Raw genomic sequence first — 57,352 nt, 5'->3', positions numbered from 1 at the left:
CTGTCGAAGCGAAGGCTGCGCCCATCGTTCAACCGCAACTCGATCATTGCAGGCACGCGCGCAACGTCCTCGCGCACGAGCGGGGCGCCAAGCATGGCTAACGTGTCTACGGGAAGGAAGACCGTATCGGCAGTGGACGGCAACAAACCCTTCTTCTTCAGCTCATGCCGCCAGGCGTAAATCTGCTGCCGGCTCACATCGTGCCGATGTGCAACCTCAGTGACCGTCGCACCGTCGAGCCCAACCGACATGACAATGTCGCGCTTCTTCTCGTCACCCCAACGCCGCCGCCGTTCCTGACCAAGAATTTCGACACGCATCCCATACCTCGCCTAGACACGTCGCTAACGACGTCGTTAAAGACGTGTCTTAGGCCATCAAGGCGCTGTCTGGCAGGCGGTGCCAATCGGGCGGTTACGGCTCTTTTCACCCGCCAGCCGACGATCCGGCGGGCATAGGATGACGCCTTGGTGCAGGCATAGTCGAAGTCGTGAAAGGCGAACTCGCTCCCTGATCCAACCGGATGATCTTCGGATAGCCGATCGTGCTGCATAGAGCTCAGACATGCTCCCGGGGTACGCCTCCGGCGAAGACTTCACCGGAGGCGTACCTCCCGGGAGACTGATGTCGGCGAGGAGTGTGGCCGCAGCATCGCATCAACACGGCAAAGCCATCCTGCTCCTTGGTGCGTCTAAACACTTCCATTTCAGGCGTTAGTCCAGGTCGCGTTGACCAAGGGTACCCTTCTTTGTTCGGTGGGAGCGGGGAGGCCCCCCTTTCGACAACGGCTTCTTCAAGTGTAGTCTCGCAATTGGCTGCTGCCCGTCGAGATGCAGGGCCGACGGCAAAAGGGCGCACGAGGCGCCCCTCCTTTCAGATCGGCTGCCGCAACCGACCTTCGCCGCGGGTATCAGAAACGGTAGGTGACACCTGCGCCTATCAACCAGGGATCGAGCGCGGCCTTGCCTGTCAGCTTCGCGCCGCCTACCGTGACGTCGAAGTCTGGCTTCAGGAAAAGCTTCTTCACGTCGAAGTTGACACCCCAGTGCTGATCCACCATGTAGTCGAATCCGACCTGTAGCGCGGTGCCGAACGTGTTCTTAACCTTGAGAGCATCGGCGCTGCCGGCATCCTGGTTATAGAAGATCGTGTAGTTCATGCCGGCACCGACATAGGGCTTGAAGGCGCCGAAATCGGTAAAATGGTACTGCAGTGTGAGCGTTGGCGGCAGCAGCCAAACCTTGCCGACCTTGCCCAGCCCACCGATCGTTCCTTGGCCGTCGATGTTGGCGTAGGTCGTGCCGAGTATGAGTTCGGCGGCGATGTTGTCGGTGAAGAAATAGGAGATATCGAGTTCCGGTGTCAGGGAGTCCGAATAGGAAAGACCGGAGCCGGGCACCGCGTTGACGTAGCCTGAATCCTCAGTGATGACCCCCAACGTGCGCAGGCGGACCTGCCAAGGGCTTGGCCATTCCGTGACCGAGGCTCCTGCCTGCGGGACGCTCGCGGCTTGCACCAGGTCCGCCGCGACGGCCTGCTGTCCCACCACAATGAGGACGAGGGCCGCTGCTACCTCCCGCGCCACGCCCATTCGCTTTTTCGCCATGATGTTCTTTCCTTGCTCTTCAGAGATGACGCACTGCACTATGAAAGATCTTGCTCGAACTTGCTGAGACCGGATGAGCCTCCTGCTCATGTTGGTGAGACCGAGCACCCGTTCTGCGTGTGCTCACTAAAAATCGACCTGTGCTACTTGTTGAAATGTTGCTCTTGTTGATCCCGGCCACCTATCGAACGCTATCGGCGCGCCAGCCGATCGCACTGCGAAGGAAATTGTGGCCCAGGGCGACGAATGCGGCCCGCTCCCGATTGTTCTTGCCGTAGCCGTGCCCGCCCGCGCTGGCCTCGTAGAAGTAAGCCGGATAGCCAAGAGCCTGCAACTTTGCGGCCGTCTTGCGCGCGTGGCCCGGGTGGACGCGGTCGTCCCGCTTCGTGGTGGCAAGCAGGATCGGCGGATAGGGCTGTCCCGGCGTTGCGGCGTGATAGGCGGAGATTTCCCGGAGGAAAGTCCAATCCTCCGGCTTGTCGGGATCGCCATATTCGCCAATCCCGCCTGCGCCAAAAAGCTTGGTGTAGCGGCGCATGTCGATAAGCGGAACTGCGCAGAACAGCGCACCGAAAAGCTCGGGATAGCGGGTCAGCATATTGGCAATCAGCAGACCGCCATTTGAGCAGCCCTCGGCGGCAATCCGCCTCGACCGCGTGATGCCCCTTCGCACGAGATCGGTGGCAACGGCGGCGAAATCGTCATGCGCAAGACGCTTGCCCTCCCTACGACCCGCCTCGTGCCAACGGGTGCCGAACTCGCCGCCCCCTCGGATATTCGCCACCACACAAGTGCCGCCGCGTTCGAGCCATAGCTTGCCGAGCGAGGAGTTGTAGGAGGGCAGGCACGATATGCCGAACCCGCCATAGGCGGTGAGGTGAAGCGGAGCATCCCCGTCGCTGTTCGCCGGGCCGACCTGCGTATAGGGGATCATTTCACCATCGGTCGCGACTGCCTCGTGTCGCGTGACCACTAGACCGGATGCGTCGAAATTGTCCGGGTGGCGCTTCAGGATCACTGGAGCGCCGAGAGCCGTGGCATTGAGGTCGAAGAGGAAAAGCTGCGGCGGCGTGATCGGGTCCTGAGCCGAAACGAGAACCTCTCCATTGGAAACGTGCCGTTCCGCATCGAGCGGCCAGAGATGAACAGTTCCTTCGGTAGGCACTGTCTCCAGCGCTAGGCGCGTCCATTCCTGACGGCCGGGGGTGAACATCTCGAAACGCGGAACGAGATTGACGAGATAGGAGATGATGAGCTTGCAGTCATTCCAGAAGAAGGACTGCAGGGAGCGCCTGTCGCCTGGTTCAAAGAGGGTGCTAAAATTACGCTTTCCGGCGATGAAGGAAGAGAGCGAGATGCCTATCAGCGTGTCGGCGGCATGGGTCGTCCCTCCCACGGTCCAGGGCTTGCGCGGCTTTACCGCCAGCCAGTCGCCGAAGCCATTCCACCAGGCGTCCCGAGGAAGGTCGATCTGCATCTTCGGCCCGCTTCTGTCGCCGATTCGGATTATCTTCTCGAAGAAGGCCGGCCTCTCGATGAACCAAAGGCGCTCGCTCTCGGCGGTGCGATCCAGATGGCCAGACACGCCGAGGGATTCGGAACCGGTTTCGAAGATTACCGGCGCGGTGAGCGGATCCGCGCCACGCTTCCACAGCCGCACGGTGCGCGCGTAGCCGCAGCGGGTGGCCATGCCATCACCAAAGGCACTGGACAGCAGAAGCGTGTCAGGGTCGAGCCAATTGATGCCGCCCTTCGCCTCCGGGAGATTGAAACCGTCGGCGACTAAGCTCAGAGTACCCAGATCGAATTCGCGATGCGCGACCGCGGCGCTGCCGCCACGCGACAGGCGCAGAACGGCTCTTTCCCGTTTGTCAGGCTCGACCGACGCGCCGCCCCAGATCCAGTCCTCTCCGTCGCGGGCGGCGAGCGCGTCGAGATCGAGCAGGGGCTCCCACTGGGGATCGGCCGTCATATAGGCGGCAAGGGTGGTTCGCCGCCACAGTCCGCGCGGGTTTCGGGCATCTCGCCAGACATTGTAGAGGTGCTGTCCGCGGCGAGTGATAAGGGGAATGTTGTCGAGACGGTCGAAAATCGCTGTCAGGGCATCGTGATCGCGCTCGAACTGTGTTCCATCGAAGTGCTCCAAGGTCCTGGCCGACTGGCTGGCCGCCCAGTCAAGTGCCCGTTCGCCTTCTACATCTTCAAGCCAAAGGTAGGGATCATCGTCGGGAGCATTCAGCGTTGGGCGCAAATCGAATGCCGTCATGTCCGGATAACCTGAAGAATGATGTGGACTGGAAAACAAGCGCAAGAGTCTCCGTCGGCTCGGGAAAGCTCGGCTTTCGCGGGGGCGACCACATGTTCGGCCAGCGTGATCATGGAATAATTTCTCCTCTATCCGCGCCGAAGTGCGTATGTGGATAGTGCAGCACGTGTCGTGCCAAATGAGAAAATCGTTTCACAACAATGAGATGGCTCTGATGGCGCTGTGTCTCATGTCCGACTTTGTCGAAGACCCGACAACGCGTGCAGCCGTAGACGCATGATCGGTCTCCTGTGCGGGTTCCGTGGGCACCGCGGAAAACTCGAGCAGTGAAGCTCTACGCGAACTGACCGAGCTTCGGATCGACTTCGGCCACGGGGCAATCGGTTGCTTCTGAGGTAGATCGCCAAACCGTAGATCGAGCTTTTTCAGGGGTGTTTTCGCATTGATGGCGCCGACCGTGGCAACATGGAGCTCTTGGCGAGCAGCACTGTCGGATTTGAGGGCACTGGATCGTTCGCGGCGACATCAAGGGCATTGCTGCAATTTTCTCATTTCGCGGCGACGGAGAAGGCAATTCACTTCGATAATGCCGAGCGCATCGCGGCGCCCGTGATCCTGGCCTACCTGTGGGCGCGCAAAAGGTTGCTTTGCGGCCTCATCCCTCCGCGCCTAGATTGGGTCGCAGGGACCAAATGGCGCTTGTTCTCTTGGATGCGTGGTTGGCAATGTGATTATAGCGCAAAGCTCTTCCGGCTATCTCTATACGGTCGACAATCCAGTTGGTGAGGTTCCCAGCTAGTGCGATAGTTGATGCGCTTAGCCCGCTTGATGCACGGCGATCGGCTTAGGGCGGCCTGCATCGGCGATCTGGCCGCCCTCGGAGTGCATTTTGACAAGCCTCGTCGGGCGCCGGCGATGATCCGTCGTGATGGAAGGCGGGGGTTTGCGGGTTGAGGTCGGCGGGTTTGTTTCGGGACGTCTGCGTCCCATCGTTTATGTCGCGAGTTGCGGGATGCGACTGGGGACGATGCGCAGGATGCGCTGGTCGGGGCAGGACGTCGGCAGGTGCAGGCGGATCTGGGTTTTCATCTCGACCACGCGGGCGGCGATCTTGATGAGGCGCAATCGCAGCGTGTCGAATTGGGCGACGGCAAAGCTCGAGCGTTTCGGCATCGCGGCGCGCAAGCCCCACATCAACCAGTAGGCGCCGGCATGCAGGAATAGCCGGAACTGGTTGGCCGTCGCTCTTGTGCAGGAGGTGCGGTCGGCGGCGAGATGCGTCTTCCACGACTTGATGTGGTTCTCGGCAGCGCCGCGCCGGCAGTAGACATCCTCGTAGAGCGCCTTGGCCTTGCCACTTGCAAGGTTGGTGACGATGAAGCGGGTATCGGCACCCTGGGCGCCGACCTCGACGCGGGCGATGATGCGCTCTACGCGGCTCCAACTGGCGGCGCCGTCAAAAAACTCCTTGAAGCGGCGGACCTTGTTCGTCTTCGATGCTTCAAAGCGCGCCATCGTGCTGGTTTCCAGGTCCGCGACATGCTTGCGCAGGGTCGTGGTGGGCGCCAAGCCGAGGATGAAGTCGACATCGTTGGCGCGGCACCAGTCGATGACCTGCGGGCTGCAGTAATGCCCGTCGGCCCGGATAAGGATGCCGGTGTTCGGCCAGTTGCTCCGGATCGCCCGCACCAGGCGGCGCAGGTGGGGGCGGATTTCAGCCCCGCTCGGCCGCTTCGCTGGTCGCAGGACCGCACCGACGAACCGGCCGTCGCCATCGAACACAACAATCGGCTGGAAGCCGTATTCGTCGTAATGGGCATTGAACAGCCGCAATTGCTGGCCGCCATGCACGGCGTCAAAAGTGTCGTCAATGTCGAGCACGATCCGCTTCGGAACCTGGCGGAAGGAAGAGCAATAGAGGTCGACCATCGCACGGCCCATAACGACCAGTTCCCGCACGCCAGGCAGGTTCTCCAGCCGGCACATCGTCGATTGCGAGGCCAGATCCCGACCCGAAGGCAGCGCATCCTGGGCCATCTTGAAGATCGGATCGCAGCGCAGCCGGTTGGCGTCGTTGCCATCCTCATAACCGGCGGCAATCATCTTCATGCGAAAGCCGATCATATCGGCCACGCTATGGATGACCTGGTCCGGGCAGCGCGGATCATCGATGCAGCGCGCCAGACGCTCGGCGACACGCAGCCGCTTTTCCACCTCGGCCAGAGCCAGAACCCCACTGTTGGACGACAGCATGCCGCCGTCGAAACGGGCGACGACGGACTTGCCGCCAACAGATGACAAACCGCTCAGCGGCAGCGTAAGATCATTCATGGCGGGTGTGGTCTCCGGGAAATGGTTCGGATCGGCTTAAGCAACCAAATCCTACGTCATTTCAACGGCTTGCACCACATCCGACAACCTCCATGAATTTTCCGGGTTAGGTCTGGGCATGCGCCCATCCGCAACCATCTGATCAAGAGCATCGTCCGAGCGAATTGCTTCCCCATGCGAGAGGCCTCGCGGCGGGAATGAGATTGCGTCACCCGCCATCATCGCTGCCTTCGAGGATGTCGTGATCGACCCAGTGCAACGGCATGATTGGTGAAGAATCTGGCTGCTCTTGCGACTGCCGACTTTGATGACAAGGCATGTCGCGGTCTGTCCAGCTGGAGATACAAGGGCCTGCACCGTCCGATGATAAAGACACCGTCCTTATTCCGAATCTTCTGGTTCAAAAGGTGACGGATTGGCTCTTCGGAAAAGGGCGACATCGACGTGCGAATCGGGCGCCGCCGTGAGGCGCACCCCTCAATGTCGGATTTCCGACAGGTTTGAAAATCCGCCAACCAATTGCTTTGATCTGATTTCCTTCTTTGGCACGGCCTATGCACGGGATTCTGCGAACGTATCAGCGAGAAACGTCATCCATGATTTTATGCGCACCGAAAATGCCCGACGCCGCGGTGAAAACCGCGCGCTTGCCTGCCACCAAGCCGCCGAAAGGCCGGCGCATCATGCGCCGGCTTCAAATACGTGATGGGCCTGGCAACCGTGTCGAGTGATGGCGACGTGGTCGTGGAGGCCGGCGGAAAGGACATGCGTTGATGCCCCCCAACCCATGTCGCCACCATGACCCGTCGATTGCCACCGGTTGGAATGCTCGGCGTCTATGTTCGATAGCCCGAACGCGCAGGACAATTGTCGCAAATCCGGTCAGGACCGGAGCTCGATAACGCCCGCGAGGGGCGCAAGCCGATATTTGCCGCGAACATGCCGCCTGGCCGGGAAACACCTGTAGGAGCAAGGCAAGTGGAGCTCTCTTGCATTGGGGTCGGAGCTGGGCCGTTGAATTTGAGTCTTGCGTGTCAGATACACGACGAGCAAACAGGACTAGAGGCGCTGTTCTTGGATCGGCAGGTCGACTTGCGCTGGCATCCAGCCATCACATTCGAGTCCTCGCAACTCCAAGTCAGCCACTTCGAGGATCTGGTTACGCTGGTGAATCCGCGATCAGCCTACACTTTCGTAAACTACTTGCACGAGCACGGCCGTCTGTACCATTTTCTGAACGCACAGTTCGAGGCCGTGCTCAGATCTGAGTTCGAGCAATATCTCAACTGGGCCTTCCACCGGAACCCCCTTGTCCACGGCGGCGAGACGGCACGCGAAATCTGCTTTGAAGGCGAATTTCGGGTGCGGACGGATAACGCGGTTCTCGGCGCCAGAGACGTCGTGGTTGGCATTGGCAAGCAGGCGCAGATTCCGCCTCAGTTTCAGGGTTGGACTGGACGCAACCTGTTCCACTCATCCGCTTTGCTAGACATCCATCCTGAGGTGAGGAAAAAGCATGTCTGCGTCGTTGGCGGAGGCCAGTCGGGGGCCGAGGTGCTGTTGCACCTCGTCGGCCTGCCGAAAGAACGACGGCCTCGATTGATCACTTGGGTCTCGCAGTGCCAAATCTACGTGCCTCTCGACAACAGCCCATTCACAAATGAGCTGTTCATGCCCTGCTTTTCGGATCGTTTGGCGGGGATGAGCGAGTCGCAGCGCAAGCTGTTCCTGCGTCGTTTCGTGCTTGCCTCGGACGGCATTTCAGAAAGCACGCTACGCGCGACCTATCAGGCGCTGTACCGCCACACATTTCTCGAGCCAAATGAATGTGACATCACACTGCAGCCGGGTTGCAAAGTTTCACGCTGCATCAACGCCGGTGCGGGCCACAGGCTGACCCTGCAGCGCGGCATGGAAGATGTCGGAGAGGTTACGGCCGACATCGTTATCCTGGCAACTGGTTACCAGAACGCGTTGCCAGACTTCTTGGAACCGATCGCGGACCGGTTGGAGCAGATCGACAATGAGTTGGCTATTTGCGAGGATTTTTCGGTGCGCTGGGACGGACCGCGCGACAGACGCATCTTCGTCCAGAACGCGAGCCTCGGGCAGCGCGGGCTGGCCGATCCGAGCCTAAGCCTGCTTGCTTGGCGTGCGCGTCGCATCCTCGACAGCCTTCTGGGGCGCGCGCCATGTGCGAAACCCGAGCCCCCTGACTTCATCAGTTGCACCTCGATCGAGCGGTGGCCTGGTCCCCTGGCTCCAGAGCGGGGCCAAAAAATATGAAGCTTCGCCTTTGATCATCGGCGGTGGCATACAAGGATGGTGTCCGCCTCCGCTGCGGCCAAAGCCGGAGCCTTATCATCGTGACCGAACAAGCCTTCGGATCCATCGGCGCATCGCATTATTCTGGGGGCGTGCATTTCTCCTACGGTCGTCGAGACCGGACGCGGTCGCTCACTCGAAAGATCGCAGTGGCGTTGGCGGCCAAGCTGGGTCGGACATCAAGCATGGTACCGCCCTTTAGCGATGCGTGTCGCTTCCGGATCAGATAAGGCGATTGATCCGGCACCTGTTTACAGAATCCTTGGACGCGGCTGGGCCTGGCCACTGGAAGACCACGACCTTCACCGGAGCGCTACGGCTGACGGGCATGACTGCCCCGTTCGTCTATGAGATGATGCCGACTGCCCCATCCCTGTCCTGGATGTCGGCCGTATGCACCGTCAGCCCGACCAGGTGCCCTCGGTGTCGGCGATGATATGGCGCTTGCGGCCTTTGATCTTCTTGCCGGCGTCGTAGCCACGCAAACCGGCAACGTCCGTGGCCTTTGCCGATTGGCTGTCGATGATGCCGGCGCTCGGGCTCGCCTCGCGACCGATGGCCAGGCGTGCCGCAGCCACCAGTGGAAGTTGATGGTCCTCCACAGCCCATTGTCTCGCCAGGCATAGAAATAGCGTTGAACCGTCGAAACCGGCGGAAAGCGGTCCGGCAACGCCCGCCACTGGCAGCCCGTCCAGGCGATATAGAGGAGCGCGTCCACGACCGCCCGCAGCTCGGTCGTGCGCGGTCGTCCTGTCGCCTTCGCTCCGGGCAGGAACGGCTCGATCAGCGCCCATTCCCGGTCCGTCATTGCATTTGCATCTCGATGACCCGCGCGGCAATACTGCCGCCGGGTGGTCTCCGTCCAACCCATGTTGTGATTTCGCTCAAGTCTAGACAGCTCAAGCAAATCACAACGGACGGGGCCACTCAACCGCGTTCCACGCCCAATCTCGAGTTTCGGGTCAGGCTCTCAGACACGTTCAGTGTCGTCCGATACCTGACAATGTCGGATACGCGACGCAGCAGACTCTGATCTATCGGATGTATTTGAACGCCTTTTTGCTTTGGCACAGTACATGCAAGGCTACAGGCAAACCGCGTTCGGGCTGAGGAAGTCGTCCCACGGCCACGAAAACCGCTCACTTACGCCACCTCCCAAGGCGTACCCGGCCCGGCAGTGAGCTCAGTCTCCTGCCGGGCATCCGATGGTGCTGTCTGGGAAGTGGTTGGAATTGGGAGTTGCCGTAGTCTCCGGGGTGTCAAACCTCGAATCATCCGGCGTTAGAGTGCCGGAAAGGAGACCACGCCATGACAAAGACTACCATGAATGCGGAAGCCGTTCATCCTGGGGGTGAGGCGACGACCTATCTTTTCGACAACTGGTTTGATCCGATCGAAGCTGGCCTGCGCGAAGGGGTGCGCGGCTTCATCGAGACGATGCGCGAGACCGAGCTGGAAGCGGTGCTTGCCCGCCCCCAGTATGGCCGGCAGCCGGCGGCGCGCAGTGACGAGACCGCCGGTGTCGCCGGCCACCGCCACGGCAGCCGGACGCGCACGCTGACGGGACCTTCGGCACTACCGAGATCACGTCCCGCGGGTGACCTCGATGCCGGCGAGGACAAGACGGTGGAATGGAAGAGCAAGGCCTTGCGCGCCTATCAGCGGCGCACGATGGCCGCCGACGCGCTGATGGTGAAGCCGAACGTAAGGCCGATGAGGCCGATCACAATAGGCTAGCCGCCGCAATCGTGGGATGGAGGGAGCTTGAGCTTCGCCCTGACCGGAATGCCCAGAACTTTTCTGCATGATGCTTCGTCAAGCATCGCCCGGCCCAGATCCTGCAAGGGCACTGCTTCGACGCCATGCTGGAGCGGAAAATGCTCCGATCCCGGAAAGACAACGAAGCGCTGCTCCGGAGCAAGGTCCTCGCAGGCCTGATGGAACCCTTTTTCCACCCTTGGCGTCAGGCTACGCTTGATTTCGATGGCCCAGAGGCGCTGGCCCGGCAGCGTTAGTAGCAAAGTCGATCTCCGCATCCGCAGCTGTTCGGTAGAAGTTGCTTAGGGTTCCGGCGGGGGCGGCGGCAGTGAGGGTTTCGATTACAAACTCTTCCCAGGAGGCGCCGGCCACTGGATGTCCGCGCATGTCTTCCTGAGTTGCGAGACCGAGCAGCGTATGGGTGATGCCGCTGTCGCGGACATAAACGCGGGGGACTTGACCAGGCGCTTGCCTACATTGGGGTGCCAGGCTCCAACCGGCGCACCAGCAGGAGATCGAAGAGCAGATCAAGATAGGACGCGACGGTCTTACCGTCGACGCCGAGCGCGGGGGCGAACTCGGCTGCGTTGAGTAGGCCGGCCTGGTGGTGGCCAGCATTGTCCAGAAGCGGCGCAGCGTCTCGGCCGGAATGCGCGGACCGAGGAGGCGGATGTCGCGCTCCAGATAGGTGCGGAGGAAATCCTGCCGCCATCGTTGACTGGTGCGGTCGTTAGTGGCCAGAAAGCTGTCTGGAAAGCCGCCGCGCACCCATAGCGGCCCAAGAGCGGCGGCGCCGACTTCCAGACCGTCGATCGGGCGCATCTCGAGATAGGCGATGCGGCCGGCGAGGCTTTCGCCCGACTGCTTCAGGAGATCGATCCATGCCGATCCCAAGAGCAAGAAGCGGGTGGCTTTTCGTCCAACGCGGCGGCCGCGGTCGAAGAAGCCCCATCAACCGTCGATACGGGAATGGCCGTGAGTTACGATGTTTCGCGAACTCTTATCACTGTTGCAACATTGAATTGGGTAAGCTCCCCTCATCATAATTTACGGTGCGCCACAAGCGCCGCGCTCAACACTTGGAAAAGATTGTGTGGAGGTTCTCGTGACCGAATCACCACTCGAAGGAGTGAAAATACTCAGCCTGGCGGAACAGTATCCTGGTCCGTATGCTACCTTGCTACTTGCAGATCTAGGCGCAGATGTCATTCTGATCGAAAGGCCCAACGGAGGTGATCCGGCCCGAAAGCACAAAAGCCTTTTTTCCTCGTTGAACCGCAACAAGCGAAGTGTCGTCCTTGATCTCAAGTCAGCAGCCGGTCGGGAATCCTTACTCGAGTTGAGTAAAACTGCAGACGTTATTATCGAAGGCTATAGGCCGGACGTAATGAAAAAACTCGGATTGAGTTACGAGGAACTCAGTTCCGTAAATCGCCGTTTGATATATCTCTCATTGACTGGCTTCGGTCAGAATGGCCCTTACCGCAGGCGCCCAGCCCACGACCTCACCTGCCAAGGGTTGGCCGGGGTTCTAATTCAGCAGGGTCGAACCGGTCACCCGCAGGCACAGTTTCAATTGCCCCTTGCCGATCTCGCCTCGGGCACCCTGGCAGCACTGGGTGTGGTTTCGGCTCTACTGGCGCGGGAGCGAACCGGACTCGGCTGCTACATCGATCTGGCTATGACCGATAGTCTGGTGTCATGGATGACGCCGTATCTCTACGCGAGCCTAAACGGAAGACCAATGGCAGAGGTGTACACGGACGAACCCGCCAATGGGACGTTCGCTTGCGCAGATAACAAGCTCATTACGCTCAGCATCGTGCATGAAGATCACTACTGGCAGGCTTTGTGCCGGGCGACTGGTCTGGCGCAACTGGCCTCGGCAAGCCGTCAGGACCGCCTACAATACGCTTCTGACTATCGCGCACAACTTGCTGCCGCGATCGCCAAGGAAACGCGAAAGGCGTGGGCAGATATTTTTAGTACGATCGAGATTCCTTGGGGGGAAGTGCTTCACCTGAATGAAGTCGCGAGAGATCCGCAATTGTGCACACGAGACCTATTTGTCCGGCTTAGCTCGGAGGACGGCGACGAATGGCACCTGAACCAACCGCTACAATTCGACTGCTACGAAACCGGAATTCGGCTTCCCGCGCCAAAGCTCGGCGAGCACACTCAGGAAATTTTGTCCCGCTGCGAATCCAGCAGAACCGGACGCGACCACCCGAATTGATCAGTCGCGGGACACTTCTCTCACTATCCCTCGGAGTGCCCGCAACTTGAGCAATTCCTGATAGTTCGGCCATAGGCATTTGATTCACGGTCGTCCATATCGCGGCGATCATGGGGGCGCCGCGCCGGCGCTTGACGCGTGCGCCGCGTTTGCCGTGTGAGCAGGGGACGAGCGCGAGTGGGTGGGTTCTGGGAGCACATCTCGACGAACAACCGCAGCTATGAATCGGCAAAGAAACCGGGACCAACGGAGGCACTCAAATGCAAAATACTTCTATAGGAACGAAAGCCCGCCCGCAGGAGGAGGATCACGTGCCCCCACTGAAGGGTATTCGCGTCTTGGCATTCACGCACTACGCGGCAGGACCAATCGCAGCGCAGTATCTTGGTTCGCTTGGGGCGGAAGTCGTCAAGATCGAGGCGCCGGCCGGCGATTATCAGCGTAAATGGATCAAGGAGCCGAAGGCGGACCCAGACGCACCCAGCCCCTATTTCTTGGGCATGAATCGCAACCAGCGTTCACTGTCCATTGATCTGAAAACGCCTGAGGCACAAGCGGTCATTCGCGAGATGATCTCCCAGGCGGATGTCATTCTGGAAAATTTCCGACCCGGAGTCTTGGAGCGGATGGGTATAGGCAGTTCCGCCGTTCTCGCGGAGCACCCTGGAATAATCTATTGCTCGATAGCTGCTTATGGTCCTGCAGGCCCAAGCCGAAACAAGCCGGCGCTGGATCTGATTATCCAAGCCCTGTCGGGCATCGCCAGCCTGGGTGGGGCAGCCGATGGTCCGCCCGTTCCTGCCGGTGCCTACGTTGTTGATACCTACACAGCATCACAAGCAGTCATCGGCGTTCAGGCGGCATTGCGCCAGCGCGATCAGACAGGGCTTGGTCAGTGGGTGCGTGTGGATATGATGTCGTGCGCGCTTCACTTGCTGGCGTCGGAGTCTTGCTATGCGCTGAACGCACAGGAGCCGGCAAGTCGAGGGCGAAATGGCATTAGCCACAGTCACCAGCCAGCGCCTTACGGCATCTATTCCACCTTGGACGGGGCGATTGCTCTGGTGGCTTACCCCGCATCCCTCCCCGATCTTGCCGCCGCGTTGGGCCTCAGCAAGCAGATCATACCGCTGCTGGCGGGGAAGGGCCCTTGGACAAACCGGGACCAGATCGCCGGTATCCTGTCAGGTCGTCTGCGTCAGCTGACCAGCGATGATGCGCTTACGCGCCTTGCACCCACGGGTATCCTGCTGGCCCCTGTACGCAGTATCGATCAGGCGCTGGCCGATCCTGATGTGGCCAGCGAACTGGTCCGCGACGTCGAACACAGCTACGGCGGCCGCTATCGCGTCGCGCTGGAGCCGCTGAAGCTTTCAGGCTCTGCACTCGTTTTCAATCGTCCTGCCCCCGATCTCGGCGAGCATTCAGTGGAGGTTCTGCGCCAGACGGGGATCAATCAAGACCGCATCGATGCGCTGATTGCTAGCGGCGCAGTTCGTGTGCCCGGCAGCCCGGAGAATCGGACATAGCGATTCGAACCGAGACGCAAAATAGGACATTTGCGTCGCTGCTGATCTTGAATGCCAGCGAAGACGCCATCACGAAAGCCACAGGATTGCCCGTCGGCATACCACTGCCGAAGCCTGCTACGCCGATACAAATGTGTTCGCGCTAATCCCGTTAGCCACGGGGCCGGACTGCGCTTCTGCCGAAAGCCTCTCAGCGGGAGAAGGACGGCGAAATTGGAATCCAGGCTTTATCCTTTGATGTCCAGCCGCGGGCCAACGCCCATGATGGCGGGCTCGGCCGAAAGCAGCTTTTTCGCCGTCGCCTTGACCTGGTCGAGATTCACTTGCTCGATGAGCGCGGGACGGCGCTGGATGTAGTCGATGCCGTGCTTGTCGAGCTGCAAACCGATGAGCGTGGCTGCAATCGAGCTGGAGGAATCCAGATTATTGATAGCATAGGCGCCGATGGAATATTTCTTGCTCGCCTCGAGCTCGGTCTCTGTCGGCCCTGTTTCCGCCAACTCCTTGATAACTTGACGTATTGCGCCTAGCGTCTCGGCGGCCCTGTCGGCGCGCGTCGACGTGGTCACGACAAGCGCGTCGGAATGCTGGTAGCCTTCCAGGTTGGACTCGATATCGTAGGCAAGGCCGCGCTTTTCGCGCACCTCCTGGAACAGACGTGAGGTAAATGGCAAGCCTCCGAGTATATCGTTTATCAGCTGCGCAGCATAGAATTCCGGGTCGTTGGGTCCGATGCCGGGAAAAGCCAGCTGAAGCGAAGTCTGCGGCAGGTCGTATGCGACCAACGTCCACTGGCCGAGCTTCGGGGCGATGTCGGGGACCGGAGCGAGCGCCTGCTTCTGAGGCAAATTGGCGAACAATTGGTCGAGCTTTTCACTCAGGGCCTTGGCATCAATGTCGCCGACGACCGCAACGTGTAGCCCGTCACGGGCGAACATGGCCGTGTGGAAGGCGCTTAGATCGGCCGGCACTATACCGGCGAGGCTTTCCTTGGTGCCCTTATCCGGCCTCGAATAAGGATGCGTGCCGTAGATTCTGCTGCGCCATACAAGCTCAGCGATCGCGTGAGGTTCGCGCTCCTTGGCGATGATGCTGGAAAGAATCTGGGCGCGGACGCGGTCGACCGGCTCCTGATCGAAGCGGGGCCTGTTGATCGCGATCCTGAGCAGGTCGAAGGCCGCATCCTTCCGTTCGGAAAGCATGCGCATCGAGCCATAGATGCCGTCGCGCCATGCGTTGAAGCCCATCTCGGCGCCGGCGCCATCGAGCTTCAGTTGGAAGGCATCGCTGTCGAGTTCGCCCGAGCCTTCGTCGAAGAGGCCGGCCATTAGATTGGCAAGCCCTACCTTGCCCACCGGGTCCTGCGCGGTGCCGCCATCGAAGACAAAGCCGATGGTGATGATGGGTGCCGTATGGTCCTCTACCAGCCAGGCGTTGATACCTTTTTGAGATTTCACCACCTGGAGGTTCATCGCAGCCGTTTGGGCGGTGAGCCCTGGCAGGATGAGGAAGACGACGGCGAGGAGAAGGATGGCCAGCAGGGTGGCGTGGCGTGCGGTCCTCCCATCTCCCACAACGAGAGCAGGGGAGGCAGATGCAAAGGTGCCGCGGTGTTGGTGGTTCGTCATCACATCAATTCTCCGTCTTGGGAACGAGATAGCCGGTGGTCGAATGGCCAGGCACGAGATAGCGGGCTGCAACGGCTTTGACCTGATCGGCGGTGACCTTGCGGATGCGGTCCGGCCATTCCTCGACATCTTTCAGAGTGCCGCCGGTGGCAAGCGTGGATCCATATATGTTGGCGATGTAAGACTGCTGATCCTGGGCGAAGATCTCCGAGCGGTTTAAGCGGTCTTTAGCCATGTCCAGCTCGTCATTGCCAACGCCATCCTTGGCGATCCGGGCGACTTCGGCACCCGCCGCGGCTTCCAGATCGGCGAGCTTTGCATCGCCGCGCGGCGAGACGGAGATGGCGAAGTTCGTGGCATCAAGCGAGGCCCCCTGGAATCGGGCGCTGGCCCCGGTGGCGACGCCCTCTTTCACCACAAGCGCTTGATAGAGCCGGCTGCGGCTGCCGCCGCCGAGGATCTCGGCCAGCAGATCGAGCGCCTCAGCCTCGCCGGGCTCGGCCGTGCGATAGGACGGAACCACCCAATGTGTTGAGAAGCGAGGCACCGAAACGCGCGCGTCGGTCAGCGTCACTGTGCGCTTCGTGTTCTGCTGAGGCTCGACCGGCCGGACTCGCGGCAGCAGCTCCGGTCCACGCGGGACCTTGCCATAGGTCTTCTCGGCCAGCACCTTCACCGTTTCCGGCTCGACGTCGCCGGCTACCACCAGCACGGCGTTGTTGGGGCTATAATATTTGTTGTAGAAGGCGACGGCGTCGGTTCGGTTAAGCTGCGCAATCTCATGCATCCAGCCGATGACCGGGATGCGGTAGGGCTGGTTCTGCCAAAGTGTGGCATCGACCGCCTCGTCAAGTATAGCCCCCGGATTGGTCTCGATGCGCCAACGGCGTTCCTCTAGGACCACGTCGCGCTCGATCTTGACGACGTCGTCGGTGAGGATGAGGTTGCGCATACGGTCGGCCTCGAAGCCCATCATCTGCTCCAATGCCGACGGTGTTACTGTCTCGAAGAAGGCGGTAAAATCGCGATTGGTGAAGGCGTTAATTGATCCGCCGATCTCGGCTACGGCGCGGGTCAACTCGCCAGTGGCGTGATTGGCCGTAGCCTTGAACATCAGATGCTCGAAGAAATGCGCGATGCCGGACTTGCCGGGCGACTCGTCGGCGCTGCCGATCTTGTACCACACCATATGAGTGACGATCGGCGCATGATGATCGGGGATGACGACCACCTCCATTCCGTTGTAGAGCAGGAAATCCGTCACCCTGCCGTCGTCGTTGGCAGCCAAAACCGGAGGGGTCGTCGCGAGAATCAACGCGGTCGCAATAAATGCCCTGCGCAGCCGGTGAAACGGAACTTTGGTCCACGGCTCCGATTGTGGCGGTGAGATGATCGGCAAGGTTCCAGGCAAGGTGATTTGTTCCTCATGTTGAAGGTGCTCGGTGTCCGTCTTTCCTTGTGGGAGAAGGTGGAGCAGCGGGCAGCGCCCACTCGGGTGAGCAACCGGATTCATGTTGCAAGGGCTTGCTCGTGCGTCCTTCTCCCGAGCCGGGAGACCGGCGGCGGATTTTTTCGGTGATGTGACCATGCGACAGCTTCTCCTTGGCGGGCACGCGGTTTGGTTGCACGCACGTCCCGTGCCAAATGAGAACCGTTTCTGAGCAATGGATAGGCGAATGTCGCGTGTCCCACATTGTCGGATATCGGACGGCGCTGGATGCGAGCGCTTGCGGTTTGGGACGATACTTTGCTGGCGCGGAAGGGCATTGAGCGTGCGGCCACTCGTGGCTCTGCACAGGGATTATGACTCTTTGCCGGTGGGCATTGGATAGGCTTTGGCCATTTTGAGGCGGGCCTGTTCGCTTTAGAATATCCAATTGACGCCGGCGCCGCTGCTATTTCGCTGGTTTTCCCTAGCGGCGACCATTGGCAATGGGCTGTCACAACTTTCGATACGGCGGTCGGGGCATTGACTGCGCAGGACGCCGATCTCGATCTCGACCTGTTAAGCCAGCTGGCATGCGTGGGCGTGTAATTGTATTCCAGCCGTCGCAGTATGCTTCCCGCCTCCAATGGCGGCAGAGCCTGATAAGGCGCGGGCTTTTGGGTCGACAGGTCCGGGTTGGTCGAGATCGACGCGATAGAGTGCATTCATCGGAATGGCCTCCTTCTCAATTGCGGAGGTTCTGGAAGAATCAGAAAATGAATCAATTCCTTGGCAGACAGCCGCTACCCTGCTTAACCGAAAGCAAGGCCAGTATCTCGCGTTCATCTGGACCTACAGCGCTCAACGGTCGCTCGCCGGCCGAACGCGACACGCAGCTCTTCTTCCGCGTCACCGCGCCTTCTGTCCATCAGATGGTGGCTCACCCTCGAGCGCGCTCGATTGATCCACCCTGGCCTCGCGCGGTATTGAACTGGCAGCAGGTTAAACCGCTCGTCGAACCCGACAGCCTACCCAGGTTACAACCCGCCGAAACCGTCAAATCCTCTGTGCAAAGGTACTGGCTGCGGGACTGGCGAGCATTGGCATTGTGGAAGGCATCATCATAGCTCACGGATTCCGAGGTTCCAGAATCTTCGGGGTGAGGCGGGACGTGCGGGAATTGGGTGCGTGGATTGGTTCGAATTGAGGCTGTGCATCGCGGCTATCTTCCTCCTCCATTGCGAAACGTTCATATTGCTGAACCGGATAATATAGCTCGCAAGCGAAAGCAAAATCCAGGAGCAATTGTTGGAAAAAGGACTTCTTCGTCGGCGTAGGACCCTCCCGCTGGTTGAGGGACAATTGTAGAGTAGGCATGAATGCGCCGTCGATGGTGGCCAACTGCAGATGTGAGCGGCCAACTCGCTTTTCTGATTTCTTCTGGTAGCCCATATCAACGTACTCCTAGTGTGCAATCATCGCACTCCTAGTGTACGAGCCTGACCCGAATCTGACGGATCGTTCGATTGTGATCCAGATCAAAGTTGATTTGGTCGCAATCTAAGCCCTCAGCGCTCTCGTGCTGCCTCTCCGATCAGGAGACGGCGGCCCGAGGTAAGAATGCTGTTCGAGCTTCCTACTGTGATCAGAGCCTAAATGCCGAAAAGGCGCCGAGCCTTTCGGTGGCCGGAAGCAAGGGGTCGATCAAGCCAAGATCGTAGATCATCGTCGTTTCGAGATCCCCCTTGTGGTCGACGTAGTGCGATATGGCCTCATGCGAGCCTCCCTGGCCCGTCAACATCAGAGAGATCGCGATCCGCTTGAGGTCGTAGAGCTGGTGGTCGGGGACGCGGGAACAGGATTTTGCTTTTAGGCCAGCGCAGACGTTGGCCTGCACCATCCCAGCAACCCTGAGATGGATCGGCACCGCACGGTAGGTGTACTCGTAGAGCGAACGGGGCAGCTTGATGCCTTTGGCGTTGTGCTTGGGCCAGACAAGCTTCTCCAGATCGAAATGGCCGAATTCCGCCTTGGCCAGGTCGCTGGGGCGGGGCATGGTCAGAAACCGGATGCCCATGAAATTGCAGAGCTCCTGCATCTGGTCGTTGGCGGTTAACACCTGCCTCTTGACTAGAGCCATGTTCAGCTTGCAAGCGCCTCTAGGTGATCTATTTCAGTCGGCACCTCAAACACGGGATAGAAGATGTGGGCCGCAATTTGCCGGATCTGCTCCGTGGAGTAATCCCGGCGGCGGCGCACCATCTTCCGCGCGCGGATTCGACTGCAGGGTTGCGCATGTCGACCAGCTGCATTCGGATGGTCCAGAGCGCCAAAACGTGCCGCAACGCGCTGTTGAAGACATATGGCGAGGCAAATTGCTTTTGGAATTCCTCAGCACTCGTCAGCTTCTCGAAAGCTGAGCCGAATAGCATGCGAACGCGAAAGGCTAGCCAACCTACCGCTAGCTAACCAACCTACCGCTATTTGAAGGGGGTATCACGAGTTCGCAAGCTCGATCCATTCGATCCAAATCTCGCGCAAGCCGTGCTAGGGCGATATGTGGACGGGCGACATTCCGGTCATGGCGAGGCTGGCGTAGCGGCAACGCCGCAGATTGCGTTCGCAGCCGGGATCGCGCTCTCGAGTTCGGTGCGCGGCTGTCAGCAAGGTATTACCGTACGCATTAGCGGAATCGACCCCTGCGTCGGCAAAGTACCGGAACGCTGCGATACTTAAGGGCACTACAAGTTCCAATTGTTTCTAGAGATATGCAATTGGGCGAATGAGGTATTTCAGATTGGAAAAGGGTCCTTTGGCCGAGCTGTTGGTCGAACAGTTCGAGAATATGCCGCCGCAGCTGCGGGTCGCCGCGCGTTTCGTGCTCGACCATCCTAAGGATGTCGCGCTGATGTCGATGCGCGAGCAGGCGAACCAGGCCGGCGTTTCGCATAGCACCATGATGCGGCTGGCGCGATGGCTTGGCCTTGACGGCTACGAGGATATGCGCAGCCTTTATGCGCGGGCGCTGCGTGAGACAATCGCCGGTCAGCCGGCGCGACAGGGCGTCGAAAACGATGGCGCTCTGGGTTGTTCGACTGCCGGCGTCGTTGCCGACACGCTCGCGGCCCAGATTTCAAGCCTCGGTGAATACGGCAATGCCATGCAGTTCATCGCCGCCGCCGACCTGCTTGCAAGATCACGCAATCTGTTCGGCCTCGGCTCGCGCTCCGCTCATCCGGTCGCGAGCCACTTCGTTCACATGATGTCGTTTGTGGTTGGCGGTGACCGCAAGGTGACGCTTGTCAGCGAGATGGGCCGACAGGGTCTGGATGTCCTCCAGCACGCGGGACGTGGCGACGTGCTTCTGGCTGTAGGCATGTCGCCTTATGAACGTACGACGGTCGACGTGGCGCGCCAGTCGGCTCGGCAGGGGGTCGGCGTGGTGGCAATCACCGACAGCAGCGTGTCACCGCTGGCCCGGATCGCGCGGGAAACAATCATCGTTACATCGAATTCGCAGTCGTTCTTCCGAAGCATGGCGCCGGCGTTCGCCGCCATCGAGCTTCTGGCGACACTGACGGCCGGGCGGTCCGAAACGGATGCCGCAGAGCGGGTAAAACAATCGGAAGAGCGGCTTGCCGCTTTCGGCTTTTATTGGAAGCCTCGCCGATAGCATCTGGATCGAACGGGCATGGCGCCAGCCAGGCTGCCGGCAACAGTGATTTTCCGGAGATCGTCCAGATGGTTCGTCCGACAACGCCTACCAAGCTCCCAATCCAGCCGCAAAAGGGTAAACGCCTCGGCAAACGCCGCGCAAATAGCGCGGCTAATCCCGCCTTTCATATTCTGCGCAGATCATGCCGGTGGCAGCTGCGCGCTTCGGGAAAAGTCCAGACAATGAAATTAAGCCGCGAGGGTCCGCTTCGCCGGCGCCGGCTCAGGCATTTCCGGCTCTTTCGGTTTGCGGCCGACCCCCACCGTCTTGGCCAATGCCGAGCATGCCGCGGCGTAATTTGGCGCACGGCAGTCTCCTCAAAAGAACACTGCGCCTGGCAATGCTCATGTGAAACCTTAAGAGTGCTCGTCAGCTTCTCGAAAGCTAAGCCGGATAACACCAGAGCGCCAAGGCTAGTCAACCCAACCCCGTTCGGAGGGCAACATGGACCCATTTCGCAATCTCGATCTTCCCTTGGATCCAAATTTCGCAGCGTCCTACGCCATGACGCACCAGGAGCAAGCGTTCCAAGCTGGGCAAGGGGACTTTGAACTGCACCTAAACAAGGCTCCGCAAGCCGGTGCCGTAAATCCCCCCACTACGGAGCGCCATAATCCCTCTGGGGGGCTTAAGCCCTTTGGTCAAACGATTTCTATGCTCGATAGCGATCAGCGGGTCAAATATGCTAAGGAGCTACGTGACCGTGACGGCTATCCCAAAGTCCCACCGTCTTTGGTGAATCCCACGTCGCCAGCAACGGATACCAAGCAAAATCTCGCGCCGTGGAGGACGCTGCCACCTGAGGCGTTGCCCAACAAAATGGGGCTCTGCGCCAGCAAGCCACACACATCGGATGCAACTTTTCACAGTTCAAACTCCTCCACCACGAGCGCCAGTACATCTTCTCCGGCGAGGCCGAGCACCTCCGTGTTCGAATACAGGACGGCCGAATTGAGCCAGGCGAATGAAAACGGCATCTGCGTTGGGCTGACTGCGGAGTGGCTACTCAATCGCAACAACAGCGCGTCAGCCCGAATGAATGCGCTAATACCTGGATCGGAAAGGCATGCCTCAGCGGCTGTGCGGCAGCAGCAGTATCAGGACCTCAAGGATCTATTGCGAAGCGAGGGTGCAGGATCTTCTCAGGCCGACCTTCAGGCACAAAACACCGTGTTGCAGGAGGCGGGATTGGCACCATCCGGAAAAGAGAAGAAACACAAATTCGGCGAGCCTTCGAGCTTCTCGCGCATGCTTGACAAAATCACCGAAGACGGATCGACCCATTTGCTGAGCCTGTATTTCGCCCAAGGTGGCGCACACACAATTGCGACCACGGCGTCGAATGGAATGTCCACGCTCTTCGATCCTAACTATGGAGAATTTACTGTTGGATCACGCGAGATGGCTTCATTGTTCCAAAGCCTCACCAATCGTTACAGGAACCCAAACGGGCAGCATTTGTCGACAGTCACCACACAAAGGTTGTACTAAGTCGGGCCGAACTTTCCGACGGCTGGATATCACCTTTGTCACTGTGCGGAACACGGCCCGATCGCCGCGATGTTCATCCGGCGTCAGCCTGTAATGGGTCGACAGATGGCGCTTTAGCGATTTGAATTTCTTCCCGTCCTCAAGGGAGAAAATGTAGTCCGGTGTCACCGACTTCCTGATCGGCACAGCAGGCTTGAGGGTAACCGGCTCTTCTGCCGAGATGCTTGCGGCCGTGCCCCTCAGGGCTGCGTGCACTTAGCCGATCAGGGCAGGGAGATCCCCCACCGGGACCGGATTGGTTGGAGACGTACGCTGAGACGACATCGGCGGTGAGCTCGATGAGGTTGTCGATGTTTTTGTCGGCTTGTTCTGTCATGAAACTCTCCGGGCGGCTTAAAGAGCTACGACGGAAGATGGTGTCAGGGGATCGTGCGCCTCGGAGGGATGTGGAACTGAAGAAGCTGCTATCTGTCGTCATGGCATCGATAGCCGCGTTGGGAGAGAAGCTTAGCCTGCTAAACACTTGAGGAGTAGTCACTTGCGTTTGGGCATTTCATTCACGGCGGGCGAGCCTGCTCAAGGACGAAGCAGGCAGCTCCTCTTTGAAATGTCCACCTAAAGCAAGCTCGCCTGCTCGGCCTGCCGGCGCAAATTCTGCCGCGGTCGCGGACCGATCTGCTGGATCACCAACTCGGCCGCCAGCGAGCCGAGATCGCCGCAATCCTTGAGGCTGCGCCCGGTGGTGTAGCCGTAAAGGAAGCCGGCGGCATAGAGGTCGCCGGCGCCGGTCGTATCGACCAGTTCCCTGATCGTCGTCGCCCTGATGACCACGGTCTCGTCGCCGCGCACGATGACGGAGCCTTTTTCCGAACGGGTAACGGCGGCGATCCTGCAATCCTTGCGGATCTGCGCCAGCGCTTCGTCGAACGACGATGTCTGGTAGAGCGATTTGATCTCGTGGCTGTTGGCAAAGACGATATCGACGGTGCCCGATCGCATCAGGTCGAGGAATTCGTCACGGTAGCGGTCGACGCAGAACGAATCCGAAAGCGTCATCGACACTTCGCGGCCTGCCGTGTGCGCCAGCTTCGCCGTCTGCCGGATCGCTTCCTTGGCGCGCGGCGGGTCCCACAGATAGCCCTCGAAATAAGTGACCTTGGCGCCCGATGCCTTGTCGGCCTCGACATCCTCCGGGCCGAGCTCGACGCAGGCGCCGAGATAGGTGTTCATCGAGCGCTCGCCGTCCGGCGTGACGAAGATCATCGAACGTGCCGTCGGCGGCTCGCCCTCGAGCGGTTTGGTATCGAAGGCGACGCCCTGGGCCTGGATGTCATGGGTGTAGATCTCGCCGAGCGGGTCGTTCGACACCTTGCCGAAGAAGGCGGCGCGGCCGCCGAAGCTGGCGATGCCCGCCGCCGTGTTGCCGGCGCTGCCACCGGAGGCCTCGATCGCCGGGCCCATGCGGCTGTAGAGCAGTTCGGCGCGCTGCGTATCGATCAGGTTCATCGCGCCCTTGATGATGCCGTTGGTCTCGAGGAATTCCTCGTCGCACTGGGCGATGATGTCGACAATGGCATTGCCGATGCAAAGCACGTCATAGTCCGGCATCAATGTCTCCGCCAACAACCAGCCGGCTTTCTGCCACGCCGGCCGGGCGCGGGTCTAGCGAGTTGGAATGGGTGCCGCATGCGCTTGATCCAGCGTCGCCCTCAAGCTGCTGCGGGTCCTGCCTCACGCAGCAAGTCGTCGGCTCTGTCCGTCCTCTCCCAGGTGAACTCGGGCTCTTCACGGCCGAAGTGCCCGTACGTCGCGGTCTTGCGGTATATCGGACGTAGGAGATTAAGCATCTTGATAATGCCTTTCGGTTGGAGATCGAATAACTCGGGAATAAGGCGCTCGATCCGCTTTTCATCGATCCTTGCGGTCCCGAAGGTGTTGACGTGAATAGACACCGGCGAGGCCACGCCGATGGCGTAGGCAAGCTGCACCTCGCACACCTGCGCAAGTCCGCTAGCTACGATATTCTTCGCAACGTACCGCGCCGCATAGGCAGCCGACCGGTCAACCTTGGATGGGTCCTTGCCCGAAAAGGCGCCGCCGCCGTGGCGCCCCATCCCGCCGTAGGAATCGACGATGATCTTGCGTCCGGTGAGCCCGCAGTCGCCGCGCGGCCCACCAATCACGAACCGGCCCGTTGGATTGACCAGGAACCTGAGCCCCGTCGTATCCAGGTGGGGCGGCAAAACCGGCTTTATGATCTCCTCAATGACGCCTTCTCTTACTGTTTCTTGTGAGACCACCTCGTCATGCTGCGTCGACAGGACTATGGTATCCAGCGCCACCGGGTGCAAACCTTCATAGCGCACGGACACTTGAGATTTTACGTCCGGACGCAACCAGCTAAGCTGTCCCGTTTTCCGGACCTCTGCCTGCCTTTTCGTCAAATGGTGAGCGAGTTGGATCGGCAAAGGCATCAATGTATCGGTCTCGTTGCATGCGTACCCGAACATGAGGCCCTGATCCCCCGCCCCCTGCTCGAGATCCTGTCCTCGACCCTTGTCAACGCCCTGGCTAATGTCGGGCGACTGCTCGGTGAGAGCCAGAACGACGGCGCAACGCCGACCATCAAAGCCGATGGCATCGTCGTCGTATCCAATATCGAGTATCGTATCGCGGGCAACTTGGCTGTAATCGATCTGCGCACTGCTGGTGATCTCGCCAGCCAGAACGACCATTCCTGTCTTGACCAATGCTTCACAGGCCACGCGCGCCTTGGGGTCGTTACGCAGGATTGCATCGAGGATGGAATCCGAGATGTTGTCGGCCATCTTATCTGGATGTCCCGCGCCGACGGATTCGGAAGTGAACACGAATTGCCTGGTCATGGAATGCCCTCGCTTCTGGGTGCTGGAGTTGTATGGGAATGCGCTGGATTCGGCCGTCTTACCGGTCGGTGATACCAGGGACATCGAAGGCAGCGCAGAAGTCGGCAACGTCTTTTCGCACCGAGGCATGAACATCTGGGTCGGCGGGCTCGCGGCAGATCAGGTCGATGAAAGCGGCGATCTGCACCATTTCTCCCTGGCGCATGCCCTTGGACGTCACTGCTGGTGTGCCTAAGCGGATACCGCTTGTGACCGCCGGGTCTCGCGGGTCGCCCGGCACCATATTGAAGTTCGTAATGATGCCCGCCTTTGCCAGTCGCTCGGCATAGGCTTTGCCTGACAATGGTCGATCCCGAAGATCAAGGATCAGCATGTGATTATCGGTCCCGCCGGTGACCAGCTCATAACCTCGCTCCAGAAGCGCCTGGGCCAGAGCCTTGGCATTCTTGACGATCTGCTGACCGTAGACACGTAAGGCCGGGTGCGAGGCTTCCTCCAAAGCGACAGCTAGCCCGGCGATGATATTGATATGGGGCCCGCCTTGCAGGAGAGGGAACACCGCGCGATCTATGCGTTTGGCGAGATTGTGTTGGTTCTTCGGATGATGGAGCGCCTGATGGCGGTCTTCATTCCTTGACAAAATGAACCCGCCGCGCGGACCGCGTATCGACTTGTGGGACGTGCTGCCGACGACGTCGCAATGGCCGACAGGATTCGGGTGGCCTCCGGCGACAATCAGGCCACTGATGTGTGCGATGTCGGCCGCCAGATAGGAGTTCACCTCCAAAGCGATCTCGGCCATTGCCGCGTAGTCAAAGACACGCGGATAAGCAGTTGCGCCGACCCAAATGAGTTTCGGCCGTTCCCGGTTGGCCGTGTCGCGCAAGCGGTCATAATCAATTTGCTGCGTGTTTTCGTGCAGGCCATAGGGGACGCGTTGATAATCACTGCCGGAGAAGTTGACCGACCAACCATGCGTGAGATGGCCTCCCTCGGGGAGGGGCAAGCCCATGACCTTATCCCCGGGGCTCAAAAGTGCTCGATAGATGGCCTGGTTGGCCGGCGAGCCGGAATAAGGCTGGACGTTAGCGTGCTCACAGCCGAATAGCGCCTTCAAGCGCTCGATAGCGAGGTTCTCCAGCTCATCGACGATCTCGTTTCCCGTGTAATAGCGCGCACCAGGGTACCCTTCAGCGTATTTGTTGGTGAAAATCGAGCCGGTCGCTTCCAGCACCGCCGAGGAGGCAAAGTTCTCCGATGCGATGAGTTTGAGCGTCGTCCGCTCCTGCCGCACCTGTTTTAGAAGCACTTCGTGAACGCGGGAATCAACCGCGGCCAGGGGAGACCGTCCGTAGGTGTCGAGCGGCGCGCTTGCACTGGCGGCGGAATTTTCCATGGCAGTTTCCCGTTCCAATTGGATTGTTCCATCTCACGGCTAGCAGGCGGTCCCCTTGGACCGCGCATCTCGTATCTCTTCGAGGCGTTGCAGGTCTCGTTTATGATAGCCATCGTCGTGGGGCAGGAGATCAATCAACAATTGAACCAGCCCGCCGTCCCTGCCTCCCGCTTTGAGATGGTACGAAGACCACCGACGTTGTTCGTTGCAGCAAAGAAAGTCAGCCTTGGCGAGCAGCCGGACGTGTCGTCCAACAAGCTCGCGCCGCAACCCCAGAACTTTCGCTAGCTCGCAAACCGTTAGGCTCGCGTGTGCGCAAAGGCCAAGGATTCGAAGTCGATCAAGATGCGCTGCCGTCCTCAGGCGATTGACTAGTGTCATCATTGGTAAGCATCAAGCCACATCAAAAATTGCGGCTCTGGTCCTGCCGACTTCGTCATTTGGCGTTCTCCGAAGATGCTACAGCTTCCGAAACCAATAGCTTCTTGGACCAAGGTTTACACGTTGGGCCGCAACCAAGGTGGGGGCTTTTATTGACCTGCCTTCAAAACCGAGATGCATGCTGTTCGGCCCTCGGAGAGCATGCAGCACCATGATTTGATCCCCACTTCCCTCATGCGAAATGCGTACCATTCGCGGGGGGTTGGTGTTGCAAAGAGTCTACGAATTTCTTTGAAGGATTTGTTGCAACGACTGCTGCCATACGTTCGTAGGCCTGAGGATCTGGTCGAGTTCGCGCTGGCCGAAGCGCACGGCTATAGTCGCGGCGCGCGCGTGGCCGGCTCATGCAGACGGATCAATATTGCGGATGGTTTGCGTCCTGCGTCCCGCCGCCGTGATCGGGCATGCTCGATCCTTCGCTCGGCACCAAGGCCGGCTACGAGAGCCGGCACCGCTATTTCGGAAACATCCAGTCACGTTTGCGAAGTGGCTGTTGGAATTGATGATGCTTTGACGCATTGTCGTCGGAATTTAGCCGCGCCGCCGCCTCAATCTCCAACGAGACAGTCGGCGTTGCCTGAGACGGTTCGGTCCGGCACCGGCTCGTAAACCCCCAGCCCTCCAACTACGGGTCAGCGTCGGATCGAACCAACTCGGTTTCCCTGGAAATCGGGTGCGACGATCCCAAGACCTGAATGGCCGGCATCAGAAGCACGCTGAGGCCGGTTTTTTATTGGCTAATGCATATCCGCCGAAGACCGCAGTGGTTTTGGGACGACGACCATAAAGCAATAGTTTGGGTCGCACCGGCCTGAACCGCAGGGGCGTTTTAGGCGGTGCCGGGCAAGAGAAGGTACCAGCAAGAGAAGGCGAACTCGCAACCGGGCGAGAGCTGCTCCCCTTGTCGCCTTTCGCGTTCAGACCCGTGAATCCTGCACAGTACTCGCAAGCTCTGCTGATCCTGCCGGGCAGGATGCTCGGACGCAGGATGCACCGCCCATAGGGCCAATCAATGTCGCCATCATTGGCTCTTGGATTCGTCAGCTTCTCGAAAGTTAGACCTCCTAATAGGAGCCTTGGGCAACAATTGGAGGAAGGAAAGCAGGTCAGATTTTGGCTTTCGTGGTTTGGTCTGACGGGCTCGATCCTGGCATGTTTCCAGAAGATCTGCGACGCCAGATCGCGTCGACGTGCGGCATGAGGCGATCGCTGCGAGTCCTGGCCGCTACTGCTAAGGTGAGCTTGGCCAGGATGTAGGCCGCGCCGTCCGGCCCCGGGCTGACCGCGACGGTCGACGGCCATGCTGCTGGTCTTCACACCTCATGCCACGTTTCATCTGGGCGATCGCACTTATACGCCGAAGTTCTGAAACACCACGGCTGACCGAGATCAGCCCAACACCATCGGAGATGGAATATGACGGGCATTGGCCGACCCGGAAGATCGCGCATTGGCAATGCTGGAACCGACAGCACACGGGCATCGAGCAGTTCACGCTCGCAATCAAGTCTCGCCCCTGGGGAAGACAGCCAATCGTTCGATTCCGTCGTAGAGCAGATGCGCTCTGGACCTCAAGATAGCGGCACATCCTTCGCTCGCGTTCCGCCCGGTGCCGATGATGTCCTTGGCGACGGGCCTTCCGGTCCCTCCGTTGGCGCACATCGAAGCCCACGTACAGCCACTACGAGGCGGGCTGTCACTGCGCGCCGCCGCGGTTATCCTTCAATGTCCGAGGCTGGAGCCAGCCAGCCGCCAACCTGGGATGTGGCAGTCCCCATTTCCTTGACAGGTGAAGAAATCAACGCGGCAAAGCAACGAGTGGACGGCCTGCAGGAGGAACTGGAGGCTTGCCGCAATGCGGCCATGAAGGCCCGGAACCTGGAGGAGGCGCAAGAGCTGATCGATCGGGTGGTCAATGCAGGCTCAGCAGTTCTGGACTACTACGCGAGCCTGCCACAGGCTGTGGCGCGGAGCATTCTGTCCGACGATGAAGCGCGTCAAGTCCGCTCCACTGTGCTCGATGCGGCGGACCAATGCGACCAACTGGGCAGACCGACTATCTACGCCTTGGAACAGCGCAAGGAGCGTACGACCGCCCTGCTCAGGGGGCTCCAATCCAGCGCTACCGGCGACCAACTGAGCCGATCGGTTTCCAGTCTAGCGCAGCCCCATGTGCTCAGCATGGAGTGGTGGGAAAAGAAGACATGGCGCTGCGAACGGATGCGGTCCGTCTGCGCGGCCACTGTCAACTTACCAAGTGCAACTACCGAGATCCGACAGGTCGAAGAGGACGCCCTGCGGCTGCACACCGGCTGGCTAGTGAATAACAAGGTCACGCTGGTGCAATCGCGGATCTCTCTCGCGCAGGTCAAGATTGAGCCGCTGGCGAGCACGTTCGAACCAGCCGTGAGGGACATCCTCATGGATGAGAAGGGACGGGTGCGTCTGCTGGGAACCTTCGTCGGTGACGTTTTTCCGGCATTCCTCTCTACGTCCGACGCTGTTCTGAAGAGCAATGGGCGCCCACTCGACGCAGAGCACTGTGCCGTTCTGGAAGGCGTCATGGAGCGGCTTTCGGAATTTGCATTGGCGTTGCAAGACGACATCGTTGTCAAGCTAAGCGATGGCCGAACAGGTGCCGACCTCCCATTGCAACTGTTGGGCCAGATCGTGGACGACGCGTGGATCACTGCGCACGAGGTTATGCACTTGCTGGCACTGCAGCCGAATACCTCAGCCGTCATTACACCGTGGGCTGACGCTGGCGCTGCGATACCGGCCGACGGCAAGGCTGCAGTGGCCGAAGGCTCTGCATCGCGCAGGAAGGGGAAAGGCAAGAGCAAGCAGGCCGCTGGCGCCGGCAGCTCGGCTACCGGGCGGCCGCAAGTCGCTGCCGGCGGCAGCCTCACGGCGCCAGCAACCAAGGTTCTCGTGCGCTCGGATCTAGGTACGAAGAAGCTCGTGAGCGCAACGGAGGCGCATGCAAGTGCGTCGTCGGCGGCTGCACATTTGGCGATCTGGCAGACCCCGGCGTCGAGGGGGGCCCTGACGGGACGACTCACGCGGTTGGACGAACTTTTGCAGTTCGATCTGGCTAGTCAGCAACGGGCCGTCTCGCGAGCGCGCCAGATGAAACCCGAGGACTCCGACCACGCCGTGGACACCGTGGTCGAGCGCCTGCAGACGCAGGCCACCGAGATGCAGGCCTGTCTGGCCGCGTTGGAGGAACCTCGTCGACGCGGCCTATTCACGCCTGCGCAAGTGGTCGAAGTGCACGACAAAACAGTCCAGCTCAAGGGGATGTTGTCCGAAGCGCGGGGACTGGCCAAGGCTTTGACCGAGGAAAAGGCCTCTACTTCGATCGAATGCATGAAGACCTACGCCTTTCCGTCACAAAAGTACCTTGAACACTTGCGGGAGGCCAACGAGTTGACGCCTGCCGATCGACCACGCGCGTTGAGGGACGAGCCAGGGACACTGTTCGAGATCAGGCTGCAGCCCAAGGCGCTGCGCAATGGTGCAATGCCGAGGCCGATGTGGGTGCACATCCATACAAAGCAACCGGTATTTGCAGGGCAGTTGGCGACGCTGGATGACGCCGACTTCGCCGCTTGCCACGTCAAGTCCAATGAACAGCGCGGCCACAATCGGCAGTGGCAGGACGCCCGGGCTGCGATCGGTCACGAGAACGTCGTGATCCACCGCGGCAAGCTCACCCCTGCGTTCTGTAAGTCCTTGTTGACCACAGTGCCTAGCGGCCAGCCACGCCACCCGCTTGCCGAGGCGGAGCACCGGTCGGTGCGGGCTGCTCGACGCTGGATATAGGTGGGGACCTCTCGCGGTGCCACCGGGATCGAGCTCGATCCGGTGATCGCACGCGTCGTCCGGCTGCGGCAGCCGCGCGCATCCTCACCGGCGACTTCGCCCGCACCAAGCTGCCGGCGAGTTTCGATCCCCATTGGTCCGCCCTTATACGATCGCGCGGTACGATGCGAGCGCGCCTATCGCTCGATGGGTTTGCGTCTTCATGACTACTGCATCGCGCTCGATCGATCTCTTGAAGCCGGGCGGGTTCGCAGTGTTCATGACGTATTCGACATCATGGACAAGATCGATAGCCGAGCGCGAGAGCGTATTGCGAGGTCGACCAATCTCGTCGTTGCCGTTCGACTGCCTGAAGACAGTTTCCGAGGCTGATGCCGCCATCGAGCCGTCAGCATTCCCGATAAGCGCGCCAGCATCAACCCGCAAGCTGTTCCGGTCCGCGATGCGCTGCGCGAGATGCTGAAGGCCCAGGAACTGGATGAGAACGTGCAGATCAAACAGCGCGTCGCCGCGCGGCACGAATCTTACGTGCGGATCAGCTCACTGTCAGCTCGTTCGAGTATCTTTTCGAGCGCAACCCAATGCCCCAAGCTCACTTCCAAAGATTCATGCCAAAAAGGGAGACGAATTGCCATGTACAGTCGAATCAGTGGCTCATCCACAAGCGCGGAACCCAACGAAACAACGCCGTCAAACGACAGTGATCGCTTTGGGGAAACACTTGCAAGCATGGCGCCTGATCTCCATGCTAGTTCGTCTTCAGCGCCCGCACGGCCATACGCGCTCGTTTCCCAGCCTCCTATCGTCGAGATCGACAGGTCTTCATTCGGTAGGAAAGTGAGGGAATTTTACGGCGATGAAATCAAACAAATCGCGGACAATCCGCAAGAGTACACGGATTTCGTGTCCTCAAAAGCCGCGCGCACGGTAATGGTTGCAAGGCTCTGCGGTGGCACCCACGATGATACGGAAGAGGCGCGATACTTTAGTTATCAGCTAGGCAAAAAAAGCGTTGGGCTCTTAAGAACAGAAGGCGGATTTAGCATCGAAGGAGAATCGTGGCGGGAACAGTTCCCTGGGAAAGATCGGATCACATCCGTCGTAGATCTTCGGGTTACTCATCCGCTAGCCGACAACGCAGGCGATATTTTGCTTGAACATCAACTTCGGCTCGACGGCAATCAGGCGCTGGTCATGTCACGACCTGCTGCGACGGAAAATGAAGCCCGCCTAGACCAAATGGGTTTTGTTCACGTGGGTGACAATCGGTGGATACTTGATCCTACACAGCATCCCGAAAAATGGGCGAAGAATAGTGACGGTGAATGGCAGCGGGCTGACAAACCTCCTCTATATCTGTCCAATGCCGAGGGGTATGATGCCGATAGCGAAGTAAGCATTGGGGCGAATTCCAGCGAAGCAAGTTTTGAGACAAACTCGTCCGATGATGACCCGTCTTGGTATTTCAAAAATCTCAATTTGAACCAGGATCGGTAATGAAAGAGAGCGAATCACCGGTGGTTGCTTTGTCCTTTTCGTGCGCTCGAGAGCACCCCAGGACATCGGAGCAGAACGGCCCTTGTCCAATACATCCGTCAAACATTGGCTCCGGCCGATCCCGATCGGCTTCAGCCGGCGCCGGGAGCGATCCTGCAAGCGATTGTGGTGTCGCAGGAAACGATCGCCTCCCGATTGGTTGGCTACCGTCGATGTCGACGCGGTCCGGTCGGCCATGACGCTCCAGCGCCTTTCTGAAGAAGCGTTTGGTCGACGGCAGGTCGCGCTGCTCGCCGAAATAGAATTCGCCGGTATCGCCGACACTGTCGATGGCGCGATAGAGATACATCCGCTGGCCACGGACCTTGATGGAGATCTCGTCGACATGCCATTTGCCGGTCACGCTGCGCTTGCGGCGGTGGAAGCGTTCCAGCAATAGGGGCGCGAAACGAGCGGTCAAGCGGTGGATGGTCTTGTGATGTGATCGGCCTTGCCGCTCGCGAGTAACAAAACGTTGCAACGTATCCCTGTCGACGACCAAATCGACCTGCTTGCGCCTCTCTTCGGACTTCACAAGGTTTACAAAGTCTGAAGGCGGCATGGCGATCTGCGAATTGTCGGCTACCCGGATCTTCGCGACAAGCCCCCGTAGGAGGTGGTCAGCTCGTCGAAAGCTAGCGCTGCTAAGACATGGATGTTTGACCAACGCAAGGTCTTCAACGCAAGGTCTTCGAAGCGGCAGTTCTATCTCATCTGAAGCGGCAGTTCTATCTCATCTAGGGAGAGTGGCATGGAATCCAATCACGATCCATTCAATACCAACGCTTGGATGCACCAGTACGCTGCCTTGCAAGAGCAGCAGCGGGCGAGGCAAAAGTCGGACAATAAGCCTGCCGGTCAAGCGAACTTTGAGCGGCAATTAAGCGACTTGCAGCTCAGTTCCCCTGACGAGAGCTCCGGGGATGCTGGTTCGCCCGACACTCGATCCGCAGTGGCGCATGGAAGTATCCAGCGCACTAACGTCGGCGGTTCGATGCGGATGCCGCCGCATTCCAGCCTGCTGGACAATTCGGTCAGCAGTACACGGTACAGCGTCGATATTCCTCGCGTTCACCTTGGCTCGGCTGCGAAGGCCTCGCAGTCTGACTTGCGTGACAGGCCATTCAGTAGCACGCGCTACACAGCACCATCGGAAGCGCGGCTTGCGGCGCGGACGAAGGATAGCAAGAGCCGTGGACTGTTTTCTCGTATTAAATCAGGGCTCGGCAAAGCCTTCGGGGGCAGTCGTCACGAAAAGTCGTCCGGCGGCTCAGTGTCGTACGTGATCCATTCAGAGCCTCGCATGGATTTTGCCAAGCGGAGCCGCCAGTCCGATGCGGACCTGAGCCTCATTGAAGAACTCAAGGTGGCGTTGGGCCGCGAGAACCGCAAGCCTAAAACCATTGATAACTACGTGACCGCTCTCAGAATGTTTAGCGAATTCCTTCAACCCGAAGGCGTGACACTGGAAAAGCTACTTGGCGACGCTGATCTGCTGAAAGCCAAAAAGGATGACTTTGCGAAAGTGGCGAGCGCCAATAGCAGGAATTATTTGGGTGGAGCATTGGACGTGCTCCAGCGTTTCCGGGCCGGAAATCCCATATCCGCCCCCGCGTGGGTGGACACGCAAGACCAACCGATGCATCCCCAGGACAAGCGGATGATCCGACAGTTCGAGGAAGCAGTCAAAGCCTACAATGGCGGCAGCGGTCGAAGGGCCGGAAGGGTTCCCGCGCCTACCATCAAGAGCAATGTGCAGGCTCTTAGGGCGTTTGCTCGTTGGCTCCTAAAAGAGAACAAGGGTCCACTGACTACTCGGGCTTTTAACGAGCCAAAGTCACTAGCCCTCGACATCGAGGAGTACACCGCAATTGGGGGGGACCATCGTGACCGGCTCGACGCGGCACTGTCTCACCTCCGGAGGCTCGGAGCTGAGGGGCTCCAAGCAGTCGGTGCCGGACCCCGCCTGATGGGGCGCGAAATATTGCACCCTTATCCGGAGGACGCCCCCACCATCGATGGCCTACAAGACGAAGCCTGGGCCAATCTGGGACCCGACGCGACTCGCGCAAAGAAAGCCCCCGCCTCAACCATGGCTTCCAAGCTACGTTCGTTTAGCGATTGGCTCCAAAGGGAGAGCAGGGGTAGTATAATGAGCCGAATCAGCGGCAATTCTCGGCAGAAAGCGTCGCTGGACGCAGATTACAAGAACTACGTTCAAACAACAAATCGGACAGCATCGTTCGATAAGCTTAGAAAATACTTAGGAAACGCCTATACTGACGACGTCAGCATCATTGATGGCCTGGTCAGCGACGAGCTGAGCAAGCTCGGATCCGACCCGGCGTCCCAAAATAGAAAAAAAACTATCCAGAATACTGCTTCGGACCAACGTAGCTTTAGTGATTGGCTCCAAAATACGGGTAGGGAGAGCATAGTAAGCCGAATCAACGGCACTGAACGGCAGCAACGGTCGTTGAACGCAGATTACCGGGACTTCACCAAAGCCACAGGAAGAACTGGCTTGAACCTCAAGAAGCTTGGGCAGTACCTACGAGTCGTCGAGGCAAACAGAGCGCTGGGTGTGGCCTTCCCTGAGCAGCCGAGTCGGGAACCCCGGCTTGCCGGGTCGAGCTCATCGTGGTCGCCGCACGTCCCGTCCGGCTTTGACCCAAGTGAGTGGCCGACGCCGGAAGGCCCGCAGGCCGGACGGCACGAAACGGCTGTGTCGAGCTCGACCTGGTCGCCGCGGGTGCCGTCAGACTTTGACCTAAATGAGTGGCCGACGCCGGAAGGCCCGCAGGCCGGACGGCACGAAACGGCTGTGTCGAGCTCGACCTGGTCGCCGCGGGTGCCGTCAGACTTTGACCCCAGTGAGTGGTCGACGCCGGAAGGCCCGCAGGCCGGACGGCACGAAACGGCTGTGTCGAGCTCGACCTGGTCGCCGCGGGTGCCGTCAAACTTTGATCTAAATGAGTGGCCGACGCCGGAAGGCCCGCAGGCCGGACGACACGAAACGGGTGTGTCGAGCTCGACCTGGTCGCCGCGGATGCCGTCAGACTTTGACCTAAATGAGTGGCCGACGCCGGAAGGCCCGCAGGCCGGACGACACGAAACGGCTGTGTCGAGCTCGACCTGGTCGCCGCGGGTGCCGTCAGACTTTGACCTAAATGAGTGGCCGACGCCGGAAGGCCCGCAGGCCGGACGACACGAAACGGCTGTGTCGAGCTCGACCCGGTCGCCGCGAGTGCCGTCCGACTCTGAGGCGACAGCTCGGTCGTCAGAGATCTACCGCGGCCTCCATTCTTTCGTTGATCTGCCGTCCACACCGCAGGAGACGCGTGACGACGCTCAGTCAGCGCAGGTGCCTGGTCCGGCCGCCACTCCGCCGTTCTCCATCGGGCCATCAGGCGAGCCTCTGGAGCTCGAGGATATCGGATATCTCGTCGGCGAGGATTGGCAGCATGGCTCACAGCCGGTGCCGGGCTTCCTGCTCGATGTACTGGACAACAAAATGCTGTTGCCGAGTCCGCGCATGGTTCCGCAGCCTGTCTCTATCAACGGTGAGACCTACTCTATCACGTTGGGGCCACGAGGGCGCCGCGATGCTCAATTTATCCATCATCCTCGCCCATCCTCGGGTCCAGATGCTCAGATCGGTGCTTCGGCTACGAGTGCCTCTTCCCACGACCGCGGACGGGTGCTCGGAGCCAGAGAATGGCTCGGCGACGATCATATTCAGCGGGATTACGAGCTCGTGGCGCAGGAGTTGCGTGGGACTAATCCGGATCTCGCCTCCCGGACGCGGTTCGTGGATCCTCTGATAGCCTTTCAGCTTAACCACGGCGCCGATAGCGACGCGCTACGCGCATTCCATCGCATTGTCCATGATCGGAATGGTAACGATACAGCCGACTTCCTGTTCCTGCCAGTGAACAATGCCAGTGCTATTCGCGAAGGCGACCATTGGTCGCTGCTGCTGGTTGATCGCCGCAATCAGGAAAGCCCGGTCGCCTATCACTACGACTCCCTTCGGGGACACAATGATGAACCTGCAGCACGGCTCGCAGCACGGCTGGGCGCCAACCTGCAAGACGCCAGCATGGCTCAGCAGAAAAACGGTTATGATTGCGGCGTCTTTGCAGTGGATGGCACACGGGCGCTGGTTAGGCGATTGGCGGGAAGACGGCAAGCAGACCTGCGGAACCTCGCCAACCTCGTCGCAGATCGGCGGGCACTGCAAAACCGTCTCAGGGGCTGATTGCGGTACGGCTGAGGGGCGCGCCCAACAACCCGGCGCGTCCCCTCTCGGCCTTCTCTCATAGAGCCTGGCAGAGCGCTTCTCGCCGACGAGGAGCGTAATCAGCGCCCTCGCAGGTTTTTGTTGCAACGGCTGAAGAGGGGCGCAGAGAGGCACTGATGCGAGGTCTATCAGTCGGCAGGATTCGAACTGCTCGGCGATCGAAGCGTTTGGATTGTAGCTGTGCCTCGCCTGTCGTTTGCGCATCATGTGGATCATCTCGATGCCGGATAAAATGGTTGTGGCGGTGGCCGCCGATTTGAAGCCGAGCATCGGCCGGGCGCGGCGCTTGGGGTGCCGACTGGATCCTTCAAATACTGGCTCCGGCGGATCCGGATCGGCTCCAGCCGGCGCCGGGAGCGATCCTGCAAGCGATTTGGGGTCTTGCAGGAAACGATCCCGTCTCGATTGCTCTGGCTACCGTCGATGACGACGCAATCCGGTCGGCCATGACGCTCCAGCGCCTTCTGAAGAAGCGTTTGGCCGACGGCAGGTCGCGCTGTTGCGCTGAAATGCATTCGACGCTGTCATGCCATTGGCGGTCACGCTCCGCTATCCCAGATCATTCCAACTCGACGCATCATCTTGTACCGACTTCCGACAACACCACCGGGATCGAGCGCCTGGAGATCGGCGTGGTTGGCATGAAATACGGTCTACGGAGGCGGGAGAGCGAGCGGCCGATGTCGACCAGCATGAAAAAGGCGACTGCTCTCAGTGCTATTGCAGAAAATGTGTCAACAGCGTCCGTCACAAAAGCGTGCGGCAGCCGGGATTCGGGAATTCGGGTCGGACTGTCGAGCCACGCGCGAGACAACGTGCAGTCTTTGGCCTAATGGCGCGAGGTGATGGACTGCCGTTGTTTCTCAGGCTCCCCGGTCGGTCCGAAAAACGCATCAGAGACCAGCTACTTCGTTCGCAGAGGCTTGAGCTTGAACCACCGCAGAAGCGAATGGCATTTTTCCTTTCCGGGCACCGCAACACACAAACAACAAAGATCATGTCGGCCGCAAGCGGCTTTCGTTTGACAATGTGTCGATCCCGATCCGCGACCCGTGCGATACATCGCAAGACCCGGCTCCTTATACAGGCAGAGTGAATGATACAGGCAGAGTGAATGGTCACCGCACCGATATTCGTCAGCAAGCACGACGTGCAGGTCGGCGCTGGCTTAGCTTGGCCGGCGCAGCCAAGACGTCTCGGAAAAGGCCGGAAGGTGTATCAAACGCTGCCCTGCGGGCCTTCGGGCAGACATCGCCGCTTATTTCCTCTTGAACTGTCATCGCCCTGACAACACATTTTGCGACGGTCGGCGGGTGTCGATGAGGTTCGCGCAACCTAGCTGTTCAGCAGGTCGGGAGGCACAGATGAACGCTGAGGCTTTCAACAGCCCACTTTTCGTGAAGCGTGCAACTTACATCGTGCAAGAGATTGCCAGTCTAGCCGACGCTGTCGACTTCCTCAATGAATGGCCAGAAGATCGCAGGGACCTAATCCACGAAGCCGCCCTCAGAACGTGCTATGATGCATACGATGGACGAAAACCTGTGAGCGCCGCGCGTAATGCCTTTTTCGGCTTTGCGAAACGGGCCAACATATTGGAGGATGCAACCTCCGCAATGCAGTGGCTCGCTGCCTGCAAGTCGGGCACGGGGAAAGCACAAGTTTAGGCTTCGGCGCCATGCGGCTGGTGATGGGCGCGCCGAGGAGGGCAATGTGTCGAGATTTCATGCATGGCGAAAGTGGAAGCGCTGCTCGAAAATGGGCGGGAATCGTTCGGCTGGGCAAGCAAGTGCGACCAAGGCTATTGCCGCATGTGGGTGCACAGATGACCCGCTTGAGCAGATTTGAGAGGCCGGTCGTTATCCAGGTTACCCGCCACGGCTCAGAGCGTATGGTGTTCGATGTTAACGACGCGGCCGCTATCCTGCTGCGTGATCTTCATCGTCAGACCGAGAAACGGAAGGTGGCGATGAACGCCTGTCTGCAGGTATTGCGTGGTGAAATTCATCCGCCAGCTGCTCGAAGGGCTTTCGTGGCTGCTGCACTCGAAGCAAAGATTCTGCGCAGCGATTGATTAACTAGGACGGTCAGGAATTTCTTCGTTGCATCGCTGCTGGTTTCTCGCACAAAAAGACGCATCGCAGAAGTGCGATATCCAACCCACGCACAAGAACGCCATTCCTAAGAAGCACTCAGCCGGGTATACCCTACAACCCGCGCCAACGCCCAGCTGTGTCTCTTAGAATGGCGCGTAAGAGCATGATCGGCCGTCTTTTCAAGGGCTCATTCTGTTCCCATTGCTGTTCATCAACGGCAAACATCAAACTGACGACGTCCCTGTTGGAATTCCGTTTTCCAGTGTGCCAGTCCGGGGCCTTTTGCACGGCTATCGCGATCGTGCCAACGCACTCCTTTCGGCCTTCCCGTCCACCCCAAGCGACAGGTTGAGATTGTGGCGCAACATCAGATTCCCTGGCTCTGTTTCAAGAGCTTGCCGATATAACGCTCGTGCCGCGTCATGTCGCCCCTCCAAATCCAGAACAACTCCCTTCGCGTTCAACGCCCGCAAATTACTTGGAGCTGCTACCAAGAGGTTGTCGAGTACCTGAAGCGCCTCATTCGGGCGTTTCTGTGCCAGCAAGACCTTCGTAAGACGGATTGCCGCATCGACATTGTCCGGATGCTGCTTCAGATCATCCCGCAAAGCCCGCTCTTGCGCATCCTGACCGACTGCGCGCAAAATGCGCTCGCGTATAGCCGGATCGATCTGATCAGCGCCGAGCAACTCTGGGGGCGACGTCTCCTTCACTGAAAGAACTGGCTTGTTCCAGCTAGCGCAACCTCCGAGAGGCAAAATGGCGAGTACTGAGAAGAGAACTGAGCGCAGACGAGATGAAAGTAACGGCGGAGTGGCAATATTCTCATGTGAATTCATGCTTGGTTCTCAGCTGTCATAGAGTGCTGTGCCTTTGAGTTGGCGGCAACGCGGATACGGCGAGATTCCCCCGACATTTCCCCTTCTGTTCCAGGGGGGAGCTTGACGGATCCGGCGGGTTGAATCGTGAAGTCGGAGGCAAGGTCCTGATAAGACAACACAGCCAGATCGATCCCGTTTCGGGTGAGAAAGCCGCGGACGAAGCGTCGAACATCCATCGAAGTTAATATGACGGGGCGGGTCTGATCCGGTGCTGTGCTGGAAAAGATGCTGCGCATCTGTGACAGCAGCGCTTCGCTTTGCCGATCCTCTAACACGAGGTAGGGGCCGGCAGCCGAATCTCGAGCCGCACTCCGCACCATATCCTCACTCTCACGTTCGATAATAAAGGCGGGCACGATACCTTGTGTGTTGGCATAGCGGTGGCAGATCTGCCGCTTCATGCCGGAGCGAACATATTCCGTGAGCAGCGCGACGTTTTGCTCACGTTCGCTCCATTCGGCCAATGCCTCCAAGACGAGGCGGGTGCTGCGGATCGGGATACCTTCATCCAGCAGGCGGCGCAGCACATCGGCAACCCGGGGAACAGGCGTCGTGCGCAGCACCTCCTTCACCAGATCAGCATAATCGTGCTCCATTCGGCCCAGCAATTCGCGGGTCTCTTGGATACCCACCAAGTGCGGTGCATAGCGGGTCAACGTCGCATGGACACGCGAGGCGAGGAGTTCGCTCGCTCGGTGATAGCGGATGCCGTCAGCGTTGAGAGCCGGTGCATGGCTTTGTTCGACCCAGATTCTGTCCGCTTCTGGATCATGCCGAAAGGGGATGCCGCTCACTTCAATGTTCGCCAGACCGTCTGCGAGTTCTAGCAGTGTCGGATCAATCAAATCCTGTTCGACTGGCACGCCCTCGACATCTATTCTAAATTGCGACTCGGGCAGCTGCTCGTCGACCGCAACTGGAATGCGCGGAACGATAATGCCGAGATCAGCTGAGACGAGTTGCGAAACGCGTGCAATGTGCTGTTCCAATTCGGCTTGGTCGATCTCATGCGTAAGGCTCGGCGCAAGAAAGAAGGCGATCGGGCTTGCCTGCGCAGGCACGGTTTGTTTTTGAGGCTCTACTTCAGCGCCACTTGTAGCATTGATATTGTCGGCGCCCTGCCCATCACCCTTGGCAATGCTTGCGGCGGCGAAGACTGCGGCCAACGTAAGAAAGACGGGCAGAGGGAAACCGGGAACAAACCCCATCGCAACCAAGACGCAGGCCGCCAGCCGCAATGCTCGCTTGCTGGCCGTGAGTTGATTGACTATGTCGGTCCCAAGGTTGAGCCTCGCGGCCCCCGTTACACGCGTGACGATGGTTGCCGCTGTAATTGAAAGCAGCAGGGCCGGAATCTGCGAGATTAACGCGTCACCTATGGTCAGTAGAGTATAGTGTTGCAGAACCTCGCCGAAGGACATGCCTTTCGAAAGCAGACCGATGGAAATTCCACCCAGCATGTTGATGCAGATCACCACGAGCCCGGCGATGGCGTCGCCCTTCACGAATTTCATCGCGCCATCCATCGCGCCAAAAAGTTGGCTTTCCCTCTCCAATGCGGCACGCCGCCTGCGAGATTCGTTGGCATCGATGTGGCCGTTGCGAAGCTCTGCGTCGACCGCCATTTGCTTGCCCGGCAGAGCGTCGAGCGTGAAGCGGGCCGCCACCTCCGCTACGCGTTCGGCACCCTTCGCGAGGACCATGAACTGAACCATGGTCACGACCAGAAATATGACAAAGCCGACGAAGATATTGCCTGAGATTACGAAGTCGCCGAACGTGTGGATGATGCTGCCTGCCTCTCCCTCGGCCAGGATCAGTCGTGTCGTTGCGATGGTAAGCGCCAGACGGAACACCGTGGAAATCAAAATGACGCCCGGCAAAGACGAAAAATCAAGCGGCGTGCTGACATACAGGGCAACCATCAGCAGCAATATGGCCAAACCCAAATTGAATCCGATAAGCGTGTCGACAACCACGAGCGGGATTGGCATGACCATCATACCTATCGCCAGCAGCAGCATCAACGCGACCATTAAGTCGGGGTTGGCCGGCGCACGGTCGATGAAGTTACGCAGGACGTTGGGCATGTGGGCCCCTTTGTGGTCGTTTGAGAATTACTGGGCTGCCACGCAGTGAAACGTAGCTTTCGAAGGCCGCGCGCGCCTCGTCCCTGCGGCCGGTCCCACGCAGCGCATCGCCACGCGAGGGAGTCAGAGGAAAGCGCGAGGATCCCCGGTTAGGTGTATCCAGTGTGGTCAGGACCATCTGTGCCTCATCGCCGAAACCTTCCGGGATGAGCGCATAGGCGAGAAGCCGCAGCAGGGGGGACAGCTTGAGCAATGGAGTTCTCCTGAATACGGCCCGCGGAGCTGGACGCCCTTAATACGGCAGAGCAGCAACGCGACCATTTCGGCTCATCAGCACACGACCCTCCTCGATCCGATCGACCGTCCAGCCATCATCCAAAAGCGCGCCGACAAAATACTTCTCGCCAGCGATTATCAGATACGGAAGGGGCCCACGCCAAACTGCTTCAACCGCGATGGCTGATGGCGCCTTCTCCTCCTTGATAACCACTCCATTCACCAGTGTGAGAGCGCCGTTCGTGCGATGATCGAACCACTGCTGAACCCTCTGCCAACTGCTGACCGATGCTGACGTGACGGTGCCCTCAGCGGTCACGACGCCCTTCGCGGAGCCGATCATAATATTGTGAAGGCCCGCTTTATCGACTTCCTCTTGCAGGTCTTTGGCCACAGCCACGGTAGCCTGGTCATCAGCGCGGTTATTGGTCAGCTTGAATTCAAGTTCGGCACCTGGCGACTTGGCGTTCAATGCATCAGCAGTGCCGTAATAGGAGAACATGGCCGAGAGCGCGCCGATCCCGAGAGAGCCGAGTAACACCAAGGTGAGCACAAGGATCGAGAGGCGTGGTCTGGCGGTCGAACCAGCCGGCGCTGCATCCTGCGCTGACCAGAGGATGGACATCGCGCCGGCGTGAATGATGACAGGAAGGGGCAGCACAACGCGCTCGCCTGCTGCAATATTCCGATTGTCCTCGATGCAGAGTCCGCCTGCAAGCGCCTCAACCTCGATCGAATTCCCAAGAAGAGTGATACGAAAATGATGTGGCGCCAGTCTTTGTTCGACGAAGATTATATCGGCGTCAAGGCCACTGCCGATTAAGTTCGTTTCAAGAGTCGGCTTACCGGTCAGCCCGCAATAGACCCCCGACAGAACTTCGAAATGAAGGGAAACAGCGTCATTCAAGGATGATCTCCCGAATCAGGAAAGAAGCCGCATGGCAATTACCATGCGGCTCATTTCGGTCGCACATCGCGCCACCCAGGGCCGCGATCGAGGCTTTCCAGAACCCCGTTTCCGAGATTACTGAACGCGTTCGTCGGCCGCTTTCTTGATTGTCTGCAAGTTGGTCGTAACAGTGCGCAGCTCTATACTCCTAGCCGTAGCCTCCAAGCTAACCGCCGTTAGTTCCTGGATTTGCTGCTGGAATGCGGCAGCCCCAGCGGCTTTGGAAGCTACGTCCGCACCAGCCGCAGCGCCAGCACCACCCAAACTAGCAAGAGTACCTATTTTACTCATATCGTTTCCCTTCTGTTCGAACTGTGCCGTCACCGACGGCACGCACCTCCCGACGCGGACCACCCAACGTCAGGCATCTTCTTCAGTGTCTGCCAGAGCGTCGTCGGCATCAGCCATGGCATCGTTCACAATAGTTAGCGCAACAGAACGGAGAGCCGCCTCGAAGGCTTCGCTTTCACCTGCAGCTTGCGAGCCATCCCCAGAAAAGGTCGGACTATCCGCTCGACCGATCTCGCCACCCGGCCTGGTAGGACCAGAAGGCCCGTTGCTATGACCAGAGCGCTCGCTGGATGCGTGCCGCGACTGTCCATTCGAATGCCCATGCCCGGTGCGGGCCAAGGATCCAAGTCTATCGCCAATTGCTGCTATCATCAGGTATTCCCACATCTGTTTCCGTTAACGGCGACGCGTAGAAGATCAATTTCATCAAACGTTAAGAGGGCGAGCTTTCGAGAAGCTGACCAGTCTCAACAAAAAGCGGCTGCGGCGCTATTGCAAAATGAATGGTCGCGCACGATCTGGCCTCCTGCCGGGCAGACTTCTTTTGTTCAAGGCAAAGTGATGGTGTGGGCAGAACGTTTCTGCCGCAGGCACCGGGTCAGATGCCGTGATCTTGAATAGCAGTGTCGCCTTCCCAGCGCGAAGGAATGTCAGGACATGCCGGACGACTGAGCGTCGCCGTTGGTGCGGTGCTCTTCACGGATGACGCCGCTTGCCAGCTTAATCGTCAGCTGGGCTGTGTGGCCTTACTCTTGTTTTCCGCCCAGTCTTGGTCAGTGCTGGACGGCAGATGCCCGCGATCGCTGCATCAGCCGCCAACGCGCGGCGGCACCTGGCTCTTCCATTCGGTCGTCCTACGCTCCCGGCCGCATCTGGGCCGCAGGACTGTGATGTCGACAGGACCGAAGCTGCCGGTCAGTGCCCGTACTCCTGAGCGCGTTTTTCCACCTCGATGCCAATTTTTTCTCCAGGGGGCCACGCAAGGCTTGGAAAAAATGACTGCGATTTCTTCCGAATCATCACCATCCCTGTGAAGCACGTGAGCGTCTCGAAAGCTCACATCGGGATCAGGTCCAGATGACTGTTGAGGCTGCATCATCGGCATTGATTGAGGAGCGGGGAGATGCGAACCGGGAATAACCACTTCGACGGCTTTCGGCGTAAGCCGGCGGCTCGTTGAGGAGCTGGCACAACCCCCAGTCCAAAGATTGCGTTCCACGAAACGGGTCAAAGGATGGCCGGGGCGCGACGGATGGGGGACTAGGGAGACAGGTCCAACCCTTTCTCGCGCGCGATGAAGTACGGCCTGTGCCTTGCATGCGCGGCCTTCGCCTACGATAAAATCGCCAACGACTTACCCCTATCCACTACCTCGCTGCATGATGGGCAGGGCTTCACCAGCAACGAACGGCTTAGGATCGTCCAGACATTAGGACGACGTTGGGTTACTCCATCGCGCTACCGCTCCTAAAAGTCCGACTGGAAAACTCATGCTGGTCGTTCGATGCGTCAGGCAAACAGCATGACGGTGGCGGTGCAAGGAAGTGGGATCGACGTCGCCTAAAACTGAGCCGGCGTTTGCGGTTCTTGTCGGCGAGAGAGCGCTCGACGACCCGGCGTTTATTAATGCCCGACTGACCAGCCACTGAATTTTCATCCAGCCTCGGCGGGTTTTACGCCGGATGACGCGGGTTGTGAACAACGGGTGATCGGCGGGGTTGCGCAACCGATCGTCCGTTGCGGTGAGACTGGCGGCATAGGCCGTCGGCGTGAGGAACCCGAGCGCCGAATGTGGGCGGTTGTAGCCGTCCTTCCATTCGGCGATCGTCGTGCGGGCATGGTCGACGCTGAAGAACAGGGCCTCGTTCAGAGCTCGTCCCGCATCCGCCCGTTGAAGCTCTCGCAGAGCCGTTCTGCATCGCCTTGCCCGGCGCGATGTAGTGCCATTGCACCTGATGATCCTTCGACCGGGCGAGCATGGCGTTCGAGGTGAACTCGGTGCCGAGGTCGCAGACGATCATGCCCGGCTTGCCGCGGCGGGCGATCAGGTACGTCAGTTCCCGCGCCACACGCCGGCCCGAGATCGAGGTCGACCACGTTGAGGATGCGGAAGCGACGGCCGCAGCAAACTGGTCGTGGACGAAGTCCAGCGACCAGCGCGCTTTCGGCCGCGCCTCCACCAGGATCGGTGTCCGGGTGCCGACCGCACGCCGTCGCGCGCCGCTTGTGCACCGCCAGCCCTTCCTCGCGATAGAGCCGATAGATGCGGTTGGGCCCAACACTTCATCCAGATCCAGACCGGCCTCAGCGAATTGGCCTGCCGCACCGCGGCATACCCGACGTCATGCCGCCGAACCGCCTGCCTGACCTCGTCGCCATAAGCTGCAGACCGCGCGAGCCTAAAGTCGTACACGTCAATCGGCAGATTTTGCCTGACCGGAGACAGCCTGTTGAGGCCACGGCTAGGTTAAGCCTGCGGCGAAGAGTGCTCGCGCAACGGGCTCGAAATATTGCATGGGAACCGCGTTGCCCAGTTTCGTTGTGCTGATGAGTTGATGCGCCAAGTCATGATCATTTACAATTTCGAGACGTAGCGCCTGCGCCTCACTAAACATTCGTGAGGCGGCCTCGCCCTCGGCGCGGCAAACTAAGACCGGCACACCGGTCTCACCTCGTACGTAACGCAGACCGACCAGTATCGCCTTCCCTCTGAAGACCAACGTGGCGCGATTCACCCCAAGCGGAGGCTCGCCGGCCGCTTCATCGCGGATGCGACGTCGTTCATTGTTCAACTCCGGCGTTCCTTGCTGTTCCTTCACCTCGCGCGTCACTTCGGTCTTGGTCATGCGCATTTCGCGCAGAAACAACGCACGCTGCAACAGGAGATCAATCAGTCCGCCGACCAGAAGTGCACCGGCGCCAATCCCGAGCAACAGCTTCGCCTCCGTAAAGACAACGCCGAGGCAACCCATGCCGCACAGCGGCAGATAGACCATCGACTTCCACATGCCGAGAAGGACGAGGGAAAAGGTCGCGCTGAGAACCATTACTTTAAACAGAGTCTTGCCAACTTCGACTACAGAACGCATGGACGCCATGCGCTTCAGCCCTTCAAAAGGGTTTATTTTCCCAAAGTTGGGCTTCATCGGCTCGAGAGAGAAGACAAATCCACCATTGGCCAATAATCCCGTCAGAATTACCGCAGCAACGAGAGTGCCAAGCAGCGGGCCAACGGTCGCCAGGGTGAGTTCGATTAGCAGGACCAGTTCCTGCCGGACCGCGACATCGAAAGGCAGCTTCTGCAGCTTGTCGGTTAATAGTAGCGTTTCGTGGCATTTGTCTTCGATCACGCTCCCTCTTAGCCAAAGATAGCCGAGCCCAGCGCAAGTGCCGCCTGCGCGGACGAAATCGGAGCTACGCGATATCTGCCCTTTTTTGCGCGCTTCGCTTAGCTTCTTTGGGGTGGCGGCGTGTGCCTTTTCTTCACTCGTGTCGCTCATTTCAGCAACTTGTCGAACCACTCAAGCGCGCCACTCGCTTGTGTGATCTCCAGTTTCATGCTCTCGACCAGATAGGCAGCGTAGGTGACCATGATAATCGGAAAGACGATATTCTTGATCGCAGGGGACAGTTGGCTCGACTTGAATTGGGGCGCAAAGCGACGCAGGATCATCATTGAAATATCAATCAGCCCCAGAAAGAACACTACGGGCCCCGAGACCAATATTGTCGTGCGCATAATCTGGTCGAGCAGCCTCAATAACTCCATTGCTCCCTGCGCGCTCAATGCGGGGTGAAACCGATACACGGGCCAGATCAAATAGCTGCCATAAAGGGCGCTGATCACGGCCTCCAGACCTCCTGCTGCGACGAAGATCGTAATTGCAGTGATCCCGAGAAAGACTCCCATGGCGGAAGCCTGACTGTTCGTCGTGGGGTCGCTCGGAGCGGACGGGCTAGTGATGCCGCGTTGATTGTCCATAAACTCACCGGCCGCCTGAAGTCCCCAAAGGGGAGTGCCGAGAAAAGTGCCAAGGAGTACGCCGACAAAAACCTCCTTCAATCCGAGAAGAGTTACCTGGATCAAACGTGTTTCAGGATCTAGCGCCTGCAAGCCCTCGCTGACGTGTGCCAAGCATGGTAGTCCGAAGGCAACAGCCAGGCAGCCGCGGATCAGCCCGCCAATCTGAGATCGTGTAAATACAGGAAGGATCAGCATAATGCCTATCGCGCGGGCCGCGCCGAGACCCGCCGCGACGACGATTTCGATAGCCGTATGGATCAGGATTTGAATCTCGGCCGATGACGCATACATGGCGAGGACTAATAGCCAGGTGTCATTGCGGGAAACTCGGTAAAGATCTGGCCGGCCAGTCCTATGAGCGGGGCGCTCAGCACGGGGGCAAACAGGCCAATTACCGCGACAACGACCAGAAGCTTCACAGTGAGCGGCAAGCTTTCATCCTGGATCTGCGTTGCCGCTTGGATGATGCCGATGCCTAGGCCAACAATTACCGACGCAACGAGCGGCGGCAGAATCCAGATCATGAAAACCACCAACGATTGGTTCATAAGAGTGACAATACTGGATTCAATAATGATCAACCTCCCGGTATCGTGTAGCTCAATACAAGTCCGTGCATCAACCTTGACCAGCCATCAATAGCGACGAACAAAAAGAGCTTGAATGGGACGGATATAACTGTCGGAGATACCATCGACATGCCCATCGCCATCAAAATTGTCGTTACGATAAGGTCGATGACGATAAAGGGAAGATAAAGGAGAAAGCCGATTTCGAACCCACGCTTTAGTTCCGAAATTAGAAAAGATGGTACGAGAATGGCGAAATCATCAGGTGTGGTTCTGGCGCGCATTTCCTCTGGCCAGACTTTTTGGGTCGAGGAGAGGAAGAATCGCCGCTGCTCTTCGTTCGTGAACTTCTTGAGATGATCGCGCAAGGGCTCACTGCCGGCTTTGGCGGCGCTTAGCCAGTCATCGAACGTCTGATAGCGGAGCTTCGGATCCGTCATACGATCATAGGTCTGTTCAATAACAGGCGCGCTAACGAAAATGGTGAGGATGAGTGCCGCTGCGTATAGCACTAAGTTAGGCGGTATCGTCTGGGTCCCGAGCGCATTGCGGACGAGGAATAAAACAACTGATAGCTTTACAAACGCCGTGGTTGTGGCGACTACCAAAACCAGCAGACCGAGTCCGGCGGTGACCGCTAGAAGCGAAAAGATTGCCGGCTGAATCTCAGTCATTGCATGCCAACCTGCCACGCAGTCTGATGCCTAGCTCATCTCCGATGCGCACGATGTCGCCACGTCCGATACGCCGGCCATTGGCAAGTATGTCGACCGGACCGTCGATTGGCCGACCAAGTTCGAAAACATGTCCTTTACCAGCACTCCTCAATTCTCCCAGAGGCATGGGCCAGCGGCCACACTCAAAGACAAGCTCGATCTCGACATCGTCGAGATTGGCTTCCGACGGCCCCAGTGGCGATTCGGGTTTTGTCATATGCGCATTCTCCAAAGGGCACGATCGGGGGCGGAATGGCCCCCGCAGGATTAGGTGATCGCCCTCAAGATCTGCCCGGGCCCATAACAGGCCTACAGATAGGGTGATCTGGTCGCGGCCGAACGGCGATTTGTCTGGCAACAGAGCATCACCAACACATGCTTTGCGAAGAAGCGCCGCCGGAACGCGAAGCGTGCCGATCTCTCCTGCGACCATGACCGGGAGCTCCGGGGATTGCTCGCGCGGCTGTAGCGGCAACTGGCCAAGCAGTTCGCCTAACGCGCGGAACGCGAACGGCACGAGGCCATCAAGAGGCGAGAACAGGAAGAGACGAGCTTTGCCATTGACTGGGCCGAACACGATTTCCAATTCGAGATAAGGAGCCAGTGTCGTGGCTTCACGCACGTGTAGAAGCTGCGCGTCCCGCTGCGTTTTATCCTCCAATTGAGCGATAAGCGGCTCAAGTGCAAGTTCCAGAATGAGCGAAGCAGTTGGCTCGGAAGGGAAAGCCAGACCACCCTGTACTGTGGAGACGAGCGCCTCTACAAGCCGTCGGGACAGCGACAGTACGATCGTTTCAGCTCCCACGCGCCAAACGCAGTCAAGCATCGGAATTCCACAAGGTTCCTGCTGCCAGGCGAGCCCTTCCACCCGCGCCGATAGCGGCTTGTCGCTGATCAAGGCCTGAAAGGGCCTGCGCGATGCCGCTATATCATTGAGCCACGAGGCGACCGCGTGGGACAGTGTTAGCGCTGGTTCGAATATAGCCGGTCTGCCCACGGTGGTTACCAAAGCGGATCTAAACTGCACGATCGCGTCATTCAGGGAGCCTGCGGTTATCGGATCTGGTTACCCTTCAGGGTGAGGGAAATTCTTCCATACCGAAGCAATATGTCATCGTCGGCCTCCATCTCGTCTGCGGCCTCTAAATGAATGTCGAGGGCGCGCCGGACGTCTTTCTCGATTTGCTGCCATTTGCGCTTTGCCGCCGAACATCTGACCCATCGGGCCCTCGTCTCAGACGCCGCTGCCTCGGCTTTTTCTTGAGCAACGCGCGCCTCATCAAGCATCTCGCGTCTGAAAGTGATCTCAGCCTCAAGCCGCTCAATCAGAAGGTGGTGATGGTCGAGTGCTGCGCTGGAAAAAGTGTCGAGCGACATCAGCTCTTGGTAGAGCTCCGCTTCGGCTCCTGCGCAATTTTGCTGTGCGACTGCAAGACCCTGGGAGGCGTTCTGTACGGCAAAGGTGGCCGTCCGGCGCTGGGCTTCCTTCTTCGACAGTTCCATAAGCAATCTACGCTCTTGCATTTCCTTCAGAAGCCGTAACCTCGAAGCGTGAAAACAATTCACCCGGTCAGACGCGACATCCATGCGATCGTCTCCTCAAAATCTGACGGCTCGCCTTCGCTCTGGCGCAAAAATTCCCTCAGCTCGCCAATCGACGCGACAGCCCGGTCAGTAAGAGGGTCGCCGCCTTGCTTGTATTCGCCGACGTTGATCAAAAACTCGGATTCGGCATAGCGCGAGAGCAGATCACGGAAAAAGGATGCTGCCTTGCGATGTGGCGCAGATACGATCGCATCCATTACGCGGCTGCGACTTTGCAGCACATCAATAGCTGGAAAATGCGATCGCGCCGCGATAGTGCGTGAAAGAACGACGTGGCCATCAAGAATGCCGCGCGATTCCTCGGCAATTGGATCGCCTGTGCCGTCACCTTCGACAAGCACCGTATAGAAAGCCGTGATTGAGCCGCGATCACCCATGCCGGCACGCTCCAGCAGGCCTGGCAGCATAGCGAAAACGGAAGGAGGAAAGCCCCGTCGGGTCGGCGGCTCACCCGCAGCAAGGCCTATTTCGCGCAAGGCGCGGCAGAAGCGTGTCAGCGAGTCTAGCATGAGGGCGACGCGTAGCCCTTGTTCGCGAAAATATTCGGCGAGCGCGGTCGCCATAGGAGCACACTGCGCCCGCTCCACTGCCGAGCGGTCGGATGTTTCGACGACTACGACCGTATGGCGAAGGCCCGCCTCCCCAAGATGCCGCTCTATGAATTCACGAACTTCACGTCCACGTTCGCCGATGAGCGCGACTATGATAACGTCGGCGGCGGCACCTTTTGCGATCTGTGACAATAACGTCGACTTGCCACAACCTGGCTCGCCATAAATTCCGATCCGCTGCCCCTCGCCGCATGTCAGCAGACCATCCAGAGCACGGATCCCGAGCGGGAACGGCCGCTCAACAATGCGCCTTGTCATTGGATTGGGGGCCGCGCCGCGCAGCGGACGAGTTTCGGTGGTTTTGACTTCGCCTTTGCCGTCGAGGGGACGGCAACGACTGTCAATCACGCGGCCGAGCAAATCGGGGCCGACTGGCACTTCACGCATTCTGCCAGTGGCCACAACCTCTGCGCGGCCGGACAGGCCCATCAAGTCTCCGATCGGCGTGAGCAACACGCCATTATCCAACAGGCCGATCACCTCGGCCTCGAGCGACAGTCCGGTTCTGGGATCCTGCAGCAGACAAAGTTCCCCAATACGAGTGTCGGGCAAGATGGCATGGACCAGTGTACCGACAGCCCGTGTAATCCGTCCGCGCACGACACGCGTGTCGATTCGCTTTGCCGTAGACCTCAAAGACGAGATGGCCGGATCGGGAGGCTGGATGCCGGCGGGACTATGCACCGGCGTGGTCACAGTTCGCCTCGTCAGAAAGTGACCCGAAGCCGAGGCGCAGCGCTCGCATCTGCGCATCAAGTCCCAGGTCGACATTGCCATAGTCGCTCCACAGCACGCACTGTTGCGGCGACAAGGTCGGATCCGGATCAATCCGAACCCTCGGCCGGCCCTCCCGCCCGTCGCACCCAGCAAACTCGCGCGCGAGCATATCAACTTGCTTGGGACATGCATGAAGGCAAACTTCCGCGCCGCTGTACTTGCGCTCAACAGCGTGACGAACAGCCCTCACCAACAGCTCGCCCGAATCGAAAGCGCCCAGAATATCGCTTAGGATCTCCATCACGAGCTGTGGCAATTCCTGCTCCAGAACCGCCTTTCGTCGCGCCACTTCGGAGGCTGCCCCCGCAATCAGCCGGGCCATTTCCTCGGCGCCTGCATCCAAGCCCTCGGTATGGCCGCGTGTCCGCTCACGCTGGTAGGCGGCGCGCGCCCAGCTGCGAACCCGCCGCTGATGCCGTTCCGCCGCAGCACGCGCTTCCATGGCGCTATGCCAGATTTCGATCTCACTCGCCCGTATCAGTGGCTCCACTGGGCGCATCTGGGGCGGGACGGGCGCTGCAGGAACATCGGCTGTCATATCACCGGGATCTCCGACTCAAAATGAGCGGCTACAAGCGAAAACAACTGGCCTGCGGCAGCATCGTGTTCGGGCGCTGGATTCTCGGCGGCGGTCCCGACGGGCAACCGTAGAAGCACGCGTGTACGCTCAAGCTCTGGACTGTGATTGAGCCAAGCACCAAGACAGGCATGTCCATCGTGTTCAATTTGCTGCGCCAGCTTTTCGGGATCAGCAATCAATCCGTTTGCGATCGCATGCGTCAGATGTCGGATGCCAAACGCGTGCGCATCAGCGCCGATATATCCAATAAGCGCGTTGAGGTGCGGCTGCGAAACAAGTTTCAGCAACGAACGGGCATGCCATATACTTCCGGCAAAGAGGGAAGCCCGACGCGGGTCACGTCCGTGCAGGAGATCCGGCCCCCAGCCGCCTCCGTTCGAATCCATGTCATTGTCAAGCAGCAATTCTACCAGCCTTGGCCGCAGCCTGGGACACTTCTGCAAGCGCATCAATGTCGCAGCCGATAACGCCGGATCAAGATGGGCGGCAAGACGCGTCGGATGGGCCGAAGCAGCAAGCTCGCTCCGAAACACGGAACGCAATTGGGACGTACGATCACGTTCGGCGGTCTTTGTCGATATCGTCATTGGGAATATCACCTACGCCGTATCGCCGATGATCTTCTTGCGAATGGCCTCGACAACGGAAGCACCCGAGCGCCCCTCGACCTTGGATAGGTCGCCCGTTGATTGCCTGCGCCGATGACCAACCAGACTGGCTAAGAGATAGCACGCCACAGCGAATACAGCCGCCGCAACACCCATCACGATCGCCAGAAGTGGCGCTGGAATGGAATTGGATGCTTTTGCCAGGACGGTCACCGGTACGGGCCGTTGCACGGGTACGGGCCGTTCCACTGGTACCAAAACCACTTCTATCTTATCGTAGGACAAGCCTTCGATGCTGTCGGCGACGAGCATCTTTATCTTCGGCAGCAGAACTGAGAGATTTTCTTTGGCGTCGTGTCGGATAAAGACCGAGGCTGAGGATGGCGCGGCGCCCGCTCGCAACAGATCGTTTTGCGGCAGAACGACATGAACGCGTACAGAGAAGACGCCGTCGATATCGCTGATGGTACGCGACAACTCTTCGCTCAGGGCATAAACGTAACGGGCACGCTCCTCCGTCGGCGAGGCAATCAGGCCTGAGCCCTGGAATATCTCGCCGAGGTTCTTGAAAGACTGGCGCGGCAGCCCCTTGGCATTCAGGAGATTGATTGAGAAGGCAAGCCGCTTTTCGTCGACCTGGATCGTGCTGGTCCCATCCTTAGCCGCAACCCGGACCGCATCAATCCCATTGTCAATTAGAAGCGCGAGCATCTCATTCGCGTCGCGCTCCTGCAATTGCGTATAAAGATCGACCTTGCAACCACTCAGGGCGAAGAGAAGTGGCAGTACGACAAAATGGAGCGAACGCCAGCCAAGCGGGCGACTACGCATGTTTTCGCCACGGGCTAAACCAATCATGCGCGCCGTTCATCCTTGTTTTATCAGGTTGTTGACAGATGAGGTGAGCCCGCTGACACCTTTGGAAACAAGAGCAACCTGGGTGACCTCGCTATAAACATTCCGCAGACCGGCAACCATCGTTTCGAAATCATGCGGTCCTTGCAGGGGGCCCGGCATCCGCGTTCCCGCAGCCCCACCTTCGACGGGGAGGCTCTGGGCCGGCCCCGACAGAGCGCCCTTTGTAAGGGCAACCTCATGGTCGCGCGCGGCAGAAGTGGCTGTATTGTCGCGGTACATCGAAGAAATCGTCTGGATCACGCGATCGCCCACCGGACTTGTCTGCGCAGGCGCGCGTTGGACATCCATCGGCGCAGGAACCGGCGCCGCCCTCGCTGGCGCCGAAGCAATGTCGTTTTTCGTCGAGGCGGCCGCCTGCGCCAGGGCGCGCTCAAACTGGGCCTGCTCGTCGAATGGCGCGAACCTGGAGAAAGGATCGGTTATAGTGGCAGAGATCGAGGTGACAGGCATCATCATGCAAGGACTCGTTTGTTCTCTTTGACGCGGGATGAGGTGTTCTCTTTGACGCGGGATGAGGCCAGCCGTTCATCGCCGGCTGTTGGATCAATACCCTAGGCAGGCGAACTGACGACAAGCTGACCAACGAGAGCGTCGTTTGGTTATTTAAAAGTCACGTTGTCGACTTTAGTCACTTGTGAGAGTTTCAGCCTTTGGTTTATCAAGACCAGATGCTGAGAACGCTCATCCAATCCACCGCCCTGCACATTTTGAAGATACTTCTCTGTGTCGGGTTTTTTCTCCCCACCGGTATCCACACCACTGTGGGTGCGCCTCTGTCGCTTCCCTCGACGCCCTATAGGTATACGGTTCTAGATCAGGATCTCTCTGCAGCGTTGCAGCAATTCGGCAACAACCTGAATATCAGGCTCAACATCAGCCCGGAGGTGAAGGGGCGGATTCGCGGGCGTATGCCGGATTTACCACCGCGCGAGTTCCTCGACCGCTTGACCGACCTGTATGATCTCCAATGGTATTATGATGGGATGGTGCTTTATGTGTCCGCTGCAAAAGAAGCGCAGACTCGGATGCTTGTGCTGACTTCGGTTGGCTTCGATGGGTTCAAGGCGGCCCTCGATGAGCTTGGCATCTCCGATGAGCGCTATGTCATGCGACCTGCGCCCGGAAATGGCCTCGTCCTGGTTTCCGGTCCTCCACGCTTCATGGCGCTGGTGGAACAGACGTTCAACGGCCTGGTGGCGGAGGCCCAGGCGCAGCCCCGCGCCGTGGAGACGCCGCCAAGAGAATCGGTGCTGATATTGTTTCGAGGCTCCTCCACCATGGTCGTCCGCGACGGGCAACCGGAAGCGTCTTACTCCTCTGTCGTGCCGCAACAGGACGGCGTCGCCGGGAAGCCTGAGCGGAACCAGAACTGACATCGGAGCAAACGCCGTAGCTTCTGGAGAAAAAGATCACGACCGCCACCTCCTGAGTGTGAATTCGTGTGAAACTCGTCAGTTTATCGAAAGCTAAGCCGTTCATGATTAGAACCGGCAACTCCAAAGATATCGCCGGCACTGTGCTGGAATTGAGCCTTGGGGCTAGCAAGGAGCGGATCAATTAAAAGCACGGCTAGGGCATTGGGACCCGGCCGACGCTCGGAATTGTCACGTTCGTGAACGCATTGGCCTCACATCAGGCCCTTGTGGGAATTTCAACGTCACGCCTGAGGGTGCACAATGTCGGCCAGCAACCTTTCACCATCCAACAGCTCAAATACCGCACAGTCAGTGCAGGCCTGGTCGGGCCGGACACCTTCTGCGCCTATGTCCGCCCAGGCTCAGCAAGGCGCATCCTTCTTCGACGCAATGCTGTCCTCTTACTCGCAAGGCGAGACCGAACCTGCGGCGCTCCAGGACCGGCAGGCTTCGGATCTCGAATCGTCGATGGAAGATTTGCGGCAGCACCCATTGGACCTGCTGCCGCCACATATGAGGGCGGCAATTGAATCGATGGATCAGGATCTCCAGCCCACTGCAATCGAGCCCCCTTCCGTCCCGCCGGTGCCGGTGAAAAGCTCAAGAATCACCTGGGACGGCGGCTCCCTGACCGAGGCTGAGTTGCAGATTGTGGCAGTGCTTAACCGTCACAAGGACACCCCAATCTGGTGGGCCAAGCTCGATGCCCAAGCCAATGCCCCCTCTGCGCCGCCGGATTTGAAAGCGGCGCTCAAGGCACTGCAGCAGGATCCAGAACTCTTTTACGCGATCGGCTCGCAGGGGGACGGCCGCTGTGGAGGCAGGATCGAGCCGAAAGATTTGTCTGAGTTCTCCAGCCATCATTCACAAGTTGCCGAATTTCAGGAGCGGCAGGCGCAAAGCTACGAGCAGAACTACATTCCATCCGACAGCACTGGAAATGCTCAGCCTTCGGTCATGACCTTGAGCGATGCCTTGCGCGAGCTTTACCGGTACTCTGAAAGCCTGCCCAAGAACCTGAGTCTGGCTGATTTCAATCAGATCGTCGACGGCAAAGCGAAAACCGTCAAATGTCCGCCCCAGGTCATTGCGGCGGCTCAATACTTTGTCAATCACCCGGATGCCTGGAAACAGTTGTACGGCGGTGCTATAGATAAGGTCCATAAAGAGGACTTCCTGCAAGTCGCCTCATCGTCGATGAGCCTCACGCAAGCCGAGCTGAATACGCTCGAGACGATGAATAGCCATCAGGACGCCTTCTTTGGAAGCGGTGTCATGACTCGTGACAAGCTGGCGAGCATGGCGGACGACAAGAGCCTTGATCCGGGAGTGCGCAAAACGGCGTCGCAGCTCCTTTCAGATCCTCTGTTGTTCGGTCTGCTAAACAATTCGATCACCGGCTACAAGACCCATAATAAATTCTTCGACTTCGGCGGCGGACATACAGTCGATTCTGGTGACGTCAGCAAAAAAGATTTTGCCCACTTCTACACCAACATGTCGTCGGCGAACCAAACCATTCAACAGCCAAAGATCCATGTGCCCAAAACCGCTGCGGAGCAGGACGCTGTCGCGGACATGACGATGGGCCTGGCGGACCAGCCTGAGATCAAGTCAGCCAAAAAGAACGGCGGCATGTTCATGCATATAATCGACGGCGTTTGCAAGGAAGCCTCTGGCCTGCTTGACACGGCCGCAACGGCGGTGGGCTTGCTCAGCTTCGTTCCGGGCCTGGGAAAAATAGCCGATCTCGCATCGATGGCCCTCGAGTGGGGGTCGCAAGCGGCAAATATCTTACATACAGCCATTAGCGGAGGCAATATGATGCACGCGCTGGCAGAAGCCGGCATCAACTTGGCGGCGCAGGCCGTCAGCCTTGTCGCTGGGCCCGAGGTCAAACTGGCAATCCGCAACGGGCTCGTCAAGAAGGCGATTGAAGAGGCCGCGACGGCCGGCATCAATCTACCGCTTTCCACGGCGCAAACCTATGCGGTAGATTATTTGAACAACCTGCAAGAAAGACTTGCGGCCGACTCTGGGCCGTCTCAGAGCCCGGCCTGACCAGCAAATTCGAACTTCCTCACCGCACTGCGTCCTTTCATCAATCAGCTCAGAGTCCGTTTTGAAATTCAGGGATGAGCGTTTCTGCGGATGAGATTGCCGCCCATAGCGACAAGGATCATGGCGTGAGAGACGTCGATGCGCTTCTCGTAGTCGCGCACGAGGCGGCGCCATCTTGTCATCCAGCC

Annotated in this window: 40 protein-coding genes and 8 pseudogenes; 15 read left to right on the top strand and 33 right to left on the bottom strand. The window is 59.0% G+C overall.

Annotated features, from left to right (window positions below; genetic code table 11):
- From D3227_RS41890 to D3227_RS31075, 4 genes are all read right to left on the bottom strand, one after another.
- Positions 1-320, bottom strand: a 320-nt coding sequence (locus D3227_RS41890; protein WP_167480928.1) for a transposase, incomplete at its 3' end; no start/stop codon positions are given.
- Between the two features lie 590 nt (positions 321-910).
- On the bottom strand, positions 911-1,591 hold the full coding sequence (locus D3227_RS31090) for an OmpW/AlkL family protein (RefSeq protein WP_208646497.1): 681 nt from the start codon (positions 1,589-1,591) through the stop codon (positions 911-913).
- Positions 1,592-1,787: 196 nt separating this feature from the next.
- Positions 1,788-3,872 (bottom strand): prolyl oligopeptidase family serine peptidase, encoded by a 2,085-nt coding sequence (locus D3227_RS31085; RefSeq protein ID WP_120018013.1) that lies wholly within the window; start codon positions 3,870-3,872, stop codon positions 1,788-1,790.
- Between the two features lie 993 nt (positions 3,873-4,865).
- Entirely contained in the window at positions 4,866-6,203 is a 1,338-nt protein-coding gene (locus D3227_RS31075) for an IS1380 family transposase (protein ID WP_120018011.1), read from the bottom strand.
- A gap of 939 nt (positions 6,204-7,142) precedes the next feature.
- Here D3227_RS31075 and D3227_RS31070 point away from each other — a divergent pair.
- Complete coding sequence (locus D3227_RS31070; protein WP_245451947.1) at positions 7,143-8,489, top strand: lysine N(6)-hydroxylase/L-ornithine N(5)-oxygenase family protein; 1,347 nt, start codon at positions 7,143-7,145, stop codon at positions 8,487-8,489.
- Between the two features lie 390 nt (positions 8,490-8,879).
- Here the strand turns inward: D3227_RS31070 and D3227_RS31065 are convergent.
- A pseudogene (locus D3227_RS31065) lies at positions 8,880-9,399 on the bottom strand (IS5 family transposase); the annotation flags it as partial.
- A gap of 437 nt (positions 9,400-9,836) precedes the next feature.
- On the opposite strand from D3227_RS31065, the gene D3227_RS31060 reads away from it, so the two are divergent.
- A complete protein-coding gene (locus D3227_RS31060) occupies positions 9,837-10,265 on the top strand; it encodes a hypothetical protein (protein ID WP_120018009.1) in 429 nt (142 codons plus the stop codon).
- A gap of 231 nt (positions 10,266-10,496) precedes the next feature.
- Here D3227_RS31060 and D3227_RS31050 read toward each other — a convergent pair whose 3' ends face one another.
- Positions 10,497-11,186: an ATP-binding protein gene (locus tag D3227_RS31050; RefSeq protein WP_147377720.1), complete on the bottom strand. Its 690-nt coding sequence runs from the start codon at positions 11,184-11,186 to the stop codon at positions 10,497-10,499.
- A 205-nt stretch (positions 11,187-11,391) separates the two neighbouring features.
- Between D3227_RS31050 and D3227_RS31045 the strand changes: the two genes are divergently transcribed.
- Positions 11,392-12,522, top strand: coding sequence for a CaiB/BaiF CoA transferase family protein (locus D3227_RS31045; RefSeq protein ID WP_167480926.1), 1,131 nt, complete (start codon positions 11,392-11,394; stop codon positions 12,520-12,522).
- Between the two features lie 260 nt (positions 12,523-12,782).
- On the top strand, positions 12,783-14,051 hold the full coding sequence (locus tag D3227_RS31040) for a CaiB/BaiF CoA transferase family protein (protein ID WP_120018005.1): 1,269 nt from the start codon (positions 12,783-12,785) through the stop codon (positions 14,049-14,051).
- Between the two features lie 227 nt (positions 14,052-14,278).
- Here D3227_RS31040 and D3227_RS31035 read toward each other — a convergent pair whose 3' ends face one another.
- The 4 genes from D3227_RS31035 to D3227_RS43090 all read right to left on the bottom strand — a co-directional run bounded on the left by D3227_RS31035 (position 14,279) and on the right by D3227_RS43090 (position 19,245).
- On the bottom strand, positions 14,279-15,679 hold the full coding sequence (locus D3227_RS31035; protein ID WP_120018004.1) for a M16 family metallopeptidase: 1,401 nt from the start codon (positions 15,677-15,679) through the stop codon (positions 14,279-14,281).
- Positions 15,680-15,683: 4 nt separating this feature from the next.
- The gene (locus D3227_RS31030; RefSeq protein WP_425374571.1) at positions 15,684-17,267 is read right to left on the bottom strand and encodes a M16 family metallopeptidase; all 1,584 of its coding nucleotides are present in this window, start codon (positions 17,265-17,267) and stop codon (positions 15,684-15,686) included.
- 966 nt (positions 17,268-18,233) lie between these two features.
- The gene (locus D3227_RS42295; RefSeq protein ID WP_208646495.1) at positions 18,234-18,557 is read right to left on the bottom strand and encodes a hypothetical protein; all 324 of its coding nucleotides are present in this window, start codon (positions 18,555-18,557) and stop codon (positions 18,234-18,236) included.
- 193 nt (positions 18,558-18,750) lie between these two features.
- Complete coding sequence (locus D3227_RS43090) at positions 18,751-19,245, bottom strand: hypothetical protein (RefSeq protein WP_245451942.1); 495 nt, start codon at positions 19,243-19,245, stop codon at positions 18,751-18,753.
- Positions 19,246-19,917: 672 nt separating this feature from the next.
- Here D3227_RS43090 and D3227_RS31010 point away from each other — a divergent pair.
- A complete protein-coding gene (locus D3227_RS31010) occupies positions 19,918-20,778 on the top strand; it encodes a MurR/RpiR family transcriptional regulator (RefSeq protein WP_120018002.1) in 861 nt (286 codons plus the stop codon).
- 230 nt (positions 20,779-21,008) lie between these two features.
- Here the strand turns inward: D3227_RS31010 and D3227_RS43085 are convergent.
- Positions 21,009-21,125 (bottom strand): annotated as a pseudogene (locus tag D3227_RS43085) (MucR family transcriptional regulator); the annotation flags it as partial.
- Positions 21,126-21,264: 139 nt separating this feature from the next.
- Here D3227_RS43085 and D3227_RS31000 point away from each other — a divergent pair.
- Positions 21,265-22,311: a YopT-type cysteine protease domain-containing protein gene (locus D3227_RS31000; protein WP_245451941.1), complete on the top strand. Its 1,047-nt coding sequence runs from the start codon at positions 21,265-21,267 to the stop codon at positions 22,309-22,311.
- On the opposite strand, the pseudogene D3227_RS30995 reads toward D3227_RS31000, so the two are convergent.
- From D3227_RS30995 to D3227_RS30980, 4 genes and pseudogenes are all read right to left on the bottom strand, one after another.
- A pseudogene (locus D3227_RS30995) lies at positions 22,228-22,687 on the bottom strand (Ros/MucR family transcriptional regulator). The gene D3227_RS31000 and the pseudogene D3227_RS30995 sit on opposite strands and share 84 nt — an antisense overlap.
- A 239-nt stretch (positions 22,688-22,926) precedes the next feature.
- Positions 22,927-23,919 (bottom strand): adenosine kinase, encoded by a 993-nt coding sequence (locus D3227_RS30990; protein ID WP_120018001.1) that lies wholly within the window; start codon positions 23,917-23,919, stop codon positions 22,927-22,929.
- A gap of 101 nt (positions 23,920-24,020) precedes the next feature.
- Positions 24,021-25,196, bottom strand: a complete 1,176-nt coding sequence (metK, locus tag D3227_RS30985; protein ID WP_120018000.1) for a methionine adenosyltransferase — start codon at positions 25,194-25,196, stop codon at positions 24,021-24,023.
- A 58-nt stretch (positions 25,197-25,254) separates the two neighbouring features.
- Positions 25,255-26,592 (bottom strand): serine hydroxymethyltransferase, encoded by a 1,338-nt coding sequence (locus D3227_RS30980; RefSeq protein WP_120017999.1) that lies wholly within the window; start codon positions 26,590-26,592, stop codon positions 25,255-25,257.
- Between the two features lie 102 nt (positions 26,593-26,694).
- Here D3227_RS30980 and D3227_RS44120 point away from each other — a divergent pair, with 102 nt between their 5' ends.
- From D3227_RS44120 to D3227_RS30960, 4 genes and pseudogenes are all read left to right on the top strand, one after another.
- Positions 26,695-26,880: a hypothetical protein gene (locus tag D3227_RS44120; RefSeq protein WP_342634022.1), complete on the top strand. Its 186-nt coding sequence runs from the start codon at positions 26,695-26,697 to the stop codon at positions 26,878-26,880.
- 1,569 nt (positions 26,881-28,449) lie between these two features.
- Positions 28,450-30,858, top strand: coding sequence for a hypothetical protein (locus D3227_RS30970; protein ID WP_425374570.1), 2,409 nt, complete (start codon positions 28,450-28,452; stop codon positions 30,856-30,858).
- Positions 30,859-30,879: 21 nt separating this feature from the next.
- Positions 30,880-31,224, top strand: a pseudogene (locus D3227_RS43080) (class I SAM-dependent methyltransferase); the annotation flags it as partial.
- 363 nt (positions 31,225-31,587) lie between these two features.
- Positions 31,588-32,355 (top strand): host specificity protein, encoded by a 768-nt coding sequence (locus D3227_RS30960; RefSeq protein WP_245451945.1) that lies wholly within the window; start codon positions 31,588-31,590, stop codon positions 32,353-32,355.
- A gap of 81 nt (positions 32,356-32,436) precedes the next feature.
- On the opposite strand, the pseudogene D3227_RS30955 reads toward D3227_RS30960, so the two are convergent.
- Positions 32,437-32,833 (bottom strand): annotated as a pseudogene (locus D3227_RS30955) (DDE-type integrase/transposase/recombinase); the annotation flags it as partial.
- A gap of 312 nt (positions 32,834-33,145) precedes the next feature.
- Here D3227_RS30955 and D3227_RS30950 point away from each other — a divergent pair.
- Entirely contained in the window at positions 33,146-36,655 is a 3,510-nt protein-coding gene (locus tag D3227_RS30950; RefSeq protein WP_245451939.1) for a Ulp1 family isopeptidase, read from the top strand.
- Positions 36,656-36,838: 183 nt separating this feature from the next.
- Here D3227_RS30950 and D3227_RS44460 read toward each other — a convergent pair.
- Positions 36,839-37,223, bottom strand: a pseudogene (locus tag D3227_RS44460) (DDE-type integrase/transposase/recombinase); the annotation flags it as partial.
- A gap of 838 nt (positions 37,224-38,061) precedes the next feature.
- Here D3227_RS44460 and D3227_RS30940 point away from each other — a divergent pair.
- The gene (locus D3227_RS30940; RefSeq protein WP_120018018.1) at positions 38,062-38,364 is read left to right on the top strand and encodes a DUF982 domain-containing protein; all 303 of its coding nucleotides are present in this window, start codon (positions 38,062-38,064) and stop codon (positions 38,362-38,364) included.
- A gap of 158 nt (positions 38,365-38,522) precedes the next feature.
- Positions 38,523-38,771: a DUF982 domain-containing protein gene (locus D3227_RS30935; protein WP_120017997.1), complete on the top strand. Its 249-nt coding sequence runs from the start codon at positions 38,523-38,525 to the stop codon at positions 38,769-38,771.
- Positions 38,772-39,083: 312 nt separating this feature from the next.
- Here the strand turns inward: D3227_RS30935 and D3227_RS30930 are convergent, their stop codons facing one another.
- The 15 genes and pseudogenes from D3227_RS30930 to D3227_RS30850 all read right to left on the bottom strand — a co-directional run bounded on the left by D3227_RS30930 (position 39,084) and on the right by D3227_RS30850 (position 54,144).
- Positions 39,084-39,632: a tetratricopeptide repeat protein gene (locus tag D3227_RS30930; RefSeq protein WP_120017996.1), complete on the bottom strand. Its 549-nt coding sequence runs from the start codon at positions 39,630-39,632 to the stop codon at positions 39,084-39,086.
- A complete protein-coding gene (sctV, locus tag D3227_RS30925; RefSeq protein ID WP_120017995.1) occupies positions 39,629-41,764 on the bottom strand; it encodes a type III secretion system export apparatus subunit SctV in 2,136 nt (711 codons plus the stop codon). Before sctV ends, D3227_RS30930 begins: the two co-directional genes overlap by 4 nt.
- Before the next feature lie 292 nt (positions 41,765-42,056).
- Entirely contained in the window at positions 42,057-42,947 is an 891-nt protein-coding gene (locus D3227_RS30920) for a SctD/MshK family protein (protein WP_120017994.1), read from the bottom strand.
- Positions 42,948-45,015: 2,068 nt separating this feature from the next.
- A pseudogene (locus D3227_RS30905) lies at positions 45,016-45,557 on the bottom strand (integrase core domain-containing protein); the annotation flags it as partial.
- Positions 45,558-45,742: 185 nt separating this feature from the next.
- On the bottom strand, positions 45,743-46,780 hold the full coding sequence (locus D3227_RS30900) for an EscU/YscU/HrcU family type III secretion system export apparatus switch protein (protein WP_120017993.1): 1,038 nt from the start codon (positions 46,778-46,780) through the stop codon (positions 45,743-45,745).
- Positions 46,777-47,595, bottom strand: coding sequence for a type III secretion system export apparatus subunit SctT (gene sctT / locus D3227_RS30895; RefSeq protein ID WP_120017992.1), 819 nt, complete (start codon positions 47,593-47,595; stop codon positions 46,777-46,779). Before sctT ends, D3227_RS30900 begins: the two co-directional genes overlap by 4 nt.
- A gap of 8 nt (positions 47,596-47,603) precedes the next feature.
- Complete coding sequence (locus tag D3227_RS30890) at positions 47,604-47,852, bottom strand: EscS/YscS/HrcS family type III secretion system export apparatus protein (protein WP_206073788.1); 249 nt, start codon at positions 47,850-47,852, stop codon at positions 47,604-47,606.
- 29 nt (positions 47,853-47,881) lie between these two features.
- Positions 47,882-48,547, bottom strand: a complete 666-nt coding sequence (gene sctR, locus D3227_RS30885; protein WP_095090007.1) for a type III secretion system export apparatus subunit SctR — start codon at positions 48,545-48,547, stop codon at positions 47,882-47,884.
- Positions 48,540-49,616: a type III secretion system cytoplasmic ring protein SctQ gene (sctQ, locus tag D3227_RS30880; protein WP_120017991.1), complete on the bottom strand. Its 1,077-nt coding sequence runs from the start codon at positions 49,614-49,616 to the stop codon at positions 48,540-48,542. The genes sctR and sctQ overlap by 8 nt, the downstream gene beginning before the upstream one ends.
- 26 nt (positions 49,617-49,642) lie before the next feature.
- Complete coding sequence (locus D3227_RS30875; protein ID WP_120017990.1) at positions 49,643-50,176, bottom strand: hypothetical protein; 534 nt, start codon at positions 50,174-50,176, stop codon at positions 49,643-49,645.
- Positions 50,152-51,501 (bottom strand): type III secretion system ATPase SctN, encoded by a 1,350-nt coding sequence (gene sctN / locus D3227_RS30870; protein ID WP_120017989.1) that lies wholly within the window; start codon positions 51,499-51,501, stop codon positions 50,152-50,154. The genes D3227_RS30875 and sctN overlap by 25 nt, the downstream gene beginning before the upstream one ends.
- Positions 51,482-52,120: a type III secretion system stator protein SctL gene (gene sctL, locus D3227_RS30865; protein ID WP_120017988.1), complete on the bottom strand. Its 639-nt coding sequence runs from the start codon at positions 52,118-52,120 to the stop codon at positions 51,482-51,484. The genes sctN and sctL overlap by 20 nt, the downstream gene beginning before the upstream one ends.
- A complete protein-coding gene (locus D3227_RS30860; RefSeq protein WP_120018015.1) occupies positions 52,117-52,749 on the bottom strand; it encodes a nodulation protein NolU in 633 nt (210 codons plus the stop codon). The genes sctL and D3227_RS30860 overlap by 4 nt, the downstream gene beginning before the upstream one ends.
- 12 nt (positions 52,750-52,761) lie before the next feature.
- A complete protein-coding gene (sctJ, locus tag D3227_RS30855) occupies positions 52,762-53,628 on the bottom strand; it encodes a type III secretion system inner membrane ring lipoprotein SctJ (protein WP_120017987.1) in 867 nt (288 codons plus the stop codon).
- A gap of 9 nt (positions 53,629-53,637) precedes the next feature.
- Positions 53,638-54,144: a nodulation protein NolB gene (locus D3227_RS30850; RefSeq protein WP_120017986.1), complete on the bottom strand. Its 507-nt coding sequence runs from the start codon at positions 54,142-54,144 to the stop codon at positions 53,638-53,640.
- 212 nt (positions 54,145-54,356) lie between these two features.
- On the opposite strand from D3227_RS30850, the gene D3227_RS30845 reads away from it, so the two are divergent.
- Positions 54,357-55,061, top strand: coding sequence for a secretin N-terminal domain-containing protein (locus tag D3227_RS30845; RefSeq protein ID WP_120017985.1), 705 nt, complete (start codon positions 54,357-54,359; stop codon positions 55,059-55,061).
- 303 nt (positions 55,062-55,364) lie between these two features.
- Positions 55,365-57,164 carry an HrpF/NolX family T3SS translocon protein gene (locus D3227_RS30840; RefSeq protein ID WP_120017984.1) on the top strand — a complete coding sequence of 600 codons (1,800 nt, stop codon included), beginning with the start codon at positions 55,365-55,367 and terminating at the stop codon, positions 57,162-57,164.
- 68 nt (positions 57,165-57,232) lie between these two features.
- Here D3227_RS30840 and D3227_RS30835 read toward each other — a convergent pair.
- Positions 57,233-57,352, bottom strand: a pseudogene (locus D3227_RS30835) (IS5/IS1182 family transposase); the annotation flags it as partial.

Origin of the sequence: Mesorhizobium waimense (assembly GCF_003601975.1) — a bacterium.
In the GTDB taxonomy this organism is placed as follows: domain Bacteria; phylum Pseudomonadota; class Alphaproteobacteria; order Rhizobiales; family Rhizobiaceae; genus Mesorhizobium; species Mesorhizobium waimense.
Note: the sequence above shows the minus strand (reverse complement) of the source record. Positions and strands in the feature narration are given on the sequence as shown.

What these genes read in the sequence shown, in the direction of transcription:
- D3227_RS31090 (WP_208646497.1), bottom strand. Translation starts at nt 1,591, where the DNA reads ATGGGCGTGGCGCGGGAGGTAGCAGCGGCCCTCGTCCTCATTGTGGTG.
- D3227_RS31085 (WP_120018013.1), bottom strand. Translation starts at nt 3,872, where the DNA reads ATGACGGCATTCGATTTGCGCCCAACGCTGAATGCTCCCGACGATGAT.
- D3227_RS31075 (WP_120018011.1), bottom strand. Translation starts at nt 6,203, where the DNA reads ATGAATGATCTTACGCTGCCGCTGAGCGGTTTGTCATCTGTTGGCGGC.
- D3227_RS31070 (WP_245451947.1), top strand. Translation starts at nt 7,143, where the DNA reads ATGCCGCCTGGCCGGGAAACACCTGTAGGAGCAAGGCAAGTGGAGCTC.
- D3227_RS31060 (WP_120018009.1), top strand. Translation starts at nt 9,837, where the DNA reads ATGACAAAGACTACCATGAATGCGGAAGCCGTTCATCCTGGGGGTGAG.
- D3227_RS31040 (WP_120018005.1), top strand. Translation starts at nt 12,783, where the DNA reads ATGCAAAATACTTCTATAGGAACGAAAGCCCGCCCGCAGGAGGAGGAT.
- D3227_RS31035 (WP_120018004.1), bottom strand. Translation starts at nt 15,679, where the DNA reads ATGACGAACCACCAACACCGCGGCACCTTTGCATCTGCCTCCCCTGCT.
- D3227_RS31030 (WP_425374571.1), bottom strand. Translation starts at nt 17,267, where the DNA reads ATGGTCACATCACCGAAAAAATCCGCCGCCGGTCTCCCGGCTCGGGAG.
- D3227_RS42295 (WP_208646495.1), bottom strand. Translation starts at nt 18,557, where the DNA reads ATGGGCTACCAGAAGAAATCAGAAAAGCGAGTTGGCCGCTCACATCTG.
- D3227_RS43090 (WP_245451942.1), bottom strand. Translation starts at nt 19,245, where the DNA reads ATGGCTCTAGTCAAGAGGCAGGTGTTAACCGCCAACGACCAGATGCAG.
- D3227_RS31000 (WP_245451941.1), top strand. Translation starts at nt 21,265, where the DNA reads ATGGACCCATTTCGCAATCTCGATCTTCCCTTGGATCCAAATTTCGCA.
- D3227_RS30990 (WP_120018001.1), bottom strand. Translation starts at nt 23,919, where the DNA reads ATGCCGGACTATGACGTGCTTTGCATCGGCAATGCCATTGTCGACATC.
- metK (WP_120018000.1), bottom strand. Translation starts at nt 25,196, where the DNA reads ATGACCAGGCAATTCGTGTTCACTTCCGAATCCGTCGGCGCGGGACAT.
- D3227_RS30980 (WP_120017999.1), bottom strand. Translation starts at nt 26,592, where the DNA reads ATGGAAAATTCCGCCGCCAGTGCAAGCGCGCCGCTCGACACCTACGGA.
- D3227_RS44120 (WP_342634022.1), top strand. Translation starts at nt 26,695, where the DNA reads ATGATAGCCATCGTCGTGGGGCAGGAGATCAATCAACAATTGAACCAG.
- D3227_RS30970 (WP_425374570.1), top strand. Translation starts at nt 28,450, where the DNA reads ATGACGGGCATTGGCCGACCCGGAAGATCGCGCATTGGCAATGCTGGA.
- D3227_RS30960 (WP_245451945.1), top strand. Translation starts at nt 31,588, where the DNA reads ATGGCGCCTGATCTCCATGCTAGTTCGTCTTCAGCGCCCGCACGGCCA.
- D3227_RS30950 (WP_245451939.1), top strand. Translation starts at nt 33,146, where the DNA reads ATGGAATCCAATCACGATCCATTCAATACCAACGCTTGGATGCACCAG.
- D3227_RS30940 (WP_120018018.1), top strand. Translation starts at nt 38,062, where the DNA reads ATGAACGCTGAGGCTTTCAACAGCCCACTTTTCGTGAAGCGTGCAACT.
- D3227_RS30935 (WP_120017997.1), top strand. Translation starts at nt 38,523, where the DNA reads ATGACCCGCTTGAGCAGATTTGAGAGGCCGGTCGTTATCCAGGTTACC.
- D3227_RS30930 (WP_120017996.1), bottom strand. Translation starts at nt 39,632, where the DNA reads ATGAATTCACATGAGAATATTGCCACTCCGCCGTTACTTTCATCTCGT.
- sctV (WP_120017995.1), bottom strand. Translation starts at nt 41,764, where the DNA reads ATGCCCAACGTCCTGCGTAACTTCATCGACCGTGCGCCGGCCAACCCC.
- D3227_RS30900 (WP_120017993.1), bottom strand. Translation starts at nt 46,780, where the DNA reads ATGAGCGACACGAGTGAAGAAAAGGCACACGCCGCCACCCCAAAGAAG.
- sctT (WP_120017992.1), bottom strand. Translation starts at nt 47,595, where the DNA reads ATGTATGCGTCATCGGCCGAGATTCAAATCCTGATCCATACGGCTATC.
- D3227_RS30890 (WP_206073788.1), bottom strand. Translation starts at nt 47,852, where the DNA reads ATGAACCAATCGTTGGTGGTTTTCATGATCTGGATTCTGCCGCCGCTC.
- sctR (WP_095090007.1), bottom strand. Translation starts at nt 48,547, where the DNA reads ATGACTGAGATTCAGCCGGCAATCTTTTCGCTTCTAGCGGTCACCGCC.
- D3227_RS30875 (WP_120017990.1), bottom strand. Translation starts at nt 50,176, where the DNA reads ATGGATGTCGCGTCTGACCGGGTGAATTGTTTTCACGCTTCGAGGTTA.
- sctL (WP_120017988.1), bottom strand. Translation starts at nt 52,120, where the DNA reads ATGACAGCCGATGTTCCTGCAGCGCCCGTCCCGCCCCAGATGCGCCCA.
- D3227_RS30860 (WP_120018015.1), bottom strand. Translation starts at nt 52,749, where the DNA reads ATGACGATATCGACAAAGACCGCCGAACGTGATCGTACGTCCCAATTG.
- sctJ (WP_120017987.1), bottom strand. Translation starts at nt 53,628, where the DNA reads ATGATTGGTTTAGCCCGTGGCGAAAACATGCGTAGTCGCCCGCTTGGC.
- D3227_RS30850 (WP_120017986.1), bottom strand. Translation starts at nt 54,144, where the DNA reads ATGATGATGCCTGTCACCTCGATCTCTGCCACTATAACCGATCCTTTC.
- D3227_RS30845 (WP_120017985.1), top strand. Translation starts at nt 54,357, where the DNA reads ATGCTGAGAACGCTCATCCAATCCACCGCCCTGCACATTTTGAAGATA.
- D3227_RS30840 (WP_120017984.1), top strand. Translation starts at nt 55,365, where the DNA reads ATGTCGGCCAGCAACCTTTCACCATCCAACAGCTCAAATACCGCACAG.